This window comes from Blautia sp. OF03-13 (assembly GCF_003460685.1).
In the GTDB taxonomy this organism is placed as follows: domain Bacteria; phylum Bacillota; class Clostridia; order Lachnospirales; family Lachnospiraceae; genus Fusicatenibacter; species Fusicatenibacter saccharivorans.
The window spans coordinates 1-43,504 of sequence record NZ_QTVR01000025.1; the positions used below are offsets into that span (position 1 = coordinate 1).

The 43,504-nt window shown below is 46.5% G+C and carries 48 protein-coding genes and 2 pseudogenes; 40 read left to right on the forward strand and 10 right to left on the reverse strand.

Annotation, left to right across the window (positions count from 1 at the left end; translation table 11 throughout):
* The coding region (gene tnpA, locus DXA55_RS19400) for an IS66 family insertion sequence element accessory protein TnpA (protein ID WP_442857657.1) at positions 1–132 on the reverse strand (132 nt) is incomplete at its 3' end.
* A gap of 785 nt (positions 133–917) precedes the next feature.
* On the opposite strand from tnpA, the gene DXA55_RS17920 reads away from it, so the two are divergent.
* The 8 genes from DXA55_RS17920 (at position 918) to DXA55_RS14825 (ending at position 6,053) form a co-directional block, all read left to right on the forward strand.
* Positions 918–1,886 (forward strand): DUF6017 domain-containing protein, encoded by a 969-nt coding sequence (locus tag DXA55_RS17920; protein WP_097771238.1) that lies wholly within the window; start codon positions 918–920, stop codon positions 1,884–1,886.
* A gap of 24 nt (positions 1,887–1,910) precedes the next feature.
* On the forward strand, positions 1,911–2,129 hold the full coding sequence (locus tag DXA55_RS14800) for a DUF5348 domain-containing protein (RefSeq protein ID WP_004611927.1): 219 nt from the start codon (positions 1,911–1,913) through the stop codon (positions 2,127–2,129).
* Positions 2,130–2,222: 93 nt separating this feature from the next.
* Positions 2,223–2,705, forward strand: coding sequence for a PcfB family protein (locus DXA55_RS14805; protein ID WP_074430170.1), 483 nt, complete (start codon positions 2,223–2,225; stop codon positions 2,703–2,705).
* Positions 2,702–4,492 carry a VirD4-like conjugal transfer protein, CD1115 family gene (locus DXA55_RS14810; RefSeq protein WP_117814542.1) on the forward strand — a complete coding sequence of 597 codons (1,791 nt, stop codon included), beginning with the start codon at positions 2,702–2,704 and terminating at the stop codon, positions 4,490–4,492. Before DXA55_RS14805 ends, DXA55_RS14810 begins: the two co-directional genes overlap by 4 nt.
* Complete coding sequence (locus tag DXA55_RS17380) at positions 4,485–4,655, forward strand: hypothetical protein (RefSeq protein WP_179860393.1); 171 nt, start codon at positions 4,485–4,487, stop codon at positions 4,653–4,655. Before DXA55_RS14810 ends, DXA55_RS17380 begins: the two co-directional genes overlap by 8 nt.
* Before the next feature lie 185 nt (positions 4,656–4,840).
* Positions 4,841–4,981 carry a Maff2 family mobile element protein gene (locus DXA55_RS14815; RefSeq protein WP_022788348.1) on the forward strand — a complete coding sequence of 47 codons (141 nt, stop codon included), beginning with the start codon at positions 4,841–4,843 and terminating at the stop codon, positions 4,979–4,981.
* Between the two features lie 163 nt (positions 4,982–5,144).
* On the forward strand, positions 5,145–5,294 hold the full coding sequence (locus tag DXA55_RS17925) for a hypothetical protein (RefSeq protein ID WP_242998592.1): 150 nt from the start codon (positions 5,145–5,147) through the stop codon (positions 5,292–5,294).
* A gap of 270 nt (positions 5,295–5,564) precedes the next feature.
* Entirely contained in the window at positions 5,565–6,053 is a 489-nt protein-coding gene (locus tag DXA55_RS14825; protein WP_002569239.1) for a hypothetical protein, read from the forward strand.
* Positions 6,054–6,205: 152 nt separating this feature from the next.
* Here the strand turns inward: DXA55_RS14825 and DXA55_RS18165 are convergent, their stop codons facing one another.
* Positions 6,206–6,331 carry a hypothetical protein gene (locus DXA55_RS18165; RefSeq protein ID WP_007037420.1) on the reverse strand — a complete coding sequence of 42 codons (126 nt, stop codon included), beginning with the start codon at positions 6,329–6,331 and terminating at the stop codon, positions 6,206–6,208.
* 349 nt (positions 6,332–6,680) lie between these two features.
* Between DXA55_RS18165 and DXA55_RS14835 the strand changes: the two genes are divergently transcribed.
* The 20 genes and pseudogenes from DXA55_RS14835 (at position 6,681) to DXA55_RS14930 (ending at position 27,438) form a co-directional block, all read left to right on the forward strand.
* Entirely contained in the window at positions 6,681–7,076 is a 396-nt protein-coding gene (locus DXA55_RS14835; protein WP_002594236.1) for a plasmid mobilization protein, read from the forward strand.
* On the forward strand, positions 7,048–8,673 hold the full coding sequence (locus tag DXA55_RS14840; protein WP_002594235.1) for a relaxase/mobilization nuclease domain-containing protein: 1,626 nt from the start codon (positions 7,048–7,050) through the stop codon (positions 8,671–8,673). The genes DXA55_RS14835 and DXA55_RS14840 overlap by 29 nt, the downstream gene beginning before the upstream one ends.
* Positions 8,663–9,049 (forward strand): cysteine-rich VLP domain-containing protein, encoded by a 387-nt coding sequence (locus DXA55_RS14845; RefSeq protein ID WP_002594234.1) that lies wholly within the window; start codon positions 8,663–8,665, stop codon positions 9,047–9,049. Before DXA55_RS14840 ends, DXA55_RS14845 begins: the two co-directional genes overlap by 11 nt.
* Before the next feature lie 130 nt (positions 9,050–9,179).
* On the forward strand, positions 9,180–9,920 hold the full coding sequence (locus DXA55_RS14850; RefSeq protein WP_002594233.1) for a replication initiator protein A: 741 nt from the start codon (positions 9,180–9,182) through the stop codon (positions 9,918–9,920).
* Positions 9,917–10,771, forward strand: coding sequence for an ATP-binding protein (locus DXA55_RS14855; protein ID WP_002594232.1), 855 nt, complete (start codon positions 9,917–9,919; stop codon positions 10,769–10,771). Before DXA55_RS14850 ends, DXA55_RS14855 begins: the two co-directional genes overlap by 4 nt.
* Complete coding sequence (locus tag DXA55_RS14860; protein WP_002594231.1) at positions 10,768–10,962, forward strand: transposon-encoded TnpW family protein; 195 nt, start codon at positions 10,768–10,770, stop codon at positions 10,960–10,962. Before DXA55_RS14855 ends, DXA55_RS14860 begins: the two co-directional genes overlap by 4 nt.
* Before the next feature lie 127 nt (positions 10,963–11,089).
* On the forward strand, positions 11,090–12,715 hold the full coding sequence (locus DXA55_RS14865; RefSeq protein WP_002594230.1) for a recombinase family protein: 1,626 nt from the start codon (positions 11,090–11,092) through the stop codon (positions 12,713–12,715).
* An 85-nt stretch (positions 12,716–12,800) separates the two neighbouring features.
* Positions 12,801–12,895, forward strand: a pseudogene (locus DXA55_RS17930) (Maff2 family mobile element protein); the annotation flags it as partial.
* A gap of 18 nt (positions 12,896–12,913) precedes the next feature.
* Complete coding sequence (locus DXA55_RS14875; RefSeq protein WP_015529210.1) at positions 12,914–13,783, forward strand: VirB6/TrbL-like conjugal transfer protein, CD1112 family; 870 nt, start codon at positions 12,914–12,916, stop codon at positions 13,781–13,783.
* Positions 13,784–13,804: 21 nt separating this feature from the next.
* Positions 13,805–14,209: a PrgI family protein gene (locus DXA55_RS14880; protein ID WP_097771236.1), complete on the forward strand. Its 405-nt coding sequence runs from the start codon at positions 13,805–13,807 to the stop codon at positions 14,207–14,209.
* Positions 14,157–16,586, forward strand: coding sequence for a VirB4-like conjugal transfer ATPase, CD1110 family (locus DXA55_RS14885; protein WP_117814543.1), 2,430 nt, complete (start codon positions 14,157–14,159; stop codon positions 16,584–16,586). Before DXA55_RS14880 ends, DXA55_RS14885 begins: the two co-directional genes overlap by 53 nt.
* Before the next feature lie 152 nt (positions 16,587–16,738).
* On the forward strand, positions 16,739–18,514 hold the full coding sequence (locus DXA55_RS14890) for a CHAP domain-containing protein (RefSeq protein ID WP_442857666.1): 1,776 nt from the start codon (positions 16,739–16,741) through the stop codon (positions 18,512–18,514).
* 42 nt (positions 18,515–18,556) lie between these two features.
* A complete protein-coding gene (locus DXA55_RS14895) occupies positions 18,557–18,826 on the forward strand; it encodes a DUF4315 family protein (protein ID WP_005933780.1) in 270 nt (89 codons plus the stop codon).
* Positions 18,816–19,541, forward strand: coding sequence for a DUF4366 domain-containing protein (locus DXA55_RS14900; RefSeq protein ID WP_015529207.1), 726 nt, complete (start codon positions 18,816–18,818; stop codon positions 19,539–19,541). Before DXA55_RS14895 ends, DXA55_RS14900 begins: the two co-directional genes overlap by 11 nt.
* Entirely contained in the window at positions 19,538–19,723 is a 186-nt protein-coding gene (locus DXA55_RS14905) for a hypothetical protein (protein ID WP_015529206.1), read from the forward strand. Before DXA55_RS14900 ends, DXA55_RS14905 begins: the two co-directional genes overlap by 4 nt.
* A gap of 15 nt (positions 19,724–19,738) precedes the next feature.
* Positions 19,739–21,829, forward strand: coding sequence for a DNA topoisomerase 3 (locus tag DXA55_RS14910; protein WP_054344402.1), 2,091 nt, complete (start codon positions 19,739–19,741; stop codon positions 21,827–21,829).
* 217 nt (positions 21,830–22,046) lie between these two features.
* On the forward strand, positions 22,047–25,919 hold the full coding sequence (locus tag DXA55_RS14915; RefSeq protein ID WP_015529205.1) for an antirestriction protein ArdA: 3,873 nt from the start codon (positions 22,047–22,049) through the stop codon (positions 25,917–25,919).
* A 3-nt stretch (positions 25,920–25,922) separates the two neighbouring features.
* The gene (locus tag DXA55_RS14920; RefSeq protein ID WP_015529204.1) at positions 25,923–26,867 is read left to right on the forward strand and encodes a hypothetical protein; all 945 of its coding nucleotides are present in this window, start codon (positions 25,923–25,925) and stop codon (positions 26,865–26,867) included.
* Positions 26,864–27,076 carry a transposon-transfer assisting family protein gene (locus DXA55_RS14925; RefSeq protein ID WP_005933795.1) on the forward strand — a complete coding sequence of 71 codons (213 nt, stop codon included), beginning with the start codon at positions 26,864–26,866 and terminating at the stop codon, positions 27,074–27,076. The genes DXA55_RS14920 and DXA55_RS14925 overlap by 4 nt, the downstream gene beginning before the upstream one ends.
* Complete coding sequence (locus tag DXA55_RS14930) at positions 27,073–27,438, forward strand: cysteine-rich VLP domain-containing protein (RefSeq protein WP_005933796.1); 366 nt, start codon at positions 27,073–27,075, stop codon at positions 27,436–27,438. The genes DXA55_RS14925 and DXA55_RS14930 overlap by 4 nt, the downstream gene beginning before the upstream one ends.
* 146 nt (positions 27,439–27,584) lie before the next feature.
* On the opposite strand, the gene DXA55_RS14935 is transcribed toward DXA55_RS14930, so the two are convergent.
* The 5 genes and pseudogenes from DXA55_RS14935 to DXA55_RS14955 all read right to left on the reverse strand — a co-directional run bounded on the left by DXA55_RS14935 (position 27,585) and on the right by DXA55_RS14955 (position 30,511).
* Positions 27,585–27,878, reverse strand: coding sequence for a hypothetical protein (locus tag DXA55_RS14935; protein WP_025579757.1), 294 nt, complete (start codon positions 27,876–27,878; stop codon positions 27,585–27,587).
* Positions 27,879–27,924: 46 nt separating this feature from the next.
* Entirely contained in the window at positions 27,925–28,194 is a 270-nt protein-coding gene (locus tag DXA55_RS14940; protein WP_015529202.1) for a helix-turn-helix domain-containing protein, read from the reverse strand.
* 60 nt (positions 28,195–28,254) lie between these two features.
* Positions 28,255–29,603 (reverse strand): annotated as a pseudogene (locus DXA55_RS14945) (relaxase/mobilization nuclease domain-containing protein).
* Positions 29,564–29,893, reverse strand: coding sequence for a plasmid mobilization protein (locus DXA55_RS14950; protein ID WP_015529200.1), 330 nt, complete (start codon positions 29,891–29,893; stop codon positions 29,564–29,566). The pseudogene DXA55_RS14945 and the gene DXA55_RS14950 overlap by 40 nt, the downstream one beginning before the upstream one ends.
* 264 nt (positions 29,894–30,157) lie before the next feature.
* A complete protein-coding gene (locus DXA55_RS14955; RefSeq protein WP_005933802.1) occupies positions 30,158–30,511 on the reverse strand; it encodes a helix-turn-helix domain-containing protein in 354 nt (117 codons plus the stop codon).
* Positions 30,512–30,671: 160 nt separating this feature from the next.
* Between DXA55_RS14955 and DXA55_RS14960 the strand changes: the two genes are divergently transcribed.
* The 11 genes from DXA55_RS14960 to DXA55_RS15015 all read left to right on the forward strand — a co-directional run bounded on the left by DXA55_RS14960 (position 30,672) and on the right by DXA55_RS15015 (position 38,811).
* A complete protein-coding gene (locus tag DXA55_RS14960) occupies positions 30,672–30,860 on the forward strand; it encodes a helix-turn-helix domain-containing protein (RefSeq protein ID WP_025578756.1) in 189 nt (62 codons plus the stop codon).
* Positions 30,853–31,551 (forward strand): response regulator transcription factor, encoded by a 699-nt coding sequence (locus DXA55_RS14965; protein ID WP_005933804.1) that lies wholly within the window; start codon positions 30,853–30,855, stop codon positions 31,549–31,551. Before DXA55_RS14960 ends, DXA55_RS14965 begins: the two co-directional genes overlap by 8 nt.
* Position 31,552: 1 nt before the next feature.
* Positions 31,553–32,476, forward strand: a complete 924-nt coding sequence (locus tag DXA55_RS14970; protein ID WP_005933807.1) for a sensor histidine kinase — start codon at positions 31,553–31,555, stop codon at positions 32,474–32,476.
* A 105-nt stretch (positions 32,477–32,581) separates the two neighbouring features.
* Complete coding sequence (locus DXA55_RS14975; RefSeq protein WP_117814544.1) at positions 32,582–33,349, forward strand: ABC transporter permease; 768 nt, start codon at positions 32,582–32,584, stop codon at positions 33,347–33,349.
* A gap of 15 nt (positions 33,350–33,364) precedes the next feature.
* Positions 33,365–34,288 (forward strand): ABC transporter ATP-binding protein, encoded by a 924-nt coding sequence (locus DXA55_RS14980; protein WP_021421427.1) that lies wholly within the window; start codon positions 33,365–33,367, stop codon positions 34,286–34,288.
* Positions 34,281–35,012, forward strand: a complete 732-nt coding sequence (locus tag DXA55_RS14985) for an ABC transporter permease (protein WP_021421426.1) — start codon at positions 34,281–34,283, stop codon at positions 35,010–35,012. The genes DXA55_RS14980 and DXA55_RS14985 overlap by 8 nt, the downstream gene beginning before the upstream one ends.
* Positions 35,013–35,020: 8 nt before the next feature.
* Positions 35,021–35,758, forward strand: coding sequence for an ABC transporter permease (locus DXA55_RS14990; protein WP_005933814.1), 738 nt, complete (start codon positions 35,021–35,023; stop codon positions 35,756–35,758).
* 463 nt (positions 35,759–36,221) lie between these two features.
* Positions 36,222–36,662 carry an RNA polymerase sigma factor gene (locus DXA55_RS14995; RefSeq protein ID WP_021421424.1) on the forward strand — a complete coding sequence of 147 codons (441 nt, stop codon included), beginning with the start codon at positions 36,222–36,224 and terminating at the stop codon, positions 36,660–36,662.
* Positions 36,643–36,903 (forward strand): helix-turn-helix domain-containing protein, encoded by a 261-nt coding sequence (locus tag DXA55_RS15000; protein WP_005933821.1) that lies wholly within the window; start codon positions 36,643–36,645, stop codon positions 36,901–36,903. The genes DXA55_RS14995 and DXA55_RS15000 overlap by 20 nt, the downstream gene beginning before the upstream one ends.
* 431 nt (positions 36,904–37,334) lie before the next feature.
* A complete protein-coding gene (locus DXA55_RS15010) occupies positions 37,335–37,538 on the forward strand; it encodes an excisionase (RefSeq protein ID WP_009905235.1) in 204 nt (67 codons plus the stop codon).
* A gap of 79 nt (positions 37,539–37,617) precedes the next feature.
* On the forward strand, positions 37,618–38,811 hold the full coding sequence (locus DXA55_RS15015) for a site-specific integrase (RefSeq protein ID WP_055152828.1): 1,194 nt from the start codon (positions 37,618–37,620) through the stop codon (positions 38,809–38,811).
* A gap of 163 nt (positions 38,812–38,974) precedes the next feature.
* Here the strand turns inward: DXA55_RS15015 and DXA55_RS15020 are convergent, their stop codons facing one another.
* Together DXA55_RS15020 and DXA55_RS15030 are read right to left on the reverse strand one after the other, a co-directional pair.
* The gene (locus tag DXA55_RS15020) at positions 38,975–39,349 is read right to left on the reverse strand and encodes a VanZ family protein (RefSeq protein WP_117814545.1); all 375 of its coding nucleotides are present in this window, start codon (positions 39,347–39,349) and stop codon (positions 38,975–38,977) included.
* A 182-nt stretch (positions 39,350–39,531) separates the two neighbouring features.
* A complete protein-coding gene (locus DXA55_RS15030; protein WP_227083217.1) occupies positions 39,532–39,921 on the reverse strand; it encodes a hypothetical protein in 390 nt (129 codons plus the stop codon).
* Positions 39,922–40,246: 325 nt separating this feature from the next.
* On the opposite strand from DXA55_RS15030, the gene DXA55_RS15035 reads away from it, so the two are divergent.
* On the forward strand, positions 40,247–41,608 hold the full coding sequence (locus DXA55_RS15035; RefSeq protein WP_117805400.1) for an IS4 family transposase: 1,362 nt from the start codon (positions 40,247–40,249) through the stop codon (positions 41,606–41,608).
* A 299-nt stretch (positions 41,609–41,907) separates the two neighbouring features.
* On the opposite strand, the gene DXA55_RS15040 is transcribed toward DXA55_RS15035, so the two are convergent.
* Entirely contained in the window at positions 41,908–43,119 is a 1,212-nt protein-coding gene (locus DXA55_RS15040; protein ID WP_117805401.1) for an IS110 family transposase, read from the reverse strand.
* Positions 43,120–43,504: the final 385 nt, after the last annotated feature.

Sequence of the window (43,504 nt, forward strand, 5' to 3'; positions counted from 1 at the left end):
TTTTACCCAGTTGTAAAAAGTTCCTGGCTTGATATCATGTTCCACACACCATTGATGATCTGTCAATCCACTTTGACGGCATTCCATGATGAGACGGTATTGTTCTTCGGCAGGTATTCTTTTGCTTCTCATGAGCACACCTCCATAACTTTAATAGAGTAAAATGCTCGCATCTATCATTCTAGCAAGAAAAGATGAAGTAAAATGCTTGCATTCTCTATTGATTATTATGGGATATTTTTTAGGGCAACACAATCCGTCGAATTATTTTGCACTTACGAAGTTACAGCACCATTTTCCATAACAATGATGAAATAAATGGTTGAAGGAAGAACATAATAAGTGCTACAGATACACATATTATGTAAAAGTCACCCATTTTTGAATTTGAATAGATTCGCTTCGTAAAATTATCAGTTATCCTATGTGCAATAAAATATCCAATTATAGTACCAACAGTATTTGTAATAATATCGTTTATATCACTGGTTCTAAAAGTAAAAATCTGTGATATTTATATTAAATTAGTTGATTGTCTTGAAAAATGCTTGATTTGCAGGCATATTCGCAGGTTTGCAGATTGATTTTACTACTCATTTACTACTTTTAATGAATTGAGCCTTGATATGCAAAAAGCACCTGCGGACTGCCGGATAGACCGCTGCACCACCTTACGCGGCACGTCGAAAAGAAAAAATAAAATAAGCACCACCTATAAGGCGGCGTTTCTCACTCCTACACAGGAGAACAGGAACGCTGCTTTTTTTATGCCCTCGTGTTACGCAGTAAGGGCAAACAAAGCCTTGATTTATGCGGCTCTTAGAGCGTGGAAATGAGAAAGACAAGGGTTGATACCTTTTCCCTCAAAACCGCGTTTCTACTGCGTAACAAATCCAACGAAAAGGAGTGACGAAGCTATGGCAGTTTTCCGCGTGGAAAAGAACAAAGGTTATACCGTTATGAGCAACCACCATTTACGCAACAAGGAGCTTTCCTTAAAGGCAAAGGGCTTGTTGTCGCAAATGCTCTCACTTCCCGAAGATTGGGACTACACCCTTGCAGGACTGTCCCTTATCAACCGGGAAAAGATTGACGCTATCCGGGAAGCAGTACGGGAACTGGAAAATGCCGGATATATACAGCGTTCAAGGGAACGTGATGAGAAAGGATGCTTACGCGGTACAACGTATGTTATCTATGAGCAGCCGCCTAAGTTGGATTTACCTACATTGGAAAAACCAACATTGGATAATCCAACATTGGAAAAGCCTATGTTGGAAAAACCTACGTTGGAAAATCCAACGCAATTAAATAAAGAACTATTAAAGACTAACTTACCAACAAAAGAAAAATTAAATACAGATATATCAAGTACCCATTCCATTCCTTTCCATTCCCTAAATCCCTCTCCCTTAGAGGACGCGGCACAGCCGCCGGAACGGAAGCGAAAGGAAACGACAGACGCATATAGCGTGTATGAGGAAATCATCAAGGACAATATCGAGTACGACTATCTGATACAGGATAGATACCTTGACCGGGACAGGATAGAGGAAATCCTTGCCCTTATTCTTGAAACTGTCTGCACCAAACGAAGAACAATCCGTATCGCCGGGGACGACCACCCGGCAGAGCTTGTAAAAGCAAAATTTATGAAACTGAACAGCGAACATATCCGCTTTGTACTGGACTGTATGCAGGAAAACACCACCAAAATCCGCAACATCAAGCAGTACATGAAAGCTGCCCTTTTCAATGCCCCGTCTACGATTGGCAACTATTACACGTCCCTTGTATCTCACGATATGTACGGCGGGCGTACTATCCAGTCGGCAAGAAGCAAGGGCATACCCGATTACACCTGCAACGAGGGCGAAAGCCTGTAAACCAACCCAAAGGAGGATTTTATGATGACACAGAAAACAGGAGCTTTGATTTTTGATGAAACCGCTGACCGCTACGACATTCGCTTTGACGTAAACGACTATTACGGGGGCTTGCATTGCGGCGACTGCATGGAGGTCTTTGTGCGGGGCAAATGGAAGCCGACCCGTATGGAGTACGGGGACAACTGGTATCTTGTGGGTATTCGGGCGGCAGACCTTTCCGGGCTGCGGGTACGGATTTAACAGGGCGGCGTGAAAGCGGACGCTCTTTTTTCATGCCCGCCCCGCTTCCCGGCGGCGGGCATACCACCATAGAACACGAAAGGAGGACACCCATTGCAGGAGGAAACTAACGAAAAGACCATAGCCCTTTACATCAAGACCGGGAAGCTGACGGCACAGCAGCTCCAAAAGGCTATGAAAGCCCTGCTTGCACAGATGAAAAAGCAGCATGACAGACAGAAAATCCCGCATGGAAAGCAGACCCTAAAGCAGCTTATGAAGCAGAACGCGGGCGTTTCCAACATTGAAATCACAAAGGACAATATCAAAGCCTTTGAGAGTACGGCGAAAAAATACGGGATTGACTTTGCCCTAAAGAAAGACAGCACCGAAACCCCGCCCCGTTATCTTGTGTTTTTCAAGGGACGGGACGCGGACGCACTGACCGCAGCCTTTAAGGAGTTTTCCGCAAAGAAGCTGACGCAGGAACAAAAGCCCTCTATCCGCAAGCTGATTGTTTCCCTCAAAGAAAAGGCGGCGGCTCTGAACGCGCAGCGGGACAAAGTAAAAAACAAAGACAGGGGGATTGCAAGATGAACGCTATCAACTGGAAAAAGCTGCTGCTTCCCAACATTCCCTATCTGCTCTTTGTGTATCTCTTTGATAAAGTCGGGCAGGCGGTACGCCTTGCGCCGGGGGCTGACCTGTCCGGCAAGGTGCTTTCCCTTGCAGACGGCTTTTCCGCTGCCTTTACAAATCCGCTTCCGAGCCTTGCCCGTATGGATTTGCTTATCGGTATTGTGGGGGCTGTCCTTATCCGGCTGATTGTCTATGTAAAAGGCAAGAACGCGAAGAAATACCGCAAAGGTATCGAATACGGCTCTGCCCGTTGGGGGACTGCCGAAGATATTAAGCCCTACACCGACCCGGTATTTCAGAATAACGTGCTGCTGACGCAGACGGAACGGCTTACCATGAACAGCCGCCCGAAGCAGCCGAAGTATGCAAGGAATAAAAATATCCTTGTTATCGGGGGAAGCGGCAGCGGAAAGACGAGATTTTTCGTGAAGCCCAACTTAATGCAAATGCACTCAAGCTACGTTGTAACCGACCCGAAAGGAACGGTTTTAGTCGAGTGCGGGAAGCTCTTACAGCGGGGCGGCTACCGGATAAAAGTGCTGAACACGATTAACTTCAAAAAAAGCATGAAATACAATCCCTTTGCCTATCTCCGCAGCGAAAAAGACATTTTGAAACTGGTAAATACCTTGATTGCCAACACCAAAGGGGACGGGGAAAAAGCCGGGGAGGATTTTTGGGTAAAATCGGAACGGCTCTTTTACTGCGCCCTTATCGGCTACATTTGGTACGAAGCCCCGGAGGAAGAAAAGAACTTCACGACGCTGCTTGAAATGATAAATGCGTCGGAAGCCCGCGAGGACGACCCGGAATTTCAGTCCCCCGTTGACCTTATGTTTGAACGGTTGGAGGGAAAAGACCCGGAACACTTTGCCGTCCGGCAGTATAAGAAATTTTTGTTATCTGCGGGAAAGACAAGAAGCTCTATCCTCATTTCCTGCGGTGCGCGGCTTGCCCCCTTTGACATTAAAGAGCTGCGCGACCTTATGGAAACCGACGAAATGGAGCTTGACACCATAGGCGACCGCAAGACCGCCCTGTTTGTTATCATTTCCGACACCGACGATACATTTAACTTTGTTGTGAGTATTCTTTACACGCAGCTTTTCAATCTGCTTTGCGACAAGGCAGATGATGAATACGGCGGCAGGCTGCCAGTCCATGTGCGCTGTCTGTTAGACGAGTTTGCAAATATCGGGCAGATACCGAAGTTTGAAAAGCTCATAGCCACCATACGAAGCCGGGAAATCTCCGCTTCAATCATTTTGCAGAGCCAGTCGCAGCTAAAAGCCATTTACAAGGACAACGCCGATACCATAGCCGGCAACTGCGACACCACCCTGTTCTTGGGCGGCAAGGAGAAAACCACCCTCAAAGAAATGTCGGAAATCTTGGGGAAAGAAACCATTGACAGCTTCAACACTTCTGAGAACCGGGGGCGGGAGGTATCACATGGACTGAACTATCAGAAGTTAGGCAAGCAGCTTATGACGGAAGATGAAATAGCAGTCATGGACGGCGGGAAATGTATCTTGCAGCTACGAGGGGTGCGCCCGTTCCTCTCTGATAAGTACGACATTACAAAACACCCCAACTATAAATACCTGTCCGACTATGACAAGAAAAATACTTTTGATATGGAAAAGCATTTAAGACGCAGACCCGCCCTTGTGAAGCCGGACGAACCCTTTGACTATTACGAAATCAGCGAAGCAGATTTGCAGGAGGACACCGCCCATGAATAGACGTATCCGAAAGAAACAGGATAAGAAAATCACAGAAGCCATAAACGGGCTTATTTTCATTGCCGAGCGACGGGAGCAACAGCGACAGGCAGCTATCCGGCAGTTTGTAAAACGGTGTGAAACCCTGTATGAGCAGCAGCGAAAGGAGGAATTGACGCAGTAACAAAGAAACAGATAACTTACAGAATACGCGCCCCTACAAAAATTCCTATCGCTAACAACTGAATACCGCCGCGCGGCAGACACATAGGCAGCGCGGGGACTTATGACCGCGGCAGTTACAAAACTGACCGCCGTTTTTTATGCCCTTTTATGGGGCAAGCCGCATTTGCGGCAGAAAGGAGCTTTATGGAATTTTTTAACTCTGCTATCGACGTATTACAGACCCTTGTTATCGCACTGGGCGCAGGCTTAGGCATTTGGGGCGTTATCAACCTCTTAGAGGGATATGGAAACGACAACCCAGGTGCAAATGCTCATGTGCGGTAAAGTAATAAAAAGATTTAGGTAGCCGCCTTAACTATTCCTAAATAAGATAATATGCACAGTATTTTCTCGTAAATAGAAAATAAATTATTGCATTTTACCAATTATTATGTTAAAATGACAATGTAACAAAGAGCTATGTATTTTTAAGGAAAGGGAGGAACTTATGAATTTAAGAAAATCTATTTTAGCACTTTCAGTAGTAGCTGGAATTGTAGCTGCTCCAATGACTGTATTTGCCGCTCATACTCATAGTTGGGGTTCTCCCCAGTACTATGGATATGAAGATGAAATGCCTGGTATATATGATGACTAGGATAAATGTGCGACACGTCATGTATATAATTACAAACAATGTTTAATTTGTGGAGAAGTAAGCATTTATGAAGTTGAGACGATTGAAATGTCTCACAAATGGGTGAATGGTGCATGTGTATATTGCAACAAAGGTTACGCGAAAGAGATAAATTAACATAGTATCATTACCGGCAAGTTTATGATCAAAAAATAGAAAGCATTGAGAATATTTCAAAATTTCTTGAAAGTACTCTCAGTGCTTTCTTTGATAATATGAAAGGAGAAATAAATGCAAAAAAAACAACTTTCTGTATTAGTACTAATTATTTTATGCTTTTTATTAGGATGTAACAGAGAAACACCAAAAGATGAATCTCAACAAAATTATGAAGATGAATCTAATATTTCTAAAACAAATGGAGAAGAACTTGTAAATATAAACAGTGAATTGTTAGGTTCGACTCCTTTTGATATCCAAATCGATAAAACAGCATTGCAGACTAGAAAAGAAACAGAAACAGAAGTTACAATAAAGACAAATTTAACAGACTGGGGTTATACTGTTTCTTCTGAAAAAGGGAAAATATCTGATATAAATAAAAATTCATTCATATATATAGCACCTAAAGATGAGAGGGATGATACTATAAAAATACAATTATCGGACTATGAAAATGGCATATCATATGAATATACAATTCCACTTATTTTTGCGGGAAACAATGAACATTCTTTAGATAAATTCAAGGAAAATCTTTCAAGATTACCTAATAGTTAGTAAAGAGTCGATAGACTAAAGTACCACCATCCTCTTTTATTTCAACTGAATATCCATCCCGCCGCACCGCAGCGGCACATGAAGCAGTAAATCCGAAAAAGATTTGCTGCTTTTTTTGCGTCCATTTTTGGCAAATTTCCAAAAGTTCCGTATTAGACAGTGAAACCAAAAAAGGCTGCCATTTTTTTCAGACAGCGGGCAAAACGCAGCTTCCGAAACGCCTTATTGTCGGGAAAGACCGAGCCGCCGGAAAAGTTCTTGCCGGAAAGTCCGTCCATTCTGCTCTTTTGTGGTTTGTAGGGAGTAAGGGAAAAACGCCAGCCCGCAGCCTTTTATAAAAAAAGCTGGTTATAGATTTTCTGAAAAAGTGGCAGTAGCAAGTGAACGGCAGGCCGGCAGTTTCTTAGAGCAAGATTCTACCGAGGTGCCAAAATTCGCTTATCGCTCATTTTGCCCCTGCGGGAATCTTGTTGGGGAGTGCCTTCCCCAAACCCTGCTTATGCGGCTTGCGCCGCTGAAAAACCCCTCAAAATATTTTTCGGATTTTTCAAAAACAGTTCCGCTTCACACCCTGTTTTTCTCCTATTAGTGAGAGGACACCACGCACAGAAAGGAGGTCAACCACCTATGAAACGATACAACACGCCGCACCGCAGCCGGGTAGTCAAAACACGCATGACCGAGGAAGAATACGCCGAGTTTGCCCAGCGGCTTTCTGCTTACCACATGAGCCAAGCCGAGTTTATCCGGCAAGCCATAACCGGGGCAGCCATACGCCCCATCATAACCGTTTCCCCCATCAATGACGAGCTGCTTGCCGCTGTCGGGAAGCTGACCGCCGAATACGGGAGGATCGGCGGCAACTTAAACCAGATAGCCCGGACGCTGAACGAGTGGCACAGTCCCTATCCGCAGCTTGCCGGGGAGGTACGGGCGGCGGTTTCCGACCTTGCTGCCCTAAAGTTTGAAGTCTTGCAGAAAGTGGGTGACGCTGTTGGCAACATTCAAACATATCAGCTCTAAAAACGCCGACTATGGCGCAGCGGAAGCCTATCTCACATTTGAGCATGACGAGTTTACCATGAAAGCCACCCTTGATGAAAACGGGCGGCTGATACCGAGGGAGGATTACCGCATTTCTTCCCTCAACTGCGGGGGCGAGGATTTCGCTGTTGCCTGTATGCGAGCCAATCTCCGCTATGAGAAAAACCAAAAACGGGAAGATGTGAAAAGCCACCACTATATCATCAGCTTTGACCCACGGGACGGGACAGACAACGGCTTGACCGTAGACCGGGCGCAGGAGCTGGGCGAGCAGTTCTGCAAGGAGCATTTCCCCGGACACCAAGCCCTAATCTGCACCCACCCGGACGGGCATAACCACAGCGGGAATATCCATGTGCATATCGTCATCAACTCCCTGCGGATTTACGAAGTCCCGCTTCTGCCCTACATGGACAGACCAGCCGACACGCTGGAGGGCTGCAAGCACCGCTGCACCAACGCCGCTATGGAATATTTCAAGAGCGAAGTCATGGAAATGTGCCACCGGGAGGGGCTTTACCAAATCGACCTCTTGAACGGCAGCAAGGAACGGATAACCGAACGGGAATACTGGGCGGCAAAGAAAGGGCAGCTTGCCCTTGACAAAGAGAACGCCGCCAGAGAAGCCGCCGGACAGCCGACCAAGCCCACCAAGTTTGAAACGGACAAGGCGAAGCTGCGCCGGACGATACGGCAGGCACTTTCCCAAGCTGGCAGCTTTGACGAGTTTTCTTCCCTTTTGCTGCGGGAGGGTGTGACCGTCAAGGAGAGCCGGGGGCGGCTTTCCTACCTCACGCCGGACAGGACAAAGCCTATCACAGCCCGAAAGCTGGGGGACGATTTTGACAAGGCTGCTGTCCTTGCCCTGCTCACGCAGAACGCCCACAGAGCTGCCGAACAGACCAAAGCCATACCCGAATACCCTGCCGCAGTTAAAAAGCCGTTACAAGGGGAAAAAGCTGCAAAAACCACCCCGGCAGACAACACCTTGCAGCGCATGGTTGACCGGGAAGCCAAGCGAGCCGAGGGCAAGGGCGTGGGCTATGACCGCTGGGCGGCAAAGCACAACCTAAAGCAAATGGCAGCTACCGTTACCGCCTATCAGCAGTACGGCTTTTCCTCCCCGGAGGAACTGGACGAAGCCTGTTCTGCCGCCTATGCCGCCATGCAGGAAAGCCTTGCGTGGTTGAAGCAGGTGGAAAAGACGCTGAACGGGAAAAAGGAGCTGCAACGGCAGGTGCTTGCCTATTCCAAGACCCGCCCTGTCCGGGACGGGCTGAAACAGCAGAAAAACGCCAAAGCAAAAGCAGCCTACCGTCAGAAGCATGAAAGTGACTTTATCATAGCAGACGCAGCCGCCCGCTATTTCAGGGAGAACGGCATTTCCAAGCTGCCGAGCTATAAATCCCTGCAAGCAGAGATTGAAAGCCTTATCAAAGAGAAAAACAGCGGCTACAACGATTACCGGGCAAAACGGGAGGAGTACCGCCGCTTGCAGACTGTCAAGGGCAATATCGACCAGATTTTACGCCGGAGCGAGCCGCAGCGCAGAAAGGAGCAGAGCCATGAACGGTAATATCCCCCGCATGGACTACCGCCAGTACCGGGCAGCCCGCCGCCTTGTGCATGAGTGCTGCAACTATGACAGCGGGAACTGCCTGCTGTTGGAGGACGGCGAGCCTTGCGTGTGTGTACAGAGTATCAGCTATTCGCTGCTCTGCCGCTGGTTTACCGCCGCTGTCCTGCCCCTTGATGAAGCACTGGAAGCCGCCCTCTTGCGCCGGGGAAGCCGGAAACGCTGCGCTGTCTGCGGGGCGTTCTTCTTCCCAAAATCCAACCGGGGGAAATACTGCCCGGACTGCGCCGGACGCATGAAGCGGATAAACGCCGCCAAACGGAAGCGGAAACAAAGGGAGAAATGTCACGCTTTAGGGCATTTCAAACCCGCATAAATCAAGGCTTTTTTGGAGGGTGTCAAAGGGTGCGTGATACATTTATCCTTTTCCCTTAAAAACGCCCCCTAAAAGCGTAACAGAACCCACAGACAGACACCACAAGGAGGTGAACCCTATCGCTGATTATATGACCGCAGGAACGGAGCTGCCCGCTTACCTGCCTTACCCCCGTTTCCTGCTGGAAACAGACCTATCCCACACCGCAAGAGAGTTATATGCGCTGCTGTTAGACCGTTCCACCCTTTCGCAGAAGAACGGCTGGCAGGACAGCGAGGGACGGACATACATTGTCTACCCCATAGCAGAGATAGCGGAAATGCTGGATAAAGGCTGCACCACCATAAAGGGCGCACTGAACGAACTGGACGCTGCCGGGCTGCTGGAACGCAGACGGACGGGCTTTTCTGCCGCCAACCGTCTGTATGTGAAAGTGCCGCCTATCCCAGTGGTACAGTTTTCCGACCAACTGACGGACGGAAAACCGCCCCTCATAAGGGCGGGAAACCGACCAACTGACAGCCGGAAAACTGACCTTATGACGGTCGGAAAACCGTCCCCTAACCAAACTAATATAAACAACCTAATAGAGAGCCAAACAAAAGGAGCGAGTGAGGGGCAGCCCCCCGCCGCTTATGGCAGATATAAAAATGTATTTCTTTCTGACACAGAACTTTTGGAGCTGGAACAGGACTTCCCCGGCAAGTGGGAGTATTACCTTGACCGCCTTTCCTGCCACATCGCTTCCACCGGGAAGCAGTACCAGAGCCATGCAGCCACCATTTACAAGTGGGCGCAGGAGGACGCTGCCAAAGAGAAGCCAAAGAAAGGCATACCGGACTATTCATTCAAGGAGGGAGAAAGCCTATGACCGATACAATCCACAACACCATACTGCCTATGACCGACACCACAGCCGAGCCGGAGGATTACACCGGGGAGGACGGGCTTTTATACTGCGGCAAATGCCGGAAACCCAAAGAAGCCTATTTCCCGGAGGGCAAGACCTTTTTCGGGCGTGACCGCCACCCGTCAGAGTGCGACTGCCAGCGGGCAGCCCGTAAGGAACGGGAAGCCGCCGAGAAGCGGCGCAGCCACCTTGAAACGGTGGAACGGCTGAAACGGCAGGGCTTTACAGACAAGACCATGCAGGACTGGACATTTGCCAACGATAACGGCAGCTGCCCGCAGATGAAGAACGCCGCCGGATATGTGGCACGCTGGGAACAGATAAAGGACGGGAACTACGGGCTGCTCTTGTGGGGCAGGGTAGGCACTGGGAAAAGCTATTTTGCCGGGTGTATTGCAAACGCCCTCATGGAGCAGGAAGTCCCGGTGTGCATGACAAACTTTGCAGCAATATTAAACGACCTTGCCGCCAGCTTTGCGGGCAGGAACGAATATATTTCCCGCCTTTGCAGCTTCCCCCTGCTCATCATTGACGATTTTGGAATGGAGCGTGGCACAGAATACGGTCTGGAACAGGTCTACAATGTGATTGACAGCCGCTACCGGAGCAGGAAGCCGCTGATTGTGACGACCAACCTCACGCTGGAGGAATTGCAGCACCCGGAGGACACCGCCCACGCCCGGATTTATGACCGCCTGCTTGAAATGTGTTCCCCTCTCTGCTTTACCGGGGAGAATTTGAGGAAAGCCGCCGCACAGGGAAAAATGGAACAGCTGAAACGGCTGCTTGCCGGAAAGGAGATTTGCCTATGACCGACACCCAGAGAAACAAACGCCCTGCCCGCCGCCCGGACTGCGTGACCGAAACGAGGATAGGCAACACAATCCTTGTGGTGTCTGGCTTTTTCAAGGAGGGGGCGACCGACACCGCCGCTGACAAGATGATGAAAGTGCTGGAAGCAGAAGCCGCCGCCGGATATTTGACCTGTGATAAGCCTGATTGAAAAACCGTCATTTTTACCGACCGTAAAGAAGCAGATTTGACGCTTTTGCCGCTATACAGACAGCCGCCCCATGTGGTACAATCAAGGTACGGAATAGTGGGGCTGGCTGTCGGAAACGGAGGAATTTATGTTAAGACAGACCACCCAGCAACTCATTACCGCCCTTTACCCAAGACTGTCCCATGAGGACGAGCTGCAAGGCGAGAGCAATTCCATTTCCAACCAAAAGAGGATTTTGGAAACCTATGCCAAACAGAATGGATTTTCTAATCTGCGCTGGTACACCGACGACGGTTATTCCGGTGCGAACTTTCAAAGACCCGGATTTCAAGCCATGCTTGCAGACATTGAAGCAGGGAAAGTCGGGACAGTTATCGTCAAGGATATGTCGAGGTTAGGGCGAAACTACTTACAGGTGGGAATGTACACAGAAATGATTTTCCCACAGAAAGGTGTCCGCTTCATCGCTATCAATGACGGAGTGGACAGCGCACAGGGGGAAAATGATTTTGCCCCGCTGCGGAACATTTTTAACGAATGGCTGGTGAGAGATACGAGCAAGAAAATCAAGGCAGTAAAACGCTCTAAGGGCATGAGCGGAAAGCCCATCACAAGCAAGCCCGTCTATGGCTACCTCATGGACGAGGACGAAAACTTTATCATTGACGAGGAAGCCGCCCCGGTGGTACGGCAGATTTACAGCCTTTGCCTTGCCGGGAACGGTCCGACCAAGATAGCCCGTATGCTGACCGAGCAGCAAATCCCCACGCCGGGGACGCTGGAATACCGCAGGACGGGCAGCACCCGCCGCTACCACCCCGGCTATGAGTGCAAGTGGGCGACCAATACCGTGGTTCATCTGCTGGAAAACCGGGAATATACGGGCTGTCTGGTAAACTTTAAGACCGAGAAGCCGTCCTACAAGCTGAAACACAGCATAGAAAATCCCCCGGAAAAGCAGGCGGTTTTTGAGAACCACCATGAGCCTATCATTGACCGGGAAACGTGGGAACGGGTGCAGGAGTTACGCAAGCAGCGCAAACGCCCCAACCGTTATGACGAAGTGGGCTTGTTCTCCGGCATACTCTTTTGTGCCGACTGCGGCAGCGTCATGTACCAGCAGCGATACCAGACGGACAAGCGCAAGCAGGACTGTTATATCTGCGGAAGCTACAAGAAACGCACCGCCGACTGCACAGCGCACTTTATCCGCACTGACCTCTTGACCGCTGGCGTACTCTCCAATCTGCGGAAAGTTACCAGCTATGCGGCAAAGCATGAAGCCCGGTTTATGAAGCTTTTAATCGAGCAGAATGAGGACGGGGACAGACGCAGGAACGCCGCCAAGAAAAAGGAGCTGGAAGCCGCCGAGAAACGCATAGCCGAGTTATCTGCTATCTTCAAGCGGCTGTATGAGGACAGCGTAACCGGGCGCATATCGGACGAGCGTTTCACAGAGCTGTCGGCAGACTATGAAGCCGAGCAGAAAGAACTGAAAGAACGTGCCGCCAGACTGCGGGAAGAACTTTCCAAAGCGCAGGAAGCCACCGCAAACGCTGAAAAGTTTATGAATGTGGTACGCAGGCACACTACCATTGAAGAACTTACCCCTACTCTGCTGCGGGAGTTTGTGGAGAAAATCGTTGTCCATGAAAGCGTTGCCCTTGACGGGAAACGCCGGGGCAAGTTACGCAGACAGGAAATCGAAATCTATTATTCTTTTGTCGGCAAGGTAGAACTGCCCGACACCTAACCGCCCGACCTATCCGACATACCTCATGTGCCGGATAGGAACGGCAAAATTTTTTACACTTCTATTACTTCTTTATCACACATAAGCAAAATCACAGGGCATTAAGCAGCTTATGGCGGGCGGCGGCGTTGCCTTATTGGCACTATCCTTGTACCGCTTCTTTCCGGTCTGTTCGGATAAGTTTACGGAGGGTAGCCTATGGAGAGCATACTTGACGCGATTAACGAATGGATAAAGGAAATCCTTATCGGCGCGATAAACGGTAATCTGTCAACGATGTTCGGGGACGTAAACGAAAAAGTAGGCACCATTGCAGCGGAGGTAGGCAAGACCCCGCAGGGGTGGAACGCGAACATTTTCAACATGATACAAAATCTGTCCGAAAATGTGATTGTACCCATTGCGGGGCTTGTCATTACCTATGTCCTCTGTTATGAGCTTATCAGCATGGTAACGGAAAAAAACAATATGCACGACGTTGACACATTCATGTTCTTTAAGTGGTTTTTCAAAGCCTTTGTTGCCGTTTTCTTGGTAACACATACCTTTGATATTACTATGGCGGTGTTTGATATGGCGCAGCATATTGTGTCCGGCGCGGCGGGGGTAATCGGCGGCGATACGAATATCGACGTAACCGAAGCCCTTGCCGCCATGCAGGAGGGACTAAAAGATATGGAAATCCCCGAACTACTGTTACTTGTCATGGAAACGAGCCTTGTAAGCCTTTGTATGAAAATCATGTCCGTACTGATAACCGTTATCCTCTACGGCAGAATGATTGAGATATACGCCTACTGTTCCGTTTCCCCTATCCCTTTTGCCACCATGACAAACCGGGAATGGGGACAGATTGGGAACAACTACCTAAAGGGGCTGTTTGCACTTGGTTTTCAAGGCTTCCTCATTATGATATGCGTCGGCATTTATGCGGTTTTGGTAGGCGAAATGGTCTTAGCGGACAACCTGCACAGCGCGATTTTTTCCCTTGCAGCCTATACCGTTATCCTCTGTTTCTCCCTGTTCAAATCCGGCGCACTGGCAAAATCCATATTCAACGCCCACTAAGGGCAGAAAGGAGGTTTTTTCTTGGCGTATGTACCTGTACCCAAAGACCTTTCCAAAGTCAAAACAAAAGTCGCTTTCAATCTGACAAAGCGGCAAATCCTTTGTTTTTCAGTGGCACTTCTTATGGGACTGCCGCTTTTCTTTTTGCTCAAAGACAGCGCAGGGACGAGCCTTGCGGCAATGGTAATGATTGTCGTCATGCTTCCCTGCTTCTTGGTTGCCATGTATGAAAAGCATGGGCAGCCCCTTGAAGTGGTAATAAAGAACATCGTTCAGACAAAATTTACCCGCCCCAAAGTGCGACCGTATCAGACAGAAAACCTATATGCACTCTTGGAGAAACAGCGGGCATTAGAAAAGGAGGTATCAGCGATTGTCAAAAGGACAGACAAAAAAGACGCGGGAAGCCGCAGGAAACAGGCGTAAGCTGACCCGCGCGGAAAAGAAACAGATAGCGGCGGTTATCCGGCAGGCAAAGGGGGACGGCAAAGCCCACACCGCACAGCAGACCATTCCCTACCTTGCCATGTACCCGGACGGTATCTGCAAAGTGGCGCAGCGGAAGTATTCAAAGAGCATTGCTTTTGAGGACATTAACTATCAGCTTGCGCAGGCAGACGATAAGACCGCCATTTTTGAAAACTGGTGCGATTTCCTCAATTACTTTGACGCAAGCGTGAACGTGCAGCTTTCTTTCATCAATCAAGGCTCACAGCAGGAACAGGCAGCGCGGGCAATCCATATCCCGCCGCAAAATGACGATTTTAACTCTATTCGCACCGAGTATTCCGATATGCTGAAAATGCAGCTTGCCAAAGGGAACAACGGGCTTGTAAAGCACAAGTACATCACGTTTTCCATTGAAGCGGACAATCCGGCGGCGGCAAGGGCGCGACTTTCCCGTATCGAAACGGACGTACTCAACAATTTCAAGGTGCTTGGCGTATCGGCGCACCCCTTATCCGGCTATGAACGCTTAAAGGTGCTGCATGGGGTATTCCACCCGGCAGGCGAGCCGTTCTCATTCTCCTATGACTGGCTGACCCCGACAGGGCTTACCACAAAGGACTTTATCGCCCCGTCCTCTTTCAAGTTTGGGGAGGGACGCTACTTTGCTATGGGGAAAAAGACGGGGGCGGTGTCGTTCCTTGAAATCCTTGCCCCGGAGCTGAACGACCGTATCTTAGCGGATATGTTGGACTTGGAAACAGGGGTTATTGTCAATCTCCACATTAAAAGTATCGACCAGTCGGAAGCAATCAAGACCATTAAGCGCAAAATCACAGACCTTGACAAGATGAAGATTGAGGAACAGAAAAAAGCGGTTAGAAGCGGCTATGACATGGATATAATCCCGTCTGACCTTGCTACTTTTGGGAATGAAGCAAAGAACTTGTTGCAGGATTTACAGAGCCGAAACGAGCGAATGTTTCTCCTTACGTTCCTTGTGGTAAACATGGCAGACACGAAACGGAAACTGGAAAATGACATTTTCGCGGCGGCGGGCATTGCACAGAAATACAACTGCGCCTTGACCCGTCTTGACTATCAGCAGGAAGCGGGGCTAATGTCCTCTATCCCTCTTGGGGAAAACCTTATCCCTATTCAGAGAGGGTTGACGACGAGCAGCACCGCTATTTTTATCCCGTTCATCACGCAGGAGCTATTTCAGACCGGGGCTGCCCTGTATTATGGCTTAAATGCCCTGTCAAACAACATGATACTCTGCGACCGTAAACAGCTTAAAAACCCGAATGGGCTTATCTTGGGAACACCGGGCAGTGGAAAATCCTTTGCAGCAAAGCGGGAAATCACAAATGCCTTTCTCATTACTGACGACGATATTTTTATCTGCGACCCGGAAGCGGAATATTATGCCCTTGTAAAGCGGCTTGGCGGGCAAGTGATACGCCTATCCCCAACTGGGAAAGGCATGGACGGTACGCCCCAGTATGTAAACCCTATGGATATAAACCTTAATTACAGCGAGGACGACAACCCCCTTGCGCTGAAAAGTGATTTTATCCTTTCCCTTTGTGAGCTTGTCATTGGCGGCAAGGAGGGCTTGCAGCCCGTTGATAAGACCGTCATTGACAGGGCTGTAAGAAATGTGTACCGCCCGTTCCTTGCAGACCCCGACCCGGCAAAAATGCCTATTTTGGGCGACCTTTACGACGAGCTGCTAAAACAGCCGGAGCCGGAAGCTGCCCGCATTGCGGCAGCATTGGAGTTGTATGTTTCCGGCAGCCTTAATGTATTCAACCACAGAACGAATGTGGAGCTTTCTAACCGCCTTGTCTGCTTCGATATTAAGCAGCTTGGAAAACAGCTCAAAAAATTAGGTATGCTCATTGTGCAAGACCAGATATGGAACCGCGTTACCATTAACCGGGCAGAGAAAAAATCTACCCGCTACTATATGGACGAATTTCATCTGCTCTTAAAAGAGGAACAGACCGCCGCGTACAGCGTGGAGATTTGGAAGCGTTTCCGTAAATGGGGCGGCATACCCACAGCAATCACGCAGAACATCAAAGACCTTTTGGCAAGCCGCGAGGTGGAAAATATCTTTGAAAACTCTGATTTTGTCCTTATGCTCAATCAGGCACAGGGCGACCGGGCTATCCTTGCAAAGCAGTTAAATATCAGCCCACAGCAGATGAAGTATGTAACCCACACCGAAGCAGGCGAGGGACTTATCTTTTATGGGAATGTGGTGCTTCCCTTTGTAGACCATTTCCCGAAAGATACCGAGCTTTACCGCATTATGACGACGAAGCCGGAGGAAGTGAGCAGCCTATGAAACAGTTAAAACCACGCGATAAAATCACGCAGAAAATGACCCGCGACGGTGCGGTGGAAATCAATGAAACACAGCAGACTGCCGAGCGTATCAGCAGCCGGGAAGCAGACAGCGACTTTTCACAGCCGGACACCGCTACCGCAGAGCGTGTCATGGAACACCTTGACGCAGCCCATACCCGAAAGGCAAGCAAAAAGGCAGTCAAGAAAGCACAGGAAGCGGCTGTTTTGCGTACTTCCACTTCACGCTTGCAGTTTACCGACGAGGAACGGGAAACGCCAAAACTGCAACCCTACATCAAAAAATCGGAAAAAGCAGCCGACAAACTGGACGCAGCAAAGGCAGCTCTCCCGAAGCAGAAGAAACTTGTAAAAGAGCGCACCTTTGAGGAAACCACCGGAAAGGCAAAGACCCGTTTACGCTTTGAAGAACAGGAAAAGCCGATACCCGGCGGCAAAGCCCACAGTAACCCGTTATCCCACCCCGCGCAGGAAGCGGGTATTTTTGTTCACAACAAAATCCATAGCGTCGAGAAAGATAATTCCGGTGTGGAGGGCGCGCACAAATCGGAGGAACTTGCCGAGCGCGGCGCAAGGTACGGGACAAGAAAATTAAAACAGGGCTACCGCAGCCATAAGCTGAAACCCTACCGGGAAGCGGCAAAGGCAGAACAGGCAGCGTTTAAGGCAAACGTCAATTTTCAGTATCACAAAGCCTTGCAGGAGAACCCGCAGCTTACAAGCAATCCCTTTTCCCGGTTCATGCAGAAACAGAAAATCAAACGCCAGTATGCAAAAACCGTAAAGAAAAGCGGCGCAGCCACCGCCAAAGCTGCCGCCGGAGCGTCCCAAACAGCAGCAAAGAAAGCGGCTGCCTTTGCAGGACGACACCCGGCAGGCGTGATAATCGCTATCGCCGAGCTGCTTCTGTTCATCATGGTATCCGTAGGGCTTTCCTCTTGTGGGGCAATGTTTTCCGGCAGCATGAACAGCGTGTTAGGGACTTCCTACACGTCCGAGGACAGCGACCTTGTGGCAACGGAACAGAGCTATGCTGCAATGGAAAATGAGCTGCAACAGGAAATTGACAATATCGAAAGCACCCACAGCGGCTATGATGAATACCGCTATGACCTTGATACTATCGGGCATAACCCCCACGAATTAGCGTCGTACTTGACTGCCCTTTTGCAGAGTTACACCCCGCAGAGCGCACAGGCAGAGCTAAAACGGCTGTTCGGCTTACAGTACACCTTGACGCTGACGGAAGAAATCGAGATACGCACCACCACCGACGAGGAGGGCAACGAGGAAGAATACGAATACCGTATCTTAAATGTGAAACTGACAAACAAGCCGATTGCTTCCCTTGCGGAAGAACTGCTGAACCCACAGCAGTTTGAAATGTTCAAGGTGTACTTACAGACACAGGGCAACAAACCGTTGATTTTTGGCGGCGGCTCTCCCGACGGAAGCCCGTCCGAGGATTTAAGCGGCGTGGAGTTTGTAAACGGCACACGTCCCGGAAACCCGGAGCTTATGGAGCTTGCAAAACAGCAGGTCGGAAACGTGGGCGGCTACCCTTACTGGTCTTGGTACGGCTTTAACAGCCGCGTGGAATGGTGCGCCTGCTTTGTGTCATGGTGCTACAATCAAGCCGGAAAAAGCGAACCCCGCTTTGCGGGCTGCGAATGGCAGGGCGTTCCTTGGTTCCAGTCAAGGGGACAATGGGGCGCACGCGGCTATGAGAATATCGCACCGGGCGACGCTATCTTTTTCGACTGGGATTTAGACGGCGTTGCCGACCATGTGGGGCTTGTGCTTGGCAGGGACGGAAGCCGCGTCTATACCGTTGAGGGCAATTCCGGCGACGCCTGCAAGATTAAAAGCTATGACCTCAACTATCAATGTATCAAAGGCTACGGCTGATGAACTGGTAAGCAGCCCCGAAAAGAAAGGAGAATTTATTTTATGGCAAACAACAAAATCGACCGTATCAATAAGGAAATCGCAAAGACCCGCGAGAAAATCACAGAGTATCAGAACAAGTTAAAAGGACTGGAAGCGCAGAAAACCGAAGCGGAAAACCTTGAAATCGTGCAGCTTGTACGCGCTATGCGACTTACCCCGCAGGAATTAAATGCTATGCTGTCCGGCGGCGGTATTCCCGGCATGAACGCCGCACCCGCTACCGAAGCGGCAGACTACGAAGAACAGGAGGACAATGCAGATGAAAAATAAACTCAAACAGACCATGACTGCCCTTTGTGCCGCCCTTATCCTTATGGGCGGTTTTTCTGTCCCTGCCTATGCACAGGGAACAGCCGCAGAGCCACCCACAGAGGACGCGACCAACGACAGCAATGTAGTGGTGGAAGAACCGGAAACGCCGCCCCTTACCCCAAAGGGCAACGCAACACTGGTGGACGATTTCGGCGGCAATAAGCAGCTTATCACTGTTACCACCAAAGGCGGCAACTACTTTTATATCCTCATTGACCGGGCAGCCGAGGGGGAACAGACCGTACATTTCCTTAATCAAGTGGACGAAGCCGACCTTATGGCACTGACCGAAACCGGGGAAGCCACGAAAAAGCCGGAAGTCTGCAACTGTACGGAAAAATGCGAAGTCGGAAAGGTAAATACGTCCTGCCCGGTATGTGCAACTACTCTGACAGGCTGCACAGGCAAGGAACCCACGCCAACACCCACCGAGCAGCCGGAAGAACCCAAAGAAAAAGACGGCAATCCCGGCGCGGTGCTTGCCTTAGTCCTCTTTGTGCTGCTTGGTGGCGGCGCGGCGTTCTACTACTTTAAGTTTGTAAAACCGAAGCATAACGTGAAAGGAAGCACCGACCTTGAAGATTTTGACTTTGAGGATTACGACGAGGACGAGCCGGAAGCAGATACCGGGGAAGTTTCCAAAGAGGAAGAAACGGAGGACGAGGAAGTATGACCCTGTTTACCGACAATCCCTTTGAAAAGATGATGATACAGAAGCCGGACTATGGCAAACGGGAAAAATCCCCGCCGGAGCTTTCTTCCCCACGCTGCGCGGGCTGCCCTTACAAGGGGCAGTCCCCTTGTGTGGGGTACTGTATGAGAAAACTGGAAAACAAACGACAGACCGAACGATAAAAGGAGGAATTATCATTGATTTTAGTTATCGCAGAAAAGCCCAGTGTGGCACAGACAATCGCTGCCGTACTTGGGGCAAAGGAAAAGAAAGACGGATTTCTCACAGGAAGCGGCTATATCGTTTCTTGGTGCGTGGGACATTTGGTAGGGCTTTCCGAAGCTGCCGCCTACGGGGAGCAGTATAAAAAGTGGAGCTATGACAGCTTACCGATTTTGCCGCAGGAATGGAAGTACACCGTTGCTTCTGACAAGGAAAAGCAATTCAAGACCTTAAAGGAACTTATGCACCGGGCAGACGTTTCCGAAGTCGTCAATGCCTGCGACGCGGGGCGCGAGGGAGAACTCATTTTCCGTTTTGTCTACGAAGTTGCCGGGTGCAGGAAGCCCACGCGCCGCTTGTGGATTTCCTCAATGGAAGAAGCTGCTATCAAAGAGGGCTTTTCTCATCTGAAGAACGGCGAAGCATACGACGCGCTCTTTGCTTCCGCATTATGCAGGGCAAAGGCTGACTGGCTAATCGGTATCAACGCCACCCGTCTTTTTTCTGTCCTTTACAACCATACCTTGAATGTGGGACGCGTACAGACCCCGACCTTAAAAATGCTTGTTGACCGGGACGCGGCGATTACCACGTTCAAGAAAGAAAAATACTATCATGTGCGCCTGTCCTTATCCGGCGCGGAAGCTGCAAGCGAAAAACTGTCTGACCGTTCCGAAGCTGACAGGCTGAAAGCTGCTTGTGAAGCGTCAAAAGCAGTCTGTACTTCCCTTGTGAAAGAGAAAAAGACCGCAGCCCCGCCGAAGCTCTTTGACCTTACTTCTTTGCAGAGGGAAGCAAACCGCCTGTTCGGATATACCGCAAAGCAGACCCTTGACCTTGCACAAGCCCTGTATGAAAAGCGTTTGCTTACTTATCCGAGAACCGACAGCGCATTTCTGACCGACGACATGGGCGACACAGCGGCGGGCATTATCAAGCTGCTTTGTGGGAAATTTTCTTTTATGGCGGGCATGGACTTTGCGCCGGAGCTTGCAAAAGTGCTGAACAGTAAAAAGGTATCAGACCACCATGCCATTATCCCGACTATGGAGCTTGCAAAGACCGACCTTGCCGCGCTGCCGGAAAGCGAAAGGAATATCCTTACCCTTGCCGGGGCGCGTCTGCTCATGGCGACCGCCGCAGTACATACCTTTGAAGCGGTTACGGCTACATTTGAATGTGCCGGACAGTCCTTTACCGCAAAGGGAAAAACAGTGCTGTACGACGGTTGGAAAGAGATTGACCGCCGTTACCGGGCAGCCTTAAAGAACAAGCCCGAAACGGACGACGCAGACAGCGACACAGAAAAGACCCTGCCGCCATTTACCGAGGGACAGACCTTTGAAAATCCGGCGGCAACGGTAACGGAACATGACACAACACCGCCAAAACCTCACAACGAAGCGTCGCTGCTCTCTGCTATGGAGCACGCCGGAAGCGAGGACACCGACCCGGACGCAGAACGCAAAGGGCTTGGAACTCCCGCCACCCGCGCCGCCGTCATTGAAAAACTGGTAAAGGGCGGTTTTGTGGAGCGAAAAGGCAAGCAGCTACTTCCCACAAAGGACGGTATCAACCTTGTGTGCGTCCTGCCGGACACCTTGACAAGCCCGCAGCTTACCGCAGAATGGGAAAACAATCTGACACAGATTGCAAAAGGCAAGGCAGACCCCGCCGCATTTATGGAGGGTATTGAGAATATGGCGCGGGAACTGGTAAAGACGTACCCGTTTCTTTCTGATGATAAAGCGCAGATGTTCAAGCCGGAACGGGAAGCGTTGGGAAGCTGCCCCCGCTGCGGTTCTCCTGTCTATGAGGGCAAGAAGAATTACTATTGCAGCAATAAGGAATGTATCTTTACCATGTGGAAAAATGACCGTTTCTTTGAAGAACGAAAAGTAACCTTTACCCCGAAGATTGCCGCCGCGCTCTTACAATCCGGCAAGGTAAATGTGAAAAAGCTCTATTCCCCAAAGACGGGCAAGACCTACGACGGAACTATCGTATTGGCTGATACGGGCGGGAAATATGTCAACTACCGGGTGGAGCTTCCGAAGAAAAAATAACTGAATAGCAAGCATAGGAAAAGAGTACCCTTTTCCGTAAAATTCCTGCTTTCTCTACCGAGAACGGCGGGGATTTTTGCTTGTTGGGAAGTTTCCCAAACCCTCTGAAATCTTGAAAAAATATCTAAACTCTTTGGCAAAAACGCGGGCGCGGGGTACTGAATGATGAAACTGGAAAGCGCAGCGTCCGCGCTGCCTTTGGGAAAGGAGGTTACACATGGCAAATTTACGGGACACCGTAAAAGACTATCAAGAAGAATTAAGGGACGGTATCGCTTGGGTGGCGTTTTGGAAAACGGGACGTTCTTGGAACGCGGAATATTTCCACCTTGAAATGGGCGATATTCTCTACCCGGAGGACAGAAGCCGCATGGAAGAAATCAAACAGGCTGACCCTGCCGCCGTTGTGGTAAACGGCTATTATTCCGGCTATCTTGGCGAGGACAGGAACCTTGACGAACTGACCGCCGGGGTGCGCCGCCACTACGAAAACGGATATAGCAATATCGGGGAATTTATCGAAGCCCACGACGACAGGCTGCCGCCGGAGCTTATCGAGGAAGCAAGAGCCGCCGCCCACGCTGCGGGGCTGCCTTTTTCTGAAAAAGCCTACCGGGGCGGCGAAGAACCCGACCCCTATCTATTTGACGGGAGCATGAGCATGGAGGACTACGAGCTTATGCACCGCATGATTGAGAAAGAAAGGAGTGAGCGCATGGAAGAAACGATTTTAAGCGGGTATCTTTCTAATCTTGGAAAGTACACCGAGGGCAGACCTGCGGGCGAATGGGTATCATTCCCCACGACTGCTGAACATTTGAAAGAAGTCTTTGACCGTATCGGGATAGACGGCAAAAACTACGGGGAGCTGCACATCACAGAATATCAGTCCTCTATTCCGGGACTGGCAGGGAAATTGACCGAGCTTGAAAGCCTTGACGAACTGAACTATTTGGGCGAGCTTTTGAAAATGCAGTTTGACGACGACCGGGAAAAATTTGCTGCGGCTATCACATACGGCGACCATACAAGGGACTTGCAGGACATTATAAACCTTGCACAAAATCTTGACTGTTACTGGATTTATCCGTCCGTAAAAACCGAGGAAGATTACGGGCATTATCTGATTGAAGAACTGGACGAGTTGGAGCTGCCGGAAGAAGCAAAAAACTATTTTCTCTATGAGGAATACGGGCGGGACGCTGCTATCAATGACGGGGGCAGATTTACCGAGCAGGGATATATCTACAACAACCGCAACACCTTTACACAGTGGTATGACGGACGGGACGTGCCGGAGGAATATCGGGTAACACCGCAGCCGCCAGTACAGGAAAAGGAACAGGCAGACCTTGACGCTGCCGCAGCCATACCGACCACTGCCACAGAGCAGCCCCCGGTTCTCCCGATTATCCTATCTTCCGAAAAGCCCGCCAACAAAATGAAAGAGATTACCGACCGACTGGAACAGGGCATTTTGGGGATTTATGAAAGCGACCGTTACGCCGACTATCTGCGTACTATGTCTAAATTCCATGATTACAGCCTAAACAATACAATCCTTATCGCCATGCAGGGCGGCAACCTTGTAAAAGGCTATAAACAATGGGAAAAGGAATTTGACCGCCATGTAAAGCCGGGGGAAAAAGCTATCAAGATAATTGCGCCCGCGCCCTTTACCGTTAAGAAACAGGTGGAAAAAATCGACCCGGACACGCAAAAGCCTGTTTTCGATAAGAACGGGAAAGCCGTTACCGAGGAAAAGGAAATCCAAATCCCCGCCTTTCGTGTGGTATCTGTTTTTGACGTGTCGCAGACCGAGGGTAAGGAGTTGCCCGACCTTGGGATAAAGGAGCTTACGGGCGACGTGGAACAGTATCAGGATTTTTTCGCTGCCCTTGAAAAAACTTCCCCCTTTGCTATGGGATTTGAAGCACTAAGCGGCAGTATAAAAGGACGCTGCAATTATGAGGAAAAGTGTATTCTCATCAACGAGGGCATGGACGAATTGCAGAATATCAAGACCGCTATCCATGAAATTGCCCATGCGACACTCCATGACATAGACAAAGACGCGCCGGAACGTCCCGACCGCCGCACCCGCGAGGTACAGGCAGAAAGCGTCGCCTATGCCGTTTGCCAACACTACGGGCTTGATACGTCGGACTATTCCTTTGGATATATCGCCGGGTGGAGCAGCGGAAAAGAACTTGCAGAACTGAAAGGCTCTCTTGAAACAATCCGCAGCACCGCCGCAAGTCTGATTGATACCATAGACGGACATTTTGCAGAAATCCAAAAGGCACAGGATAAGGAACAGACCACCGAACAGGCACAGACCCCACAGGAAGCTACCATACAGCCCGAAGCAGAAGCAGCCGCGCCGGAGCTTCCCGAAGAAACAGCCCCGGTACAGGAAAAAGAAGCACAGACCGAGCCGGAAGCTGATACAGGCGCAAGCAGCGAAGCACCACAGCCGGAACAAGCTGCACCCGCCGCACCTTATTACACAATCAACGAAGCTGCCGCCAAACGTGCAAAGGACGCAAACAGTTTTTCCGATTATAAGCAAGGCAGCGCGACGGCTGAATACAGGCACTATGTAGATGAAGCCGTACAGCTTGCAGAAAGGCAGAAACAGCGGGTAGACCCGATGTACCATGAGAAAATCGACAGCCTGCTTGACACCTACGCCCGGAAACTGGCGGCGAACATGAACAAAGGCTATGAGATTGACGCGCGTGTTCCCTCTATCCTCATTGCGGGCGGCTCTAACTTCCCCACAAGGAAGAAAGAAAAGCAGAACGCAGCCCGCGACAGCAATTACCGGGAATGGCAGGACATACAAGGACTTCTTGATAAAATCCGCAGTACCGGCATGGGCGGTATCAGTGCAGACGACCCGCAGGCAGTACAGAAGTTAGAAAAGAAACTGGAAAGCCTTGAAAAATCACAGGAAACCATGAAAGCCGTAAACGCCTATTACCGTAAGCACAAGACCCTTGACGGCTGCCCGCATTTGTTGCCGGAACAGCTTGAAAAATTAAAAGCGGACATGGCGAGCAGTTGGCATTTGGGGGACAAGCCCTTTGCGACTTGGGCGTTATCCAACAACAGCGCGGAAATCCGGCGCGTGAAAGACCGTATCAAATCCCTTTCACAGCAAAAAGAAATCGGTTTTGTGGGTTGGGAATTCGACGGCGGCAAGGTGGAAGCAAACACCGAAGCGAACCGTCTGCAAATCTTCTTTGAGGATAAGCCGGACGAAGCTACGCGGGAAGCCTTAAAAAGCAACGGCTTCCGTTGGTCGCCAAAAGCCGGGGCATGGCAGCGGCAGCTTACCAGTAACGCCTATTATGCGGCTGATTATGTCAAGGCGATTGCACCTCTTACCGGGGAAAAGCCTACCGAGTTACAGCGGGCGCATATCCGGGCGCAAAAGGTAGCTGCACAGGAACAATTCGCACAAGGGCAGCCGGAGCAGGAAGCCCCACAGGATAAAGACACCTTTTCCATTTATCAGATAAAAGGCGGGGACGAAACAAGGGACTTGCGTTTTGAGCCTTACGACCGTCTGATTGCCGCCGGACACCGGGTAGACGCGAAAAACTATACACTTGTCTATTCCGCACCTCTTACGCCGGGGACTTCCCTTGAAGATATTTACACCCGCTTTAATATCGACCACCCGAAAGATTTTAAGGGACACAGCCTTTCCGTTTCCGACGTGGTGGTACTTCATCAGAACGGACAGGACACCGCCCACTATGTAGACAGCTTCGGTTATAAGGACGTGCCGGAGTTTTTGCAGCCGGAAAATTATCTGAAAGCTGCCGAACAGACCACCGAGCAGAATTACAACATGATTGACGGGCAGATAAACAACACCCCGACCGCTACGGAACTGGAAGAAAAAGCAAAAGCCGGAGGACAGATTTCCCTTGCAGAATACGCCGAAGCCCTCAAAGCAGAAAAGAAACAGGCAGAGCCGGAGAAAAAGTCCTCTATCCGGGCGCAGCTTAAAGCAGCGAAAGAACAGGCACCGAAGAAACAGGCAAGACAGAAAACACAGGATTTGGAAAGGAGCTGACCTATGAAGTTACAAAAATTTGAAAATGTGGACGTTATTGCTTCCCTTGAAGCCATAATGAAACAGAACACCGCTTTTTATCAGAGCGATTTTGACATAGACAAACAGATTTTGCGGAAAGCGGCGGTAAGCCTTATCCCGGAGGACAAACGGCTTTTGTGGTTTTCCCGCCCGTCCGGGACGTGCTGCTTCCGGGAACGGGACGTTTTTCTAAAGGACACAAGGCAGCATAATACATGGCGGTTTTACGGGGAACAGACCCGCGATACTATCCTTGCCTATGCGGTGGAACTGACAGGCACAGAGCAGGAAAAAATCAAGGGCAATCTTTATGAACTGGATTATTTGCAGCATTTCCGGGAAGTAATCGAAAAATCAATCCCTGCCGACAACTACACGCTGATTTATGAGCATGGGGAGCTGACAAAGCCTGCCGGACAATATTTTGACGGGGACACTGACCCGCAACTTGGAAAGTTTATACGTTTTGAAGCACAGCCAAACGACCCGGAAGCCTTAAAAAGCCTTTTGAGGGAACAGCAGAAAAAACGAACACCGCATACGCAGAGGGATTTTCAGTTACATATCGCCGCCCTGCATGATAGACAGATTGAAATAGAAGCCCGCCGGATTGTGGAAAATGTAAAAGGGCTTGGAGAACCGGACAGCCCCGAAAAGACCCATTGTGCGGTAGAACTTTCTCCCTACTTTGTTCCACTGGCAACGGATAAGGATATGGAACGGCTGCTTTCCATGCTCCCTTACAAAAGCCTTTCCTTATCTACGTTGGAGGGCAGGCATGGCGTTTATGCGCTGATAGATAAAAGCGAGAGGAAGAAAGAGATGAAACAGTCCCCTCCCTCTGTCCGGGCGCAGTTACAAACAGAAAAATCCCCAAAAGTCCCGAAAAAGACAGCAAAATCAAAACATCACGAATTGGAGGTATGAGCATGATTAGACTGACCGTTGAAGAAATGAACCTGTTGAGTATTTACCATGAGGGAAGCAAAGCACAGCTTATGGAAAATATGACGGCTGCGCTGCCGTTCATGGACGAGGATATGCGCCCCTTTGCAGAACGCACCTTACAGAAAATTTCCCCGCTAACAGAAAACGAGTATGCGGAGCTTGCCATTTTCGCCGCTGATGAAGTATGACCGGGGGTAAGCGGCTTACGCCGCCACAGAGCCGAAAAGTCAACAGCCTTGTAAAAAAGGAGTGCTGCAACTGCGAGCGCGGACACTGTATCTTACTGGACGACGGGGAGGAATGTGTCTGCCCGCAGCTCATTTCCTGTTCGCTTTTATGCAAGTGGTTTCAAATTGCCGTACTTCCTCTTGATAAGTTACTGTATGCAGAGCTTTTCAAGACAGAGGACAAAAAGCGTTGTACCGAGTGCGGCACGTTCTTTGTATCAAAATCGAACAGCGTCAAATACTGCCCGGACTGCCGGAAGCGGATTACCCGCAGACAGGCAGCCGAGCGCATGAGGAAACGGCGTGCGGCGGTTACGCGATAAGGGCAAAAAAAGCCTTGATTTACAGGGCATAAATGACGTGAAACTGGCATAGGCGATACAGAATACCTTTTCCCTTAAAATGGGGGTTCTACTGCGTAACATTTTAAAATCAGTACCTATATAAAAGAACAGGGTGCGGGAGGTCATTACTGGCTTCCTGCGCCCTGTTCTTTTTGTGTCTGACTGTCTTTATCCTGCATTTCCGGCTTCGGCTGTAATTCTTTTTCTATCCGGTTCCGGTAATGGGTTTTCCTGCGGTAAAAATATTTTGTTACTTCCTGTTCCGGCAGCCATATCCCCGCAGCTTCTATCCGTTCCATAACAGCGGCAACGATTTCCCGGTTGTTGTACTTATGCGGCTCCTGTCCCTTTTCTATCCAAAGACGGCGGTATTCCTCATAAAGCCATGTACTGATAGTTTCTTTCTGCCGTTGCTTCAAATGCCGGAACTGCTTATCTGTCCGCAGCAGCTTCCCGTCTACCTTTTTATGATTTTTTGTCCCGATTTCTTTTTTCCTCTCTTTCCATTTCTTCAAGGGGAAACTGGGGGAGGGCTTCTATCAGCTTCATTGTGATATACTGGCGCATATCCTCATCAATTTCCAGTTTGAATGTTCCGTCCGGCTGACGTTTCTTTACAGTTGCCTGCCTGTCGATTTCGTCCTTGTAGCACATAAGCACCTTTTCCACCGCCCATGTTTCTCCGGTAACGGCGGCGCTTATGGTTTCATAATCGGGTATCGTTTGGTCTGCCATGTTTTCACGCTCCTGTCTATATTGGAATACCTTTATCCTACCACGCTTTTATAGATATTTCTACTGTAAGCGTTCGGTTTCCCTGCCCCGTTCCGGTTCTTTTTCCAGTCTTAAAATACTGTCTATGTTCTGTTTGATAACGTCGTATTCCTTGACCTGTTTTTTCAGCTTGCCATAATCAGTGTAAAGGGCTTCTTTCTGCGCTTGGAGCTTCCCGTATTCTTCCTGCATGGCGGCAAGATTGGGGAGCTTGGTAACGCCCGCCGCTTTCAATGCCTTTGCCGCCGCTTCATGGAGTATCAGACTGCTTTCCTGCTTTGCCCGGTATGTGTCCTTATCCTTTGCCCTGCGGTATGCTTCATAGACGGTTTTTGTTTTTTGGTAGGTGGTAACGTGCTTCATCAGCACCGCCATGTCTGCAAGACGTTTCTCCACGCTCTTTAATGCGTCTGCTGTCTTTTCATTTTCCGCATTTATTTCTTCAATCCGGCTGACTAAATCCGCGTACTGCTCAATCTTGTGTTCTGTCAAGAAATTCATAGTTTTTGCAGCCAGTTTCAGATTATGGATTTTCGCCCACTGTTCATAGCCCCGGCTCTCTTGTGCTTGATACTACTTTCAATGTCGATAAGCAGCGATACGCCGCGCTGCTCTTTGGGAGCTTTCGCTGCCTTTGTGCGCTTGCCTGCAATCCGTTCTTTGATTGCTTCCTCTGTATAATCTGCACCGAGGGTTTTTAAGCGGGTAAAGCGTTCCTGTCCGGGAGCGCGGCAGGAGATATATTTTCCCGGCTTTATCTCATAGCCCGCCGCCTGTAACCGCTGCAATAATTCTTCAAAACTTGCTACTTGGGGGATAAGTGTATCAACGGCAATTTTTAGCTTGCCTTTCCAACTTGTTCCCGTCTTTTCCGCTTGATATTCTGCATAGCTTTTTCCCTTACTGCCTTTACCCGGAATGACAACGGACAGCCCGTTTTCCCTGCACAGCTTATCACTTATGTTCCGTATGCCGTAGTAACTGCGCTTATTGGAATTGTACTTATGGTAGTCAACAAAGTTGACCGCACAAAAAATGATATGGTTATGGATATGCCCTTTGTCTATGTGGGTAGTCAAGACGTATTCATGCTGTCCCTTTGTTACCGCGTCGGCAAGCTGTTTTCCGATTGTGTGGGCTTTCTCACAGTCCACCTCTCCCGGTTCAAACGATTGTATCAGATGAAAGGCTAAGTTGTTCCCTTTCTGCCGAGCCTGCGACAAAGTATATTCAAACTCAATATCTGCCGTTTCATAGCTGCACCCAAAGGAGGACACAAGCGTTTTCCCGTCTGTCTTATCCGGGTTTTGGATATAATCAAGGGCTTTGCTCAACGTGCTTTTAATAGGCTTAATCTTTGTAACCGCCATATCTCCGCAAGCACCCCCTTTATTTCCTCTATGTCCTCTTGGTAGACGCTGCCTGTCGCATTGACACGCTTTGCAATCTGATTGACGTTGACCCCGATTTTCTGTATCTCCGCTGTCATGGCTTTTATGTCGCTATGGTCTGTCTGAATGATATACCCGTCAATGGCAATCTTGCGAAGATACGCCGCCATATTTTGGGTAGGGACGAGCTTCATTTTCTGTTCAATCAATGCCCGTTCTTCCTCTGTTACATAGAATTTGATTTGTACTTTTCTTTTGCGTCCGTTCATGCAATCGTTCCTTTCCATTCCGAGGGTTTGGGACACTTCCCAACAAGCAATTTTTAACCGACGCACCGCAGGGCGGGAGGGCGAAAATACGGAAAAGGGTACTCTTTTCCTATGCTTGCTAAGAAAGTTTTTTATCTTTTATGTCCTTATTTCCCTCTACGGAGAAAAAACCATTTTGCCGAACTTATGCAAAAGAAAAACGCTGCAATCTCAAAAAAGATTACAACGCTTCCGAAAATCCATATTCAATTTTGCCGGACGTTTCTATTTGTCCTCTTTTTCGACTTCTGAAATTTCCTTTGCGGTTGCTGTTACAATCCGTATGCCGTTATCGCTCATATCATCAAGCAGAGCGTCGAGCTGCCGCCGCTTTGTATCTTTTCCGACGGGCGTATCTAAAAGAAACTGGTCTACGGATATATTGTAACGGAGCATAAGCTCAAAAAAGATTTGCAGACTGGGGTGCTGTCCTTTATTCTCAATATTCGCAAGGTAGCGAGGGGAAATATACATTTCATCACTTACCTGTTTGCGGCTTTCCTTGCGTCCTGTCCGCGCAGCTTTTATCGCTTCTCCAAAGGCTTTGAAGTCATATTTTTCTACTGGTCTTTTTGCCATATTTATTCACCCAGTTACATTTTACTGTTCCCCTTTCTTCTTGGATATGTCTATACAGTTCCACTAATTAGCCATAATAATTCATATTTATATACTTGCTATTATTCGTATGTCCGACTATAATTATACTGATATGATTTGTAGAAAGGACTTGGGTGTTATGGAATATATGTCTTGCCCCGAAGCAGCGAAGAAATGGGGAATTTCTGAAAGGCGGGTACAGGTACTTTGCAGAGAAAACCGCATACCGGGTGTTTCAAAACTTGGATATATGTGGCTGATACCAAAGGACGCTGAAAAACCGATTGACGGGAGAACAAAACGAGGAAAGGAGCTGCACCATGAATAAAGTTTTGATTATAGATGATGATAAAGAGCTTTGCGCTCTTATGAAAAAGTGCATAGAGCAGGAAAAATTATCAGCCGTAACTGTATATAACGGTATTGAGGGGGTTCGTCTAATTGATGAAAATAAAGATAGCTATTCCCTTATTATTTTGGACGTAATGCTGCCGGATATAGACGGGTTTCAGATTCTCCAAAAAATTAGAGATACAAGCAATATCCCGGTGCTTATGCTTACTGCAAAAAGCAGCGAAGAAGATAAAGTTTTCGGTCTGCGACTGGGAGCAGACGACTACTTGACAAAGCCATTTGGTATTAACGAGCTTTTGGCGCGTGTCAATTCTCTTATCCGGCGATATACCACCTTAAACCCCTTTACGGCAGACATAGACAGCATATCGTTGAAAGATATGGTAATTGACAAATTAAATCGTACAGTTACGGTCAAAGATATTCCCGTTTTGCTTACAGGAAAAGAATTTGATTTACTTCTCTTTCTTGCTTCCAACAAAGGACGAGTATTTACCAAAAAACAAATTTATTCACAGGTATGGGAGGAAGAATACGCTTTTGATGATAGCAATATTATGTCTTTTATTAGCAAATTAAGGAAAAAGATTGAGCCAGACCCCGACCACCCCTTTTACATTTTAACTGTCCGGGGTGTCGGCTACCGTTTTAACAAGGAGGCGTAACATGGATATAAATGTTTATCTTTTCATAGTGATAGCCCTTATGCTGCTTATTATTATGTATCTCCTTTTTGTCTTACGGCGTGTGCGGACACAGCTTGCGCTGATAAAAGACGCCTTAGAGGATATAAAGGGCGGGAATTTGAACCGACGTATTTTAGCAGGCGAAAACGATATGACAAAAACAATTTGCTATGACATTAACAAAATAGCAGTAAACAGTCAGGCGCAGCTTATACGGCAAAGACAATCTGAACAGGCATATAAACGGCTGATGACAAGTCTTTCACATGATGTAAAGACCCCGCTTGCTTCTCTTGTAGGTTATCTGGAAGCGGTTGAAAACAAAATTGTTATTGGAGAGGAAAAGGACGAATATATCCATGTCGCACATGAAAAAGCCCACTATATGAAATCCTTTGTGGAAAATTTGTTTGAATGGGTAAAACTGGATTCCGGAGAGCAGATTTTTCATTTTGAAAAATTTGACCTTAACGAGTTATCCCGCAACATTATAGCGGATTGGATTCCCGTCTTAGAAAGCAATCATTTTGAATATGAGTTTGTCATACCCGAAACAGAGTATTTTATTCACATAGATGTAAACGCATATACCCGCGTACTTAACAATCTTTTTCAAAATATTATTATCCATAGTGCGGGAGATAAAATGGCACTGCATATTTGTGAAGATATACAACAAGCTAAAATTATAATTTCAGATAATGGAAAAGGAATAGCTCCCGATAAGCTGCCACATATTTTTGAAAGAATGTACCAGTGCGACCAGTCGCGGTCTGCAAAGGGAAATGGTTTAGGACTGGCGATTGCTAAAGAGCTTATCAGTGTTCACAAAGGAACCATTACCGCTGAAAACAGCTCTGATAAAGGGACTGTATTTACTATATTGCTTCCCAAAGCCCTGTAAATAATGCGGGGCTTTCCTGCTATAAAACAAGAAAAAAGCAAGGTTTCGGCAAGGTTATGGCAAGGTTGATACTATATAATGGGAGGTAGAAAGGAGGAAAAGACAATGACTATCATTTCTACTGAAATGCTGAAATGGAAACGCAATAAGACAGTCTTAGGTATCTTTATTCTAACTGCAATTTTAGGAATATTCGCAGTTGAACGTGCTTTCAGTATATCAAGAAGTAGCTCACTAATGAATAGTTTTAGTGATTTATACACATTGGCATTTAAGAACCTTACAAGTTTGTTTCTGCCTATTGTGTTGAGTATGTTTGCAACCACATTGTTCTTTGATGAACAGAAAAATGATACCTTAAAAGGACTTCTGATTATTCCGATTTCCAAAACGCAACTTTATTTTTCAAAGATAGCAGTGGTAATTTTTATGTCATTAGCACTATGTCTGCTTACTTTTGCAATCTGTATTCTTGGCGGCTTTCTTGCAGGCGGCTTTACAGATTTGAATACGGAAACAATTTTACAGGCGGGATTATTATTTTTAGCCGGTGGCGTGTTAGTTCCACTTGCAATGCTCCCCGTTATTTTTTTAGCAACATTGGCAAGGGGATATGTTCTACCGATTGGGGCTGCATTACTTTATCTTGTGCCTGTCGTGCTTATTCCGTCGGGGATTATGGGACTGCACCCACTGGCGAGTGTTATGGGAATTTATCCCTATATTTCATCTGACGCAGCAGAAATGGTTAAGAAATGGGCGGGAGGAATAGAAATAACTATATCTCCGAATATCTGTTTAATTTCTCTTTTGGTAATTGGAAGTATTTCAGCCATTGTTTCCGTACTTGCATTGCGGAAACAGACCTATTGAAAGTGAGGATATATGATGAATAAATATGTAATTGAAACAAAACAACTGACAAAAACTTATGGAGAGCAAACGGTAGTCAATTCTGTTAATATCCATGTGAAACAAGGACAGATATATGGGCTGTTGGGGCGTAATGGGGCGGGTAAAACCACAATTATGAAAATGATTTTGGGGTTGACCGATATTACTTCCGGCGAAGTAGACGTATTCGGTCAAAATATCAAAGGGAGGGAAAAAAGAGTATATCCCCGGATTGGTGCTATTATTGAAACACCCGGCTTTTATCCGAATTTAACAGGTACGGAAAACTTGGAGATATTTGCAAAACTGCGCGGTACTGCTGCGCCAAATGCAGTAAAAAACGCCTTGGAGATTGTCGGTCTGCCTTATCGGGACAAAAAATTGTTTAGCAAGTATTCTCTTGGAATGAAGCAGCGTCTTGGAATAGCAAATGCTATTTTACATGACCCTGAACTGCTAATCTTAGATGAACCCACAAACGGTCTTGACCCGATAGGCATTGCAGAAGTAAGGGACTTTATTAAGACTTTAAGTATCGAGCGCGGAAAAACAATTCTTATTTCCAGTCATATTCTGTCCGAAATTGCACTACTGGCTGATGACATCGGCATTATTGACCATGGTGTACTACTGGAAGAAAACAGCATGAATGAGCTACAAAAGAAAAACAGTAAGTATATACTTCTGCAAGTTTCTGATATACCGAAAACTTCTCTTGTTTTGGAAAGGCAGTTTGGGGTTACCGAATATTCCGTACAGGACGAACACACCCTGCGGATTTATGACACTTCGTTGGATATGGCTGCTGTCAATAAAGCTCTTGTGGTACAGGATATAGCTGTTATCAGTTCTCAGCTATGCAATGATACATTAGAGGACTATTTCAAAAAAATCACAGGAGGAGAAGGAATTGCTTAGGCTGATACAGGCAGAGTTTCTTAAACTGCGTCGAAAAAAATTTATTGTGTTAATGCTGTTATCCGCTCTTTTCATGCCACTTCTTGCAGTTTTTTATTTCAGAAGTGCTGATAAAACAGTTATTGAACCATTACAATTTTATAAGTGGACTACATTCAGCTATACAGCTTGGATTATACTTCCTGTTGTATTGGGTTTGGTTTCTACTATGCTCATGTATGACGAAAATCAAAACGATATGCTCAAACAGTTGTGGATTATACCGATTAGCAAGACAGGATATTTTTTTAGCAAATTTATTGTTGTACTGTCTTATTCCGTTTGTTTTATGTTGCTTACAGCCATAGCGTCTGTATTTTTCGGTATGCTTCCCGGTTATATAACCTTTGAATGGAATAGTATCAGTTATCTATTTAAGAAATGTATTGAAATCGCCATACTTACCGCATTTTCCATATTACCACTTTTAGCGGTTGCAGCTGCCGGGAAGAACTATATACTCCCTGTATGTGTGACACTGGTTTACACCTTTCTTAGCTTTATTTTGCTTATGGTTAATATGTACCTACACCCTCTATCCAGTGCAACAGCAATTATCATGCGAGATATTCCCGGTGTTATTTTGGCACAGGAAGTCAATATTCCGGCTGCACTTTTTTGTATCGGTATATGGACTATTGTTTCTATCGTATTTGCGTACATTTCCTTAAAGCATAGAAAGTGAGTGATTGAATGATGAAAGAATTGATTTGGGCAGAACATCAAAAACTCCGACGTTCAAAAATTGTGTTGGTCGCCATATTCGCAGTTATTATGGTTGCAATTATTGTTTTTACTCAAGGGCAGTTTTCTTTTGGGGAAAAACGCTATATAGATGACGCAGGGTGGTTTATGAACGCAGCACAGTCTTTAGCAACTTTTTTTGTTCTTCCTGCGGTTATTGCACTTTTGGGGAGCTATATGATTTGTCGTGAGGAACAAGAAGATACTATTAAATCATTACGTTTAATTCCTATAAGTGAAGCTAAAATGACGATTGCAAAATTACTTATTACTTTTGCATTTAGCGTACTCTTTTATTTGCTGCTTTTCGGCATTACATTTTTAGTTGAAGTTATTTTACATTTTAGGGGCTTGTCTATCAAAATGATTTTAAGTTTTTTCAAAATCTATTTACTTGACGGCATTGGGATTTTCTTTGCTATTGCACCTGTTATTGCGGTTGTATCAAGAATAAAGAAAGGCTATTGGCTTGCTTTGATTTTTACAGTAATTTATTCTTTTGCAGGATTATTCACAAGTATATCCGATGTTCTTTCGGCTTGCTATCCTATTACTGCTACATTCAATATTTCCGGCTATTATTCTGCCACCTTTGGAGAAATCATTATTAGCCTTATGAGTTTGTTCTTTTGTGGATTGTTTTCTGTCTTGATTTTAATATCTAAAAAAACAATCAAAAATAAGTAATGATACAACCAACATCTGCCGGACGACGGCAAAGAAAAAAAGCCGTCGCAGAGCAGCCATATTTTCACGCGCCTATTCTATTTCGGCGGCTTTGATTTTCAGAGCCGCCGTTTCTTTTTGTCTGTACGACGACCCTTAACCATGTAGACATGGCGGCTTTAGGAGGTAGCCGCCATGAGTTATAAACCACAACAACAAATTCTTACATTCTTTGATTTATCAAAAAAAGCCCGACCGCCACCGGGGATATTCCTACCCTTAGATATGAACTATTAAATCATCTAAATACTTTTTATTATTCCTATGCGCCTGTCCGCGTTTTTTTGCGGACGGGCGCATTTTGTATGCTTAAAAAAATTTTTGAAAAAATTTCCGAAAATATTTGGCATTTTTTCAAAGCTCCGTATTACCCCGCGAAAAGGGGGAAGCACCACCAACTTTCAACGAGAAAGGAGGTGAGAATGTGGAACCTAATAGCAGGGAGTTTTATAAGCAATGTTCTTTTCAGAAGTATTGCAATGCGGTATTGCACAATGAAGCGTGCGACGCTCATAGAGAGCTTCGTACACATAAGGCAAAGGAAGTAACCTTTTCCGACATGACCTTAGATGAAGCGCGACAGCTACATACCTTTGATGAATATTTCAAACGGGAAACTGCTGAAACCGTCTTTGAAAAAGCCGGAAAGAAAATCACGCCGAAGTTGCTTCTTGAAGCAATCCGTACTTTGCCGGAAGAAAAGCGCAAAGCCATATTGCTGTATTATTTCGAGGGAATGAGCGATACAGAAATTGCAGAGTTGCTCAATACACCGAGAAGTACAATACAGTACAGACGGACAAGCTCTTTTGAACAATTAAGAAAATATTTGGAGGAAAATGCTGATGAATGGGACGAATGGTAATCAACCCGGCTACCCTGAAAATGCCCTTGTTCCTTATCCTGTCATTGTGGCAGCGACAAAGGGCGACCCGGACGCTATGAAAATGGTCTTGCAGCATTTCAGCGGTTATATAGCCCGTTTATCCATGCGAAAGTTATATGACGAGCGTGGAAATGTTTATTTTGGTATAGACAACGACATTCGGGAACGGCTGCAAGCCAAACTGATGATGGCTGTCCTCAATTTTAGAACAGAAAAATAACCGCAATCGGCGGTGGAACGTCTTTACTCCCCCTTTTCCGTTCCGCTGCTGACGCGGCAGCACAGCCATTTTGAACCTTGACAAAGAAAGCGACGCAAGAGAACGGCGACGCAGCATAAGGCAAATCGGATACGTTCCTTTTGTGCCGAGCCATGCGGTGGGTACGCCATGACCTTTTTCTTAACCGAAAAGCGAGCGAGAAATACCACACCGTAAAGTAGGGATAGCACCCTGCGGGCGATAACGCACAGAATATATAATGATACTTCCTTACAGCCATAGTCCGAGCGTTAGAAGCGTCGCAGGCAATGGGTAGGGCTTCGGCAGACCGCCGGAGGGGTGCAACTCCCATGAGGTTACGCTAATAGCCGTCCGATTAAAGCCTATGTCACAGATTGATTTTTGACCCGTTAAGAAAGGGGGACGACAAATTGAACAATAACGACGTGCCGATTTGGGAAAAGTACACGCTTACCATAGAAGAAGCAGCAAAATATTTCCGTATCGGAGAAAGCAAGCTGCGGAAACTGGCAGAAGAAAATCCCGTCCCGGACTGGGTAATGATGAACGGAAACCGTATTCAGATTAAGCGTAAGCAGTTTGAAAAAATGATTGATACGGTGGACGCAATCTGATAGTGAAATCGAGCCTTGAATGTGGTACAATGTAGTCAAGCATATCAAGGCTCTTTCCATTATGGAAAGGAGCATAACGATGTCGGAAAAAAGACGGGATAATAAAAATCGTATTCTCCGAACCGGAGAGAGCCAGAGAAAAGACGGAAGATATGCCTACAAATATATAGATACCTTTGGGAAACCGCAGTTTGTTTATTCTTGGAAGTTAGTGCCTACGGACAAAACCCCGGCAGGAAAGCGCGACGATATAGCGTTGAGGGAAAAAGAGAAAGAAATCCAAAAAGACCTTGACGACGGTATCGACCATATCGGAAAGAAAATGACGGTCTGCCAACTCTACGCAAAGCAGATACGCCACCGGGCAAATGTGCGGCATGGTACAAAGCAGGGGCGAAAACAGCTCATGCGGATTTTGCAGGAGGATAAACTTGGAGCCTGTCGGATTGAAAATGTGAAGCTCTCCGACGCAAAGGAATGGGCGTTACGCATGAAAGAAAAAGGTTACGGCTTCAAGACTATTAACAACCACAAGCGTTCCTTAAAGGCTGCCTTTTACACAGCCATACAGGACGATTGTATTCGTAAAAATCCATTTGACTTCCAGTTGAACACCGTCCTTGAAGATGATACGGAACCAAAGGAACCTCTATCCCCTACGCAGGAAGCGGCTTTTCTGTCCTTTGTGCAGCATGATAAAGTCTATCAGAAATACTACGACGAGATTATCATACTGTTAGGGACAGGGCTTCGCATTTCGGAACTCTGCGGACTGACGGAAGCTGACATTGACTTAGACAAACAGCTTATCAATGTAGACCACCAACTTTTGAAAATTGCAGACGTGGGCTACTATGTGGAAACACCTAAGACGAAAAGCGGCAACCGGGTTATTCCTATGAGTGAAAAAGTGTTGGAAGCATTTCAGCGGGTGCTGAACAAACGGAAATATGCACAGCCTATTATTTTAGAGGGCTACACAAAATTTCTGTTCCTTAACCGGAACGGCTTGCCAAAAGTGGCGGTCAACTATGAAAGTATGTTCCGAGGACTTGTGAGGAAATACAACAAAACGCAAAAGGTAGCATTGCCAAAAGTAATGACACCGCACACCTTACGCCACACATTCTGCACCACGTTAGCAAATGCGGGAATGAACCCCAAAGCATTGCAGTACATCATGGGACATTCCAACATCAATATGACGCTGAACTATTACGCGCATACGACTTCCGAAACGTCGATAACAGAAATGAAGCGGCTAATTGCATAAGTAGTAAACGGAGAATTTACTACTCCACATACTACTTTTGAACATCAAAACATACGGGGATATAAGAAGATTTGAGAGTATCTTCCATAACAAAAAATGCCGGAAAAGCCTGTAACAATAGGCTATACCGGCATATAAGAACTTTTGAAAAGATAATCAAAAATTACTTTGTGATTTCAATTAAACTTGTAACTATAAATCCCATTAAGGCAATATTTTTAATGTTTCTAAATTTATCCCACAATATCGGCAAAAAGAAACCAAATGGAACAAATAAAAGTATATTCAAACAAGCATTAATGAAATCCGAAACCATATCCAAAAACGGGATAACGTTCACTGCAAAATCAATTTTCAGAGATGCTATATTAGGAAAGCCTACAAGTGCTAAGACTGCAGTAAAATAAAACCCAAATACCATATAAATAATAGTTCGTTTCCAGCTATGAAAACATAACTTGTTATATATGCACCAAATAGGAATTATAAAAACAGCTGCCGCAACAATTTCGATAAGTGCACTATATATTCTATACATGTTTTTCTACCTCCACAACTTCCGATTTCTCAGTTTCAAAAACTGGAATTTACCGCTGTGCTTAAGCGATGTTGTGCAGACACAATAGAATTACGAATAGAATGATACGTCTGTTCTGCATTTTGATTTTTTTGTAAATTATAATCCATGCTCTTTACTCCTCTGAATTTCTAAAATAGAACTTACTGTTCTTCTATTGATTCAATATTTTCAATTCGCATCAGCTTAACTACCTGCTTATCTTTTTTCTCTGTATAACAAATTTTTATCCATTCATCATCTGCGTCTATGATCTTGCAGGATAATTCAGTTTTTCCTGCAAAACTAAAAATGAACTCTGATCTGATAATACATTGTTTTCCTACAAGATCATTAATCAGCTTTGACATATATGCCACTCCTCTCTGCTTTTTCTCCAATCGTTTTACTTTCGTTTCTAAACGCTTTACTTTTCCCGGATACGCCGAATAACAAAGTAACAGCAACAATGCTACAATTCCGAACCATTCCATATTATTCTCCTTAGCAAACTTAACGCTAGCATGTCTGTTTCTTAAAATATCTTTTGCCATTCAAATCATATCACACTATCAGACATATTTCCATTTCAATTTACTCAGTCAAGTCACTTCGCTCAGCTACATTTCCTGTCGGCTTGCTTCTGTAACCAGCATCCGGTTAATCTTTTCCTACATGGTTTCCTTTGCCTCTTCGCTGAAATAATAACGAACAATATATACGGGTATCCGAAATAAGTGGTTGAAACTGCTTATACGGATACCCGTTTTTTATCCAATGCGTCGTAAAACTCCTTGCTTTAGCTCTTAACTTGCCCCATAAGTAATCATAGATATTTATATGTTCCCATGTTATACTAAAGAAAAAGGGGAGATCCAAATGACGGCGGAATACAAGAACTGGCAAGAAGATTTTGTGGACATAAATTTTACTGACCAGCGTTTGAAGTCACGTTTCTTCAAGATCATAGACGCTTTTGCAGCATCGCCCGGAAAATCTACTTGGGCAGCTACCGGCTCCAGAAGTTCTGCCAAAGCGGCATACCGTTTCTTTAGTAATAGCGAGATATCCAAAGATGAATTACTTGACAGCATATCCAGAGCAACTGTAGAAAAAATAAAATGTGCAGATGCAGAGTGGATCTTAGCTGTTCAGGATACTACCGCTGTTGGATTTGGAGACCGGAAAGCGATCCAGGGAATGGGATACTATTGCAGTACGAAGCAAAGGGGAATGCTGGTCCATTCTTGCATCGCCGTGACAGACCAGGGGATCCCTTTGGGTATTATCTACCAGGAGACAAATACACGGGAAAAGCCGAAGGACGATTCCCAGACAAAAGAGCAAAAACGTTCCAGACCAATAGAGGAAAAAGAAAATTTCCGATGGCTGGACAGCATGTGTGAGACACTGCTGAGAATGCCAGCGGATATCCCAATATTAACAGTATGTGACCGGGAAGGTGATTTCTATGAATTTTTCTCAGAAGCAGCGGATCTGAAAGCAAATTTTCTGATCCGGATCGTACAAAATCGTATGGTAGATGATGGGAAAAAGATCTTTCATGAATTACGTAGTTCCCCAGTGGCAGGAAGCATGGTTGCCCGGATGAGCCGGAATCCCAAAGAGCATATCCCATCAAGAAATATAAAAATGGATTACCATTGCAAAAAGGTTACAATCTACCGTCCTCAAAGGAGAAAGGAAAAGCATTTACGGGAAAAGCTGGAGCTGACAGCGATCTATGTGCATGAATCCGGGAAAAAGGGGACAGAATGGTTTCTGCTGACAACGGTAACGGTAAAGAGCGAAAAAGAAATAGAAAAGCTGGTACAGTGTTATGCACACAGATGGAAGATAGAACGGTTTCATTTTATATTAAAGAGTGGGTGCAAAATAGAAAAGAACCAGGCAAGGGAATATGGGAGATTAAGCTTTCTAACGTTATTATATTCTGTCATTGCAATGCAGATATTAAATCTGACTTATCATGGGAAAATATGTCCGGAAATTTCAAGTGGGATCGTATTTGTTGAAGAGGAATGGAAAGTATTATGTTGTTGCGCAAGAAAAAGCAAGGAAATTCCTGAATCGTATTCACTTAAAGAAGCAATTTATGATCTGGGAGTTCTTGGATGGACGAAAGGTGCACCGAGCGATGGTATGCCCGGAGTACGTTCTATCTGGCAAGGACTGGATGTACTATATTCATTGCTTGCTTATCGAAATTATCTTGTATAAATATGGGTCAAGTTAAGGCTTTAGCTGTGGGGAGTGTCAATCGCTGAAAGAAAAAGAGGGAATGCTACGGTTGTATCACCGAAAAGAAAGTATTGCAGAAGCAGCCTATTGCTCTTATCTTGGATTACGGCAGAAAAGCTATCGCTTTGAAAACTGTGCGTCGCATTCTCGTTACTTTAGCCTGCAAATAAAAAGTCAATACTAAAATTGAAGAAAGTTAAAAAACTTTACAGGTTAAAAATTAGGCATTAAAATAAGGCCACCACAACCAGTGCTGGTCTGAAAGTAAAAGTTTTGAATTAGCTTGGATCAGGAAGAACAGAAAGATATTCTTTCACTCGTCCATAGTATATTCTGAGAAATTTATTAGCACCTGCAGTCATATAAACATAGTAAGGCTTACCCTGGGTGCGTTTTCTGTCCATGAATTGATATACAGGATCATCCTGAGGCATGGTTTTGATAAGAACATCCATTACTTGAAAAAGAGTCTTTCTTAAATTTGAAGATCCACGTTTGGATGTTGGGACGCTTTTTTGGGCATAGGAACCAGATTCGTTTACCCCAGGATCAACTCCGGCGAATGCAGTAAGGGCTCCTTTATGCGTGAATCTGGTTACATCACCGATCTCAGCCATAAGCTGTGGACCGAGAGATGGACCAATCCCTTTAAACTGCATGACAATTGAGTATTCAGGAAGCTTTGAGGCAGTCTCGTTGATGAGAGTGCGTATTGTTTCGACAGTAACGGAAGTACTGTTGAGCTGATCGACAGCTTGTCTGATGATATGTTTGGTTATTTCATTCTTAGGAAATACTGGAACAAGTTCCTTTGTTTTGGTGTAAATTTCTTCCGCTTTTGATTTATTGAAGGCATATTTTTTGCGCTTGCACCAGTTCTGATAATGTTCAACAAAAGCGTTTAGAGACATTTTACGAATGCAATCTACATGCCAGTATGTAGAGACAAAATCAACCCATTTCTGGGAACCATCACTGCGGGTGGGACTATTGAAATAAGTATTTGCATTTGGATAGGTCTGGTCAATGAGGCCAATAAGATTATTTTTCATAGCCGTTTTTTGTTTCACATAGAAATGAAACTGACGATTCATGACCTTTAGCTGAGCGCGTAATTCATCTGTAATACTATACGGTTCAAGACTTTGCCATTTGTCAAGAGCGTAGCGGGCAATCTTGACAGAATCAGCTTTGTCGGACTTGATTTTGCGAAGAGAATCGTTATTAAAATCTTTGACCAACTTGGGATTAACAGCACTGACAAAGAGATCTGCTGCTGAAAGCTGGTGAGCAAGTGCTTCGTAGTAGCGGCCGGTATGTTCCATTACAACCCGGGATTCACCTTCGATAGAATGAATAAGTTTAATAAGTGAATGGATATCACTGGATGTGTGCTTAATCTCAAAAGGAGAGGATACAATCTCCCCAAATGGTCTCAGAATTGTAACCATACTTTTACCTTTTGAAACATCGATACCTACTGCGTTCATAAATTTATCACTCCTTAAAAAATATTACAATGGATAAATACCAGTTTTACTCATTACCTGTTCAAACTACTGTGTGTGACACGAATGCACCTAATGTGGTTCAACCTGCATAAAACGAACACTGTGAATGAGGAGCCGGTTATCAGTCTAAAGTACGGACGCGAGGTCCAAGTGATGAAGTCGATATACCATTGCATCCTACATTCTAACAGTTTAAGTAATGAGATGGATAAATCCTTACTGGAAGTAAGGGGATTACCCATAAATATATTGTAGTAGTGATGAGTTAGACGCGCAATTTTTTTAATATAAAACAGAACAAATGTTTGATATATTATTATGGATATGGTAAAATACTTTTATGGAGAAAGATATGTTTACAATT

Bases quoted from the DNA above. Each gene is read 5' to 3' on its own strand.
- DXA55_RS17920 (WP_097771238.1), top strand. From the start codon at position 918: ATGGCAGTTTTCCGCGTGGAAAAGAACAAAGGTTATACCGTTATGAGC.
- DXA55_RS14800 (WP_004611927.1), top strand. From the start codon at position 1,911: ATGACACAGAAAACAGGAGCTTTGATTTTTGATGAAACCGCTGACCGC.
- DXA55_RS14810 (WP_117814542.1), top strand. From the start codon at position 2,702: ATGAACGCTATCAACTGGAAAAAGCTGCTGCTTCCCAACATTCCCTAT.
- DXA55_RS17380 (WP_179860393.1), top strand. From the start codon at position 4,485: ATGAATAGACGTATCCGAAAGAAACAGGATAAGAAAATCACAGAAGCC.
- DXA55_RS14815 (WP_022788348.1), top strand. From the start codon at position 4,841: ATGGAATTTTTTAACTCTGCTATCGACGTATTACAGACCCTTGTTATC.
- DXA55_RS17925 (WP_242998592.1), top strand. From the start codon at position 5,145: ATGAATTTAAGAAAATCTATTTTAGCACTTTCAGTAGTAGCTGGAATT.
- DXA55_RS14825 (WP_002569239.1), top strand. From the start codon at position 5,565: ATGCAAAAAAAACAACTTTCTGTATTAGTACTAATTATTTTATGCTTT.
- DXA55_RS18165 (WP_007037420.1), bottom strand. From the start codon at position 6,331: ATGGACGGACTTTCCGGCAAGAACTTTTCCGGCGGCTCGGTCTTTCCC.
- DXA55_RS14835 (WP_002594236.1), top strand. From the start codon at position 6,681: ATGAAACGATACAACACGCCGCACCGCAGCCGGGTAGTCAAAACACGC.
- DXA55_RS14845 (WP_002594234.1), top strand. From the start codon at position 8,663: ATGAACGGTAATATCCCCCGCATGGACTACCGCCAGTACCGGGCAGCC.
- DXA55_RS14850 (WP_002594233.1), top strand. From the start codon at position 9,180: ATGACCGCAGGAACGGAGCTGCCCGCTTACCTGCCTTACCCCCGTTTC.
- DXA55_RS14855 (WP_002594232.1), top strand. From the start codon at position 9,917: ATGACCGATACAATCCACAACACCATACTGCCTATGACCGACACCACA.
- DXA55_RS14860 (WP_002594231.1), top strand. From the start codon at position 10,768: ATGACCGACACCCAGAGAAACAAACGCCCTGCCCGCCGCCCGGACTGC.
- DXA55_RS14865 (WP_002594230.1), top strand. From the start codon at position 11,090: ATGTTAAGACAGACCACCCAGCAACTCATTACCGCCCTTTACCCAAGA.
- DXA55_RS14875 (WP_015529210.1), top strand. From the start codon at position 12,914: ATGGAGAGCATACTTGACGCGATTAACGAATGGATAAAGGAAATCCTT.
- DXA55_RS14890 (WP_442857666.1), top strand. From the start codon at position 16,739: ATGGAACACCTTGACGCAGCCCATACCCGAAAGGCAAGCAAAAAGGCA.
- DXA55_RS14895 (WP_005933780.1), top strand. From the start codon at position 18,557: ATGGCAAACAACAAAATCGACCGTATCAATAAGGAAATCGCAAAGACC.
- DXA55_RS14900 (WP_015529207.1), top strand. From the start codon at position 18,816: ATGAAAAATAAACTCAAACAGACCATGACTGCCCTTTGTGCCGCCCTT.
- DXA55_RS14905 (WP_015529206.1), top strand. From the start codon at position 19,538: ATGACCCTGTTTACCGACAATCCCTTTGAAAAGATGATGATACAGAAG.
- DXA55_RS14915 (WP_015529205.1), top strand. From the start codon at position 22,047: ATGGCAAATTTACGGGACACCGTAAAAGACTATCAAGAAGAATTAAGG.
- DXA55_RS14920 (WP_015529204.1), top strand. From the start codon at position 25,923: ATGAAGTTACAAAAATTTGAAAATGTGGACGTTATTGCTTCCCTTGAA.
- DXA55_RS14925 (WP_005933795.1), top strand. From the start codon at position 26,864: ATGAGCATGATTAGACTGACCGTTGAAGAAATGAACCTGTTGAGTATT.
- DXA55_RS14930 (WP_005933796.1), top strand. From the start codon at position 27,073: ATGACCGGGGGTAAGCGGCTTACGCCGCCACAGAGCCGAAAAGTCAAC.
- DXA55_RS14940 (WP_015529202.1), bottom strand. From the start codon at position 28,194: ATGGCAGACCAAACGATACCCGATTATGAAACCATAAGCGCCGCCGTT.
- DXA55_RS14950 (WP_015529200.1), bottom strand. From the start codon at position 29,893: ATGAACGGACGCAAAAGAAAAGTACAAATCAAATTCTATGTAACAGAG.
- DXA55_RS14955 (WP_005933802.1), bottom strand. From the start codon at position 30,511: ATGGCAAAAAGACCAGTAGAAAAATATGACTTCAAAGCCTTTGGAGAA.
- DXA55_RS14960 (WP_025578756.1), top strand. From the start codon at position 30,672: ATGGAATATATGTCTTGCCCCGAAGCAGCGAAGAAATGGGGAATTTCT.
- DXA55_RS14965 (WP_005933804.1), top strand. From the start codon at position 30,853: ATGAATAAAGTTTTGATTATAGATGATGATAAAGAGCTTTGCGCTCTT.
- DXA55_RS14970 (WP_005933807.1), top strand. From the start codon at position 31,553: ATGGATATAAATGTTTATCTTTTCATAGTGATAGCCCTTATGCTGCTT.
- DXA55_RS14975 (WP_117814544.1), top strand. From the start codon at position 32,582: ATGACTATCATTTCTACTGAAATGCTGAAATGGAAACGCAATAAGACA.
- DXA55_RS14980 (WP_021421427.1), top strand. From the start codon at position 33,365: ATGAATAAATATGTAATTGAAACAAAACAACTGACAAAAACTTATGGA.
- DXA55_RS14990 (WP_005933814.1), top strand. From the start codon at position 35,021: ATGATGAAAGAATTGATTTGGGCAGAACATCAAAAACTCCGACGTTCA.
- DXA55_RS15000 (WP_005933821.1), top strand. From the start codon at position 36,643: ATGAATGGGACGAATGGTAATCAACCCGGCTACCCTGAAAATGCCCTT.
- DXA55_RS15015 (WP_055152828.1), top strand. From the start codon at position 37,618: ATGTCGGAAAAAAGACGGGATAATAAAAATCGTATTCTCCGAACCGGA.
- DXA55_RS15020 (WP_117814545.1), bottom strand. From the start codon at position 39,349: ATGTATAGAATATATAGTGCACTTATCGAAATTGTTGCGGCAGCTGTT.
- DXA55_RS15030 (WP_227083217.1), bottom strand. From the start codon at position 39,921: ATGGCAAAAGATATTTTAAGAAACAGACATGCTAGCGTTAAGTTTGCT.
- DXA55_RS15035 (WP_117805400.1), top strand. From the start codon at position 40,247: ATGACGGCGGAATACAAGAACTGGCAAGAAGATTTTGTGGACATAAAT.
- DXA55_RS15040 (WP_117805401.1), bottom strand. From the start codon at position 43,119: ATGAACGCAGTAGGTATCGATGTTTCAAAAGGTAAAAGTATGGTTACA.